The organism is Variovorax sp. 05L425 (assembly GCF_056397705.1).
In genome coordinates this window covers 167,607-223,448 of record NZ_JBFTNY010000007.1, presented here as the reverse complement: position 1 = coordinate 223,448, position 55,842 = coordinate 167,607, and the positions used below count along the sequence as shown (strand labels likewise).

The 55,842-nt window shown below is 66.4% G+C and carries 53 protein-coding genes and 1 pseudogene (1 of these 54 cut by a window edge); 21 read left to right on the top strand and 33 right to left on the bottom strand.

Annotation, left to right across the window (positions count from 1 at the left end; all coding sequences use genetic code 11):
• Nucleotides 1–77 precede the first annotated feature (77 nt).
• The 3 genes from AC1DN9_RS11015 (at nt 78) to AC1DN9_RS11005 (ending at nt 3,581) form a co-directional block, all read left to right on the top strand.
• Nucleotides 78–521: an outer membrane lipoprotein gene (locus tag AC1DN9_RS11015; RefSeq protein WP_478099990.1), complete on the top strand. Its 444-nt coding sequence runs from the start codon at nt 78–80 to the stop codon at nt 519–521.
• 135 nt (nt 522–656) lie between these two features.
• The gene (locus AC1DN9_RS11010; RefSeq protein ID WP_478099988.1) at nt 657–2,486 is read left to right on the top strand and encodes an SLC13 family permease; all 1,830 of its coding nucleotides are present in this window, start codon (nt 657–659) and stop codon (nt 2,484–2,486) included.
• A gap of 84 nt (nt 2,487–2,570) precedes the next feature.
• Nucleotides 2,571–3,581 (top strand): zinc-binding alcohol dehydrogenase family protein, encoded by a 1,011-nt coding sequence (locus AC1DN9_RS11005; RefSeq protein ID WP_478099986.1) that lies wholly within the window; start codon nt 2,571–2,573, stop codon nt 3,579–3,581.
• Nucleotides 3,582–3,671: 90 nt separating this feature from the next.
• On the opposite strand, the gene ssb is transcribed toward AC1DN9_RS11005, so the two are convergent.
• Both ssb and AC1DN9_RS10995 read right to left on the bottom strand, forming a co-directional pair.
• On the bottom strand, nt 3,672–4,175 hold the full coding sequence (gene ssb / locus AC1DN9_RS11000) for a single-stranded DNA-binding protein (RefSeq protein WP_478099984.1): 504 nt from the start codon (nt 4,173–4,175) through the stop codon (nt 3,672–3,674).
• Nucleotides 4,159–4,986, bottom strand: a complete 828-nt coding sequence (locus AC1DN9_RS10995; protein ID WP_478099982.1) for a hypothetical protein — start codon at nt 4,984–4,986, stop codon at nt 4,159–4,161. Before AC1DN9_RS10995 ends, ssb begins: the two co-directional genes overlap by 17 nt.
• A 442-nt stretch (nt 4,987–5,428) precedes the next feature.
• On the opposite strand from AC1DN9_RS10995, the gene AC1DN9_RS10990 reads away from it, so the two are divergent.
• The gene (locus AC1DN9_RS10990; RefSeq protein ID WP_478099980.1) at nt 5,429–8,455 is read left to right on the top strand and encodes a PAS domain-containing hybrid sensor histidine kinase/response regulator; all 3,027 of its coding nucleotides are present in this window, start codon (nt 5,429–5,431) and stop codon (nt 8,453–8,455) included.
• A 16-nt stretch (nt 8,456–8,471) separates the two neighbouring features.
• Here the strand turns inward: AC1DN9_RS10990 and AC1DN9_RS10985 are convergent, their stop codons facing one another.
• The gene (locus AC1DN9_RS10985) at nt 8,472–9,104 is read right to left on the bottom strand and encodes a response regulator (RefSeq protein WP_478099978.1); all 633 of its coding nucleotides are present in this window, start codon (nt 9,102–9,104) and stop codon (nt 8,472–8,474) included.
• Between the two features lie 304 nt (nt 9,105–9,408).
• Between AC1DN9_RS10985 and AC1DN9_RS10980 the strand changes: the two genes are divergently transcribed.
• Entirely contained in the window at nt 9,409–10,779 is a 1,371-nt protein-coding gene (locus AC1DN9_RS10980) for a chloride channel protein (protein WP_478099977.1), read from the top strand.
• Nucleotides 10,780–10,826: 47 nt separating this feature from the next.
• A complete protein-coding gene (gene uvrA / locus AC1DN9_RS10975) occupies nt 10,827–13,871 on the top strand; it encodes an excinuclease ABC subunit UvrA (RefSeq protein ID WP_478099975.1) in 3,045 nt (1,014 codons plus the stop codon).
• Nucleotides 13,872–13,884: 13 nt separating this feature from the next.
• Here uvrA and AC1DN9_RS10970 read toward each other — a convergent pair whose 3' ends face one another.
• The gene (locus tag AC1DN9_RS10970) at nt 13,885–14,259 is read right to left on the bottom strand and encodes a GFA family protein (protein WP_478099973.1); all 375 of its coding nucleotides are present in this window, start codon (nt 14,257–14,259) and stop codon (nt 13,885–13,887) included.
• 175 nt (nt 14,260–14,434) lie between these two features.
• On the opposite strand from AC1DN9_RS10970, the gene atpE reads away from it, so the two are divergent.
• Entirely contained in the window at nt 14,435–14,674 is a 240-nt protein-coding gene (gene atpE, locus AC1DN9_RS10965; protein ID WP_478099971.1) for a F0F1 ATP synthase subunit C, read from the top strand.
• A 136-nt stretch (nt 14,675–14,810) separates the two neighbouring features.
• On the opposite strand, the gene AC1DN9_RS10960 is transcribed toward atpE, so the two are convergent.
• The 6 genes from AC1DN9_RS10960 to gtdA form a co-directional block, all read right to left on the bottom strand.
• Nucleotides 14,811–15,923 carry an NADH:flavin oxidoreductase/NADH oxidase gene (locus AC1DN9_RS10960; RefSeq protein ID WP_478099969.1) on the bottom strand — a complete coding sequence of 371 codons (1,113 nt, stop codon included), beginning with the start codon at nt 15,921–15,923 and terminating at the stop codon, nt 14,811–14,813.
• An 8-nt stretch (nt 15,924–15,931) separates the two neighbouring features.
• Nucleotides 15,932–16,849 carry an acyl-CoA thioesterase gene (locus AC1DN9_RS10955; protein ID WP_478099967.1) on the bottom strand — a complete coding sequence of 306 codons (918 nt, stop codon included), beginning with the start codon at nt 16,847–16,849 and terminating at the stop codon, nt 15,932–15,934.
• Between the two features lie 79 nt (nt 16,850–16,928).
• The gene (locus AC1DN9_RS10950; RefSeq protein WP_478099965.1) at nt 16,929–18,275 is read right to left on the bottom strand and encodes an FAD-dependent oxidoreductase; all 1,347 of its coding nucleotides are present in this window, start codon (nt 18,273–18,275) and stop codon (nt 16,929–16,931) included.
• A 147-nt stretch (nt 18,276–18,422) separates the two neighbouring features.
• Complete coding sequence (locus tag AC1DN9_RS10945) at nt 18,423–19,400, bottom strand: Bug family tripartite tricarboxylate transporter substrate binding protein (RefSeq protein ID WP_478099963.1); 978 nt, start codon at nt 19,398–19,400, stop codon at nt 18,423–18,425.
• A gap of 91 nt (nt 19,401–19,491) precedes the next feature.
• Nucleotides 19,492–20,196, bottom strand: a complete 705-nt coding sequence (locus AC1DN9_RS10940; RefSeq protein ID WP_478099961.1) for a fumarylacetoacetate hydrolase family protein — start codon at nt 20,194–20,196, stop codon at nt 19,492–19,494.
• A gap of 68 nt (nt 20,197–20,264) precedes the next feature.
• Complete coding sequence (gene gtdA, locus AC1DN9_RS10935; protein WP_478099959.1) at nt 20,265–21,335, bottom strand: gentisate 1,2-dioxygenase; 1,071 nt, start codon at nt 21,333–21,335, stop codon at nt 20,265–20,267.
• A gap of 145 nt (nt 21,336–21,480) precedes the next feature.
• On the opposite strand from gtdA, the gene AC1DN9_RS10930 reads away from it, so the two are divergent.
• From AC1DN9_RS10930 to AC1DN9_RS10920, 3 genes are read left to right on the top strand one after another with little or no spacing between them, the layout of a single operon-like run.
• Nucleotides 21,481–22,395, top strand: a complete 915-nt coding sequence (locus AC1DN9_RS10930; protein WP_478099957.1) for a LysR family transcriptional regulator — start codon at nt 21,481–21,483, stop codon at nt 22,393–22,395.
• Nucleotides 22,396–22,439: 44 nt separating this feature from the next.
• Complete coding sequence (locus AC1DN9_RS10925; protein WP_478099955.1) at nt 22,440–22,886, top strand: acyl-CoA thioesterase; 447 nt, start codon at nt 22,440–22,442, stop codon at nt 22,884–22,886.
• A 51-nt stretch (nt 22,887–22,937) separates the two neighbouring features.
• On the top strand, nt 22,938–24,002 hold the full coding sequence (locus tag AC1DN9_RS10920) for an N-acetyltransferase family protein (protein WP_478099954.1): 1,065 nt from the start codon (nt 22,938–22,940) through the stop codon (nt 24,000–24,002).
• Between the two features lie 27 nt (nt 24,003–24,029).
• Here AC1DN9_RS10920 and fahA read toward each other — a convergent pair whose 3' ends face one another.
• Genes fahA through AC1DN9_RS10895 form a run of 5 tightly spaced genes read right to left on the bottom strand, consistent with a single transcriptional unit; the run spans nt 24,030 to nt 29,461 of the window.
• Nucleotides 24,030–25,304 (bottom strand): fumarylacetoacetase, encoded by a 1,275-nt coding sequence (fahA, locus tag AC1DN9_RS10915; RefSeq protein ID WP_478099952.1) that lies wholly within the window; start codon nt 25,302–25,304, stop codon nt 24,030–24,032.
• Nucleotides 25,301–26,605, bottom strand: a complete 1,305-nt coding sequence (hmgA, locus tag AC1DN9_RS10910) for a homogentisate 1,2-dioxygenase (protein WP_478099950.1) — start codon at nt 26,603–26,605, stop codon at nt 25,301–25,303. Before hmgA ends, fahA begins: the two co-directional genes overlap by 4 nt.
• Nucleotides 26,602–26,820, bottom strand: a complete 219-nt coding sequence (locus AC1DN9_RS10905; protein ID WP_478099948.1) for a DUF2783 domain-containing protein — start codon at nt 26,818–26,820, stop codon at nt 26,602–26,604. Before AC1DN9_RS10905 ends, hmgA begins: the two co-directional genes overlap by 4 nt.
• Before the next feature lie 6 nt (nt 26,821–26,826).
• Nucleotides 26,827–28,497, bottom strand: a complete 1,671-nt coding sequence (locus AC1DN9_RS10900) for an FAD-dependent oxidoreductase (protein ID WP_478099946.1) — start codon at nt 28,495–28,497, stop codon at nt 26,827–26,829.
• A gap of 4 nt (nt 28,498–28,501) precedes the next feature.
• Nucleotides 28,502–29,461, bottom strand: coding sequence for an MBL fold metallo-hydrolase (locus AC1DN9_RS10895; RefSeq protein ID WP_478099944.1), 960 nt, complete (start codon nt 29,459–29,461; stop codon nt 28,502–28,504).
• A 126-nt stretch (nt 29,462–29,587) separates the two neighbouring features.
• Between AC1DN9_RS10895 and AC1DN9_RS10890 the strand changes: the two genes are divergently transcribed.
• Nucleotides 29,588–30,421 carry an IclR family transcriptional regulator gene (locus tag AC1DN9_RS10890; RefSeq protein WP_478099942.1) on the top strand — a complete coding sequence of 278 codons (834 nt, stop codon included), beginning with the start codon at nt 29,588–29,590 and terminating at the stop codon, nt 30,419–30,421.
• Here the strand turns inward: AC1DN9_RS10890 and AC1DN9_RS10885 are convergent.
• From AC1DN9_RS10885 to AC1DN9_RS10855, 7 genes and pseudogenes are all read right to left on the bottom strand, one after another.
• A complete protein-coding gene (locus AC1DN9_RS10885) occupies nt 30,402–30,860 on the bottom strand; it encodes a GFA family protein (protein WP_478100023.1) in 459 nt (152 codons plus the stop codon). The two genes, AC1DN9_RS10890 and AC1DN9_RS10885, sit on opposite strands and share 20 nt — an antisense overlap.
• A 17-nt stretch (nt 30,861–30,877) precedes the next feature.
• Nucleotides 30,878–30,982, bottom strand: a pseudogene (locus AC1DN9_RS10880) (GFA family protein); the annotation flags it as partial.
• Nucleotides 30,982–31,806 carry an orotidine-5'-phosphate decarboxylase gene (pyrF, locus tag AC1DN9_RS10875; protein ID WP_478099940.1) on the bottom strand — a complete coding sequence of 275 codons (825 nt, stop codon included), beginning with the start codon at nt 31,804–31,806 and terminating at the stop codon, nt 30,982–30,984. The pseudogene AC1DN9_RS10880 and the gene pyrF, both read right to left, overlap by 1 nt.
• Before the next feature lie 29 nt (nt 31,807–31,835).
• A complete protein-coding gene (locus AC1DN9_RS10870) occupies nt 31,836–32,600 on the bottom strand; it encodes a uracil-DNA glycosylase family protein (RefSeq protein WP_478099938.1) in 765 nt (254 codons plus the stop codon).
• Complete coding sequence (gene rimI, locus AC1DN9_RS10865; protein WP_478099936.1) at nt 32,597–33,178, bottom strand: ribosomal protein S18-alanine N-acetyltransferase; 582 nt, start codon at nt 33,176–33,178, stop codon at nt 32,597–32,599. Before rimI ends, AC1DN9_RS10870 begins: the two co-directional genes overlap by 4 nt.
• A complete protein-coding gene (gene tsaB / locus AC1DN9_RS10860; RefSeq protein WP_478099934.1) occupies nt 33,175–33,864 on the bottom strand; it encodes a tRNA (adenosine(37)-N6)-threonylcarbamoyltransferase complex dimerization subunit type 1 TsaB in 690 nt (229 codons plus the stop codon). Before tsaB ends, rimI begins: the two co-directional genes overlap by 4 nt.
• Entirely contained in the window at nt 33,857–34,858 is a 1,002-nt protein-coding gene (locus AC1DN9_RS10855) for a DMT family transporter (RefSeq protein WP_478099932.1), read from the bottom strand. The genes tsaB and AC1DN9_RS10855 overlap by 8 nt, the downstream gene beginning before the upstream one ends.
• A gap of 151 nt (nt 34,859–35,009) precedes the next feature.
• Here AC1DN9_RS10855 and dacB point away from each other — a divergent pair, with 151 nt between their 5' ends.
• A complete protein-coding gene (dacB, locus tag AC1DN9_RS10850) occupies nt 35,010–36,440 on the top strand; it encodes a D-alanyl-D-alanine carboxypeptidase/D-alanyl-D-alanine endopeptidase (RefSeq protein ID WP_478099930.1) in 1,431 nt (476 codons plus the stop codon).
• Between the two features lie 113 nt (nt 36,441–36,553).
• Nucleotides 36,554–38,104, top strand: a complete 1,551-nt coding sequence (locus AC1DN9_RS10845) for an alpha/beta hydrolase family protein (RefSeq protein ID WP_478099928.1) — start codon at nt 36,554–36,556, stop codon at nt 38,102–38,104.
• A 134-nt stretch (nt 38,105–38,238) separates the two neighbouring features.
• Here the strand turns inward: AC1DN9_RS10845 and AC1DN9_RS10840 are convergent, their stop codons facing one another.
• The 3 genes from AC1DN9_RS10840 to purE are packed head-to-tail and all read right to left on the bottom strand — an operon-like array spanning nt 38,239 to nt 40,952.
• Nucleotides 38,239–39,240, bottom strand: coding sequence for an L-threonylcarbamoyladenylate synthase (locus AC1DN9_RS10840; RefSeq protein ID WP_478099927.1), 1,002 nt, complete (start codon nt 39,238–39,240; stop codon nt 38,239–38,241).
• Between the two features lie 6 nt (nt 39,241–39,246).
• The gene (locus tag AC1DN9_RS10835) at nt 39,247–40,413 is read right to left on the bottom strand and encodes a 5-(carboxyamino)imidazole ribonucleotide synthase (RefSeq protein WP_478099925.1); all 1,167 of its coding nucleotides are present in this window, start codon (nt 40,411–40,413) and stop codon (nt 39,247–39,249) included.
• The gene (purE, locus tag AC1DN9_RS10830; protein WP_478099923.1) at nt 40,410–40,952 is read right to left on the bottom strand and encodes a 5-(carboxyamino)imidazole ribonucleotide mutase; all 543 of its coding nucleotides are present in this window, start codon (nt 40,950–40,952) and stop codon (nt 40,410–40,412) included. The genes AC1DN9_RS10835 and purE overlap by 4 nt, the downstream gene beginning before the upstream one ends.
• A 36-nt stretch (nt 40,953–40,988) precedes the next feature.
• On the opposite strand from purE, the gene AC1DN9_RS10825 reads away from it, so the two are divergent.
• Both AC1DN9_RS10825 and AC1DN9_RS10820 read left to right on the top strand, forming a co-directional pair.
• Complete coding sequence (locus tag AC1DN9_RS10825; RefSeq protein ID WP_478099921.1) at nt 40,989–41,909, top strand: tetratricopeptide repeat protein; 921 nt, start codon at nt 40,989–40,991, stop codon at nt 41,907–41,909.
• A 59-nt stretch (nt 41,910–41,968) separates the two neighbouring features.
• Nucleotides 41,969–42,433, top strand: a complete 465-nt coding sequence (locus tag AC1DN9_RS10820) for an META domain-containing protein (RefSeq protein ID WP_478099919.1) — start codon at nt 41,969–41,971, stop codon at nt 42,431–42,433.
• Nucleotides 42,434–42,494: 61 nt separating this feature from the next.
• Here AC1DN9_RS10820 and AC1DN9_RS10815 read toward each other — a convergent pair whose 3' ends face one another.
• The 7 genes from AC1DN9_RS10815 to AC1DN9_RS10785 form a co-directional block, all read right to left on the bottom strand.
• A complete protein-coding gene (locus AC1DN9_RS10815; RefSeq protein WP_478099917.1) occupies nt 42,495–43,154 on the bottom strand; it encodes a Crp/Fnr family transcriptional regulator in 660 nt (219 codons plus the stop codon).
• 63 nt (nt 43,155–43,217) lie between these two features.
• On the bottom strand, nt 43,218–43,889 hold the full coding sequence (locus tag AC1DN9_RS10810; RefSeq protein WP_478099915.1) for a helix-turn-helix transcriptional regulator: 672 nt from the start codon (nt 43,887–43,889) through the stop codon (nt 43,218–43,220).
• Between the two features lie 113 nt (nt 43,890–44,002).
• A complete protein-coding gene (locus AC1DN9_RS10805) occupies nt 44,003–44,908 on the bottom strand; it encodes a phosphoribosylaminoimidazolesuccinocarboxamide synthase (protein ID WP_478099913.1) in 906 nt (301 codons plus the stop codon).
• 192 nt (nt 44,909–45,100) lie between these two features.
• On the bottom strand, nt 45,101–46,165 hold the full coding sequence (fba, locus tag AC1DN9_RS10800) for a class II fructose-bisphosphate aldolase (RefSeq protein WP_478099911.1): 1,065 nt from the start codon (nt 46,163–46,165) through the stop codon (nt 45,101–45,103).
• Nucleotides 46,166–46,366: 201 nt separating this feature from the next.
• Entirely contained in the window at nt 46,367–47,821 is a 1,455-nt protein-coding gene (gene pyk / locus AC1DN9_RS10795; RefSeq protein WP_478099909.1) for a pyruvate kinase, read from the bottom strand.
• A 171-nt stretch (nt 47,822–47,992) separates the two neighbouring features.
• Nucleotides 47,993–49,183: a phosphoglycerate kinase gene (locus tag AC1DN9_RS10790; protein WP_478099907.1), complete on the bottom strand. Its 1,191-nt coding sequence runs from the start codon at nt 49,181–49,183 to the stop codon at nt 47,993–47,995.
• 91 nt (nt 49,184–49,274) lie between these two features.
• A complete protein-coding gene (locus AC1DN9_RS10785; protein WP_478099905.1) occupies nt 49,275–50,183 on the bottom strand; it encodes a LysR family transcriptional regulator in 909 nt (302 codons plus the stop codon).
• A 95-nt stretch (nt 50,184–50,278) separates the two neighbouring features.
• Between AC1DN9_RS10785 and AC1DN9_RS10780 the strand changes: the two genes are divergently transcribed.
• The 6 genes from AC1DN9_RS10780 to AC1DN9_RS10755 are packed head-to-tail and all read left to right on the top strand — an operon-like array spanning nt 50,279 to nt 55,816.
• Nucleotides 50,279–50,833 (top strand): VOC family protein, encoded by a 555-nt coding sequence (locus AC1DN9_RS10780; RefSeq protein ID WP_478099904.1) that lies wholly within the window; start codon nt 50,279–50,281, stop codon nt 50,831–50,833.
• Nucleotides 50,826–51,947, top strand: a complete 1,122-nt coding sequence (locus tag AC1DN9_RS10775; protein WP_478099902.1) for an alpha/beta hydrolase family protein — start codon at nt 50,826–50,828, stop codon at nt 51,945–51,947. Before AC1DN9_RS10780 ends, AC1DN9_RS10775 begins: the two co-directional genes overlap by 8 nt.
• Nucleotides 51,948–51,964: 17 nt before the next feature.
• Nucleotides 51,965–53,605, top strand: coding sequence for an FAD-dependent oxidoreductase (locus AC1DN9_RS10770; protein WP_478099900.1), 1,641 nt, complete (start codon nt 51,965–51,967; stop codon nt 53,603–53,605).
• Nucleotides 53,606–53,618: 13 nt separating this feature from the next.
• On the top strand, nt 53,619–53,837 hold the full coding sequence (locus AC1DN9_RS10765; RefSeq protein ID WP_478099898.1) for a DUF2783 domain-containing protein: 219 nt from the start codon (nt 53,619–53,621) through the stop codon (nt 53,835–53,837).
• On the top strand, nt 53,834–54,793 hold the full coding sequence (locus AC1DN9_RS10760) for an MBL fold metallo-hydrolase (protein WP_478099896.1): 960 nt from the start codon (nt 53,834–53,836) through the stop codon (nt 54,791–54,793). Before AC1DN9_RS10765 ends, AC1DN9_RS10760 begins: the two co-directional genes overlap by 4 nt.
• 42 nt (nt 54,794–54,835) lie before the next feature.
• Nucleotides 54,836–55,816, top strand: a complete 981-nt coding sequence (locus AC1DN9_RS10755) for a Bug family tripartite tricarboxylate transporter substrate binding protein (protein ID WP_478099894.1) — start codon at nt 54,836–54,838, stop codon at nt 55,814–55,816.
• Nucleotides 55,817–55,826: 10 nt separating this feature from the next.
• Here AC1DN9_RS10755 and AC1DN9_RS10750 read toward each other — a convergent pair whose 3' ends face one another.
• On the bottom strand, nt 55,827–55,842 hold the 3' portion of the coding sequence (locus AC1DN9_RS10750) for an AzlD domain-containing protein (protein ID WP_478099892.1). It continues 341 nt past the right edge of the window; only the last 16 of its 357 coding nucleotides appear in the window; its start codon lies off the right edge, out of view — the gene reads right to left on this strand; its stop codon occupies nt 55,827–55,829.

The window sequence follows — 55,842 nt, the reverse complement described above, 5'->3', positions numbered from 1 at the left end:
GTTGCACGTTGGTTCAATTGCCCATTGCGCGACTGATGCCATCATCTTTTTTCATTCTTGTGGAAGGAGATATTCCAATGACATCCCGACTTCTCTCTCGCATCGCAGCATTTGCGATGACCCTCGTCCTCGCCGCGTGCGCGGCTCCCGGCTCGCAAACCGACACCATGGCCATTCGCCAGGGTGTGATCGAGCAGATCTCGCCGACACAGATCCAGACGTCGCAACACACGGGTGTCGGCGCCGTGCTCGGCGGCCTCACGGGCGTGGGTCTCGGCAGCCTGATCGGCGGCGGCACGGGACGCGATGTCGCCATGGTGGTCGGTGCCATCGGCGGCACGGTGGCAGGGGCCGAGGTCGCGCGCAGGTACGACCGCCCGATCGACGGCCAGCAGATCTTCGTGCGCACCTCCAGCGGCGTTCTGGTGGAGGTGACGCAACCCGTCACGCCGGGCTTGCGCGTGGGTCAGCGCGTCTACATCCAGGGCAACGGCGACGGCGCGCGCGTGATGCCTCAGTAGGACGAAGCCCAAGACGAGGCCGGGTGCGGCCTCCGCAAGCGCTTTCAGATCCTCCCGAAGGACGGTACGATTCGCGGCGACACGGCGCCCGGGTGAGGCGCCAGCCGTCCCCAGACCGGGCCTGAGCCCGCACCCATGACCGTCCAACTCGGCATCGTTCTCATCCTTCTCGCCAGCGCGGTCGCGATGTTCGCGATCAATCGTCCACGCACGGACGTCGTCGCGCTGATCATGATGGCCGCCCTGCCCTTCACCGGTGTGGTGAGCATGACGGAAGTCCTCGCCGGCTTTTCGGACCCCAACGTGGTACTGATCGCGATGCTGTTCGTGATCGGCCAAGGCCTGGTGCGCACCGGTGTGGCGCAGCGGCTGGGTGACATCCTCGTGGTGCGCGCGGGCCCGCACGAGACTCGGCTGATCGTGCTGTTGATGGTCGTCGTCGCCGGCGTCGGCGCCATCATGAGTTCGACGGCAGTGGTCGCGATCTTCGTTCCGATCGTGCTTCGCATCGCGCGCAACACCGGGATCTCGCCGCGGCGGCTGATGATGCCGCTCTGCGTCGCGGCGCTGGTGAGCGGCACGATGACGCTGGTGGCGACCACGCCGAATCTTGTGATCCACGGCGAGCTGGTGCGCGAGGGCTTCAAGGGCTTCAGCTTCTTCAGCTTCACGCCCTTCGGCGTACCGCTGCTCGTGGTGGCCATCGTCTACATGCTGCTGACGCGCAGGATGCTCGAAGTGACAACGCCGCCGGTTGCGCCATCAAGCCGGCGAACCGGGCTCGGACACTGGATCGAGGAATACGCGCTGGCCGGCCGCGAGCACCGCCTGCGCGTCGCGCCGAGCTCTCCCGCTGCCGGCCGGATGGTCGACGAGATCGGGCTCGAGGACGTGCTGGGCGTGAACGTGCTGGCGATCGAGCGCCGCGACCGCTTCATCACCCGCCTGCTGCCCCCGGGCACGCGCATCGAGATCGGCGACGTGCTTTTCGTCGACGTGTCGAATCCCGCGGTCGACGTGGACGAACTCACGCGCAGATTCGGCCTCGAGAGGGTGCCGCTTGCCGGCGCCTATTTCTCCGAACACTCGCAAGCCATCGGCATGGCCGAAGTGATGATTCCGCCGGGGTCGAACCTGGAGGGAAAGACCGTGCCCGAGACGCGCATGCGCTCGCTGCACAACGTCACCGTGATCGGCCTGAAGCGCGGCCGCTCGGGACGCGTGAAGAGCGCGGAGAACATGCATACCAAGCGGCTGAAGGTCGGGGACTCCCTGCTGGTCGTCGGCATCTGGAAGTCGATCAGCAAGCTCCAGACGGACATGGACCTCGTCGTCTTCAGCCTGCCGACAGAGTTCGACGAGATCGCACCGGCCAGCACCCGCGCGCCGTTTGCGCTGTTCTCGCTCGCGCTGGTCGTGGCGCTGATGGTGAGCGGCCTGCTGCCCAATGTGCATGCCGCGCTGATCGGTTGCCTGTTGATGGGATTGTTCGGGTGCATCGACCTCCAGAGCGCCTACCGGTCGATCTATTGGCAAAGCCTGTTGCTGATCGTCGGCATGCTTCCGTTCTCGCTGGCGCTTCAGCGAACTGGCGGGGTCGATCTCGCAGCGCAGGCGCTGGTGAGCGTGGTCGGCGACGCGAGCCCGCGCATGGTGCTGGCCGCCATCTTCGTGGTCACTGCGCTCTTGGGCATGTTCATCTCGAACACGGCCACGGCGGTGCTGATGGCGCCGGTCGCCATTGCCATCGCCACGGAGTTGCACGCGTCGCCCCTGCCGTTTGCGATGACTGTGGCGTTGGCATCCTCCGCGGCTTTCATGACGCCAGTGTCGTCGCCGGTGAACACGCTCGTGGTGGGGCCGGGCGACTACAGCTTCATGGACTTCGTGCGCGTCGGCGTGCCGCTGGTTCTGCTCGCGCTGCTGCTCAGCATCGCGCTGGTACCGTGGCTGCTTCCTTTCTAGGGAGCCGATCGGCGCTGATCACTGTGCAGGCAGCGCCGGCTTGTGCACCTACATTCACGCGATCATTTCACTGAAGGGACTTCCATGAAAGCCGTCGGCTACCGCCAACCACTCCCTATCGACAACCCCGCCGCGCTCGAGGATCTCGACCTGCCGGCTCCCGAAGCACATCTGCGCGATCTGCTCGTGAGGGTGAAGTCGATCTCCGTGAACCCGGTCGACACGAAGGTGCGCAAGGGCGTCGCCCCGGAGGCCGGCCATGCGAAGGTGCTGGGCTGGGACGCCGTCGGCACCGTCGAGGCCATTGGCCCGGAGGTCACGAATTTCAAGCCGGGCGATCGCGTGTACTACGCCGGCTCGATCACTCGGCCAGGCGCCAACAGCGAACTGCATGCCGTCGACGAACGCATCGCCGCGCTGGCGCCCCGGAGCCTCGACGACGCGCAGGCGGCGGCATTGCCGCTCACCACGATCACGGCGTACGAGTTGCTTTTCGACCGCTTGCGCGTGCCCAAGGGCGGCGGCGCGGGCCAGACCCTCCTCATCACCGGCGGCGCCGGCGGGGTCGGCTCCATCCTGATTCAGCTGGCGCGCCAGCTTACTCAGTTGCGAGTGATTGCGACGGCATCACGCCCCGAGACGCACCAATGGTGCCTGGCGCTGGGCGCACACGCGGTGATCGACCATTCGAAGCCGCTGGCCGCGGAGCTGAAGGCTGCGGGCCTCGGCGAGGTCGACATGGTGGCGAGCCTGACGCAGACCCAGCAACACTACGCGCAGATCATCGAAAGCCTCAAGCCCCAAGGCCAGCTCGCGGTGATCGACGACATGCCGGAGTTGAATGCGATGGCACTCAAGACGAAGTGCATCTCGCTGCACTGGGAATTGATGTTCACGCGTTCGAGGTTCGAGACGCCGGACATGGAGCGCCAGGGCGAACTGCTGGCCGAAGTCGCGCAACTGGTCGACGCCGGCCGCATCCGCACCACGGTCAACGCCAATTTCGGCACGATCAACGCGGTGAACCTGCGCAAGGCTCACGCGCTCATCGAAAGCGGCAAGGCGCAAGGCAAGGTCGTTCTTGAAGGGTTCTGAGCAGACTGCCTTCGATCCGTCATGCACAAAGCAAAGGGCCGGCTCCTTTCGGAAGCCGGCCCTTATTGTTAGGCGCTGATCGAGCCGGGGTCAGAACGGAATGTCGTCGTCCATGTCGTCGAAGCCCGAGGACGACTTCGAGGGCGCCTGGCGCGGTGCGGGCGCGGGTGCACGGGGTGCCGCCGCGGCAGGCGGACGCGAGTAGCCGCCGCCTTGCGAGTAGCCACCGTCGTCGTCGCCCGACGGGGCGCCCTGTCCCTGGCGGCTGCCGAGCATCTGCATCTGATCGACGCGGATGTCGGTGGCGTACTTCTCGACGCCATCCTTGTCGGTGTACTTGCGGGTACGAATCTGGCCTTCGACGTAGATCTGCGAGCCCTTGCGCAGGTACTGGGCGGCGATTTCGGCGAGCCGGCCGTTGAACACGAGACGGTGCCACTCGGTGGCCTCGCGCATTTCGCCGCTTTGCTTGTCCTTCCACTTGTCAGTGGTGGCCAAGGTCGCGTTGCAGACCTGATCGCCGCTGGGGAAGGTGCGCGTTTCCGGATCTCGTCCGAGATTGCCGACGAGGATGACTTTATTGACCGATGCCATATGTACTGCCCCTGGGAGATGCCAGTAATTCCGTGGTTCGCGGGTTCGCGAAAGCGATCGAGTCTAACTCGCCGCGGCTGGGTTCCCTCGTCCGGGGCGGTATTCCTGCACGCATCAGACGGTAGCCGGCGTACGGGAGGGTTTCAAGTCGCCACCCGTGAAGGTCGCGCAATCGGAGCGAAGATCGCAGTTCCTTGATCACGCTCCCGATACTGTCGATCCGGAACCGCGTCTCGCCTTCCTCATTCGACGGCAGCATCAGCAGCAGCGCGCTCTTCGTGACGGTCTTGCCGGCGTGAAAGAACAACTCCAGGGCGATATCGAAAGCGACAGCATCGAGGCGGGTCTCGCGGTTCGCGAAAGCGACCACGGTGCGAACCGGGTCAAACGAATACTCGCCCCAGGAAAGGAGAGGCCGAGGCTGCTCCAGTCCGACAGCATCGAGGAAGGAGCGGATGTCCAGGAAGAGATCGCCGAAGAACCGGGGCGAGGCGGTGACCACGCCATTCAGTGCGACGAGCGCATCCAGGCAGACAGGCTTCTGCATTTCGACATGGAACACCGGAACGCTCGGACCGACGACCTCACGGACTCTCTCGAAGACGCGTCCGTGCGTATCCGCCGGGGGCACGTCTCCGAGGAGCAACATGTCCAGCGTGGACGCATCGGACCCCATGGCCGCGAGTTCGTCGAGACCCAGGAACACGCGCGGCGCATACCCGAGCGAGCGAAAAACGCGACGCGCAAATTCGCGCGTGCGCAACGTATAGGCGAGCACACCGACCCGCCGCTTGGCGGCAATGCGAGACATGACGACTCGGCGGTGGTCAGTCCGAAGCGACCACGGACAGAGGTCCGCGAGCGCAATCGGGAGATGCAAAGTTGGAGGAGGCGGTGTTCCGGTGGAACGAGGAATGGAGCGCGCTCCGGTCCGGCGCGCCGCGCGCAACGGCGCCGCGAGCCAAGGCCGCAGTGATCAAGACAGACATGTAGCTTCCCTTGTGCACTACGCATTGCGCGTGCACTGTTTTAATGATTTCGAAGAGGCTAAAGTTTAGATCTTTAGGTCTACCGGTCAAAGAAAAGACCTCGCGCGTCGCCTTGGCCCCCCGACGCCGCCGCGCCTGCGGCTCAAAATGCTGGACGAAGACATCGGCAAGAATGCCTTCCGGCGAGCTGACATACGCCCTGTAAACAGCACTGGGTCGACGAATCAGCCCGGCTGTATTCGTTCCTTCAGCGCGGAGGCCCTCATGGCAACCCCAATCAGTAGAGTCACGCAAAGAGTCGACCGTGGCGGTGCCGCCACGATGGTCTTGACCGGCCTTCTGGCCGCGGCGAGCTATTTGTTCGGCCAGTCCATGTCCATCCAATTGCACTGGTTCTGGGTCGCCTTGATCTCGCTGTGCATCGTGAGCCTGTCGGCACTGCAGATCATCCGGCTGCGCGGCCTCCAGCATAGGGATGACGAACTTCGCGCGATCGTGGACGCCGTGCCGCACGTCGTGTTCTTCAAGGACACCCAGTTCCGCTATCAACTTTTCAACGCCGAATTCAGTTGCGCCTTCAACCTTGATCCGGACGCCTCCGTCGGCAAGACCGACCGGGAGCTCTTCGGGCCCCAACTTCATGAAAGGTTCGTGGCCCAGGACCGGGAGCTGATGGCTTCCGGCATGGCCCGCACCTATGACGAGGAGTTCGTCATTCGGGGGGCCATGCGCAACATCCAGGCCCGCAAGCAGCCGGTGTACGACCGCCACGGGAATCTGCGCGGCATCGTCGGCGTGGCCCTGGACGTCACTGCCGAGAAGGCGATACAGCGCCAACTCGAAGACGCCAACGTGCGCCTGGGCATCGCCCTGGATGCAGCCCGCATGGGATTCTGGGAATGGAACGTCGCCACGGGCGAGATCCGCGCCGACGCACGCGCCCGCCAGATCCTTGGCATGAAAGACAGCGACCATGACATCGCTTCGGTCTTCGCCAGGTTTCACCCCGACGACCTGGACGAGGTCCGGAACCGCATCGACCTCGGGCGCGCCCGCAAGGAGGTTGCCAACTACGAATTCCGCGTCATCGACGACTCGGGCGAGGTGCGGTGGGCGGAGGGCTTCTCATCGCCCGATCGCGTGCGCGCGAGCGAGGACTACCTGATCGGCGTCAACCGCGACATCACCGAGCGCCGCCAGAGTGAACTCGAACTCAGCGAGGCGAAGTTGCACGCGGACCGCGTACTCGCCGAACTCGAGCAATCACGGATCGACCTCGAACTGGCCTTGGCCATCGGCGGGCTGGGAGTGTGGCACTCGATCATCAGGCTGCCCAAGCATGCGGACCTGACCGATCCCGCATTTCGGGAAACCGTGATCGCCGCGGATGAAAAGATTCGCGAGATCCTGGGGATCGGCGACCATGCAGACGAAGAAGCCTTCACTTGGCGGAAGCTGGGCACGCTCGTTCATCCGGAAGACTTTCAAAGAGTGCTCGCAAAGCTGACGCAGATGTTCGATGAGCGCCTGGAGGTCTATAGCGAACAGTATCGCGTGTGCAGACCCAGTGGGGTCATTCGCGTGATCGAGGTGCGGGGCAACATGGCGGTGCGGGATGAGGCGGACTCGGTCGTCATTGATTTCACCGGCATCGCGAAGGACATCACGGATGAAGAAGCGCTGAAGGCGAACCTGGTGACCAAGGCCGAAGAAGCGCGAGCGGCGGTTGACGCCAAGGCCCACTTCCTCGCCATGATGAGCCACGAGGTCCGCACCCCCCTCAACGGCGTGCTGGGGATGATCGACCTGGTCATCGATACGTCGCTCACGGAGGACCAGCGAAACATGCTGATGCGCTGCCGCGAGTCGTCGGTCTCGCTGCTCACGATCATCAACGACATCCTGGACTTCTCGAAGATCGAGGCGCGCATGCTCGCCCTGGAAAGCCGTCCGCTTTCATTGGCAGGGCTCGTCGACGACGTCTGCGCGACCTTCGCCGCGCCGACGACACGCAAGGCGATCGGCTTGGAGTTCCATGTCGATACGGCAATTCCACAGTACGTCGTCGGCGACCCGGTGCGCCTGCGGCAGGTGCTGACGAATCTGATCGGCAATGCGGTCAAGTTCACGCAGCAGGGCCGCGTGCGGGTCGAGGCGCGGCAGACAACGAGCGGCCTGGTGGAGCTGACCGTCGAGGACACCGGCATCGGCATCGACCCGCGCTTCACGAAGTCGCTGTTCCAACCTTTCAAGCAAGCCGACGTGGCCACCACGCGGCGCTACGGCGGCACGGGCCTGGGGTTGTCCATCGTCAAGCAGTTGGTGGAGTTGATGCACGGCAGCGTGCGCTGCGAAAGCACGCCGGGCGTGGGCAGCCGCTTCATCGTGACCCTGCCTCTGCGGGCGTGGATTCCGAGCGTCGGCCCGGTGCCGGGGCGCAGCGCCGCGCCTCACGCAGTCGTCGGCGCGGCGAAGGCCGGGCATGACGTTGCGCCGGGCGATCTCGGCTACAAGGTGCTGCTGGCCGAGGATCATCCGATCAATCGCGAGGTCATCACAAGGCAGCTCTTCAAGCTCGGCTGCGCTTGCGACTGCGCGCTGGATGGGCAGGAGGCGTGGGAGATGCTGATGGCGCCCGGAGCGGACTACGCGTTGCTGCTGACGGATTGCCACATGCCACGGCTCGACGGCTATGAGCTCACCACGCGCTTGCGCGAGCGAGAGTCGGCGCAAGGTCTGCCAGGACTGCCGATCATCGCGTTGACGGCCAATGCGCTGCAGGGCGAAGCCGAGCGCTGTCTGGCGTTGGGGATGGATGCCTATCTGTCCAAGCCGCTGCAGCTGAACGATCTGCGTGATGCGCTGGTCACGGTCATGTCGCAGAAGCCGAAGCAAGCGACAGGAATGACACCTGGCGCCCTCGATGGCGCGAAACCCACCCAGGTGGCACCCTATGCGCAATTGTCGGATTTGTGCGGTGGTGACATCGGCAAGGTCGCGGAACTGGTCGGCATCTTCGTGGCGGCCACCGAGGAGGACATGAAGGCGATGGACCGGGCGGCCGAGGCCGACGACTACATCAAGCTTCGAAAGTTGGCCCATCGGCTGAGCTCGGCCTGCCACCAGCTCGACGAAGACGATGCGGTCACGGCCTTCCAGGCCGTCGAACACATGCGTGCAGATGACGAAGCGCAACTCAGAATGGCCACCCGCGAGGCCTATCGATCAGCGAGGGATGAGCTCGTTGCAGTGCTCGCGCGCGCCGCCGAATTCACCCGCCCGCCAACCTGAGTTCCGCCCGCGCCTGTCACGCCACGAGTTGATGAGCTCGCGAAAAATCCACCAGTTCCACGAGGCTGGAGATGCCCAGCTTTTGAAAGATTCGCGCCTTGTAGCCGCTGATGGTCTTGTTGCTGATCAGAAGCGTCTCGGCGATTTCCTTGTTGCTCAGGCCGCGGGCCAGGTATTGCAGCACGGTCAATTCCCGATCGGAAAGACTCTTGATCAAGGAGCCCGTTCGCGTGCTGTCCGCAATCGCCGATTGCGAAGCCAGGACCGAGGTCGCGAACATGCTGTAGCCGGCGAGGACAGTGTGGGCCGCCTGGATCAGGCGCTGCAAGTCCTCGGTCTTGCTGATGAATGCGTTGGCCCCGGCCTTCACCGCCCGTGCACCGAAGATCGATTCCTGTTGCCCGGAGAGCACCAGAAGCCTCGTGTCGCGGTGCAGTTTTCTCACGCGCTCGATCACATCGAGACCGTTCAATCGCGGCAGATCGAGATCGAGGATCACCAGCTTCGGCTGGCGCTCGCGGATGACGGCCAGTGCCGACGGGCCATCGCTGGCCTCGCCAACGACTTCGAACTGGCCAGTGGCCTCCAAGGCCGTGCGCACGGCCAGTCGAATGGCCGGATGGTCGTCCACGACGACTACTGATTGCATAACTTTTCCCCTGTGCTGATACCGATCCAGGATGGGCCTCCCCACAGAAGCCGTTCGATTCGTTCCGCCGATTCGCGGTCGTTTCGATGGCCTCGTGACAGTGTGGAGAGGCTTCCTCGGGCGCCCTGAAATGCAGGCCCCACGGATCGAAAGGCGCGAAGCATAGCGGCGCCATTTGCAATCTGTAGTACTACACCGCTTTCGCGGCTCCTTTTCAGACGTTTCCTAGACTGAAAGTAGAAAAACGCGGTCGCGGACACTGTTCCTGTGCCGCACACGACCGCTGAGACAATGACGCACTTCAATGAATCGCGAACCCGACTTCTTCGAGAACCTGCGCGCCGAGCTGTCGAGCGGACGTATGTGGCTCGATCGGGCCATCGTTCTCGGCTACGCGATCGCAGCAGGCCTGTTCGTGGTGGTCTTCACCATTGCAAGCGATCGGGCCTTCGCGCTGTTCCTCGGCCTGTACCGGTCCTACCCATGGGCTGTCCTGGTCTGGACGCCTGCCGTCACGGCCGCGATCGTCTGGGCGACACGGCGCTGGGCGCCTGGTGCGCGAGGCTCGGGCATCCCGCAGGTCAAGGCGGCGCTGAATCCGGCCCTCTCGCCTGAAGAACGAAGCCAGTTCGTGGCGCTCAGGCTCACCGTCGCCAAGATCGGACTGGCTGTGGCGGGCTTTGCGGCCGGCCTCTCGATTGGGCGCGAAGGCCCTGCCGTGCAGGTCGCCGCCGGCGTCATGCAGCACGCGCGCCGTTGGCTTTCGCCTCGCACGACAATCGATGCGCGCGGTCTCCTCCTTGCCGGGGGTGCGGCCGGGATCGCGGCTGCCTTCAATGCACCGCTCGCGGGCGTGGTGTTCGCGATCGAGGAGCTGTCGGGCCGCATCGAAGCGCGGGCGAGCGGCCTGATCATCACGGCCATCGTGCTGGCGGGCCTGGTCGCAGTATCCGCCTTCGGCAATCTCAGCTACTTCGGGATCATCAAGGTGCCAAGCTTCGGCTGGGAAGTGATGGGGCCGGGCCTGATGGTGGCCCTGATGACTGGCATGGGCGGTGGCCTCTTCTCGAGGCTGTTGGCCGCCTCGCTGACCGGCGCACCCCAGCGACTGAACCGTCTTCGTGCACGCTGGCCCATTCGCTTTGCCGCCGTCGGCGGTCTCGCGGTTGCGGTGATCGGCCTCGCGACGAATGGCGCGACCTTCGGCTCGGGCTCGGAAACGGTCAAGCAAATGCTGGCGGGGCATGATGAACTCACGCCGCTTTACACGCTGCTCAAGTTCATCGCGACCTGGCTGACCGCCTGGTGCGGTGTGCCCGGCGGAATCTTCGCACCGGCGCTCTCGATCGGCGCCGGCATCGGCGAAGGGATCGCGCGACTCGCGGGGCCGGGACTCGGTCCGGCGCTGATCGCCATGGGCATGGCCGGCTTCCTGGCCGCCGTGACGCAGGCGCCGCTGACTGCCTTCATCATCGTGATGGAAATGGTCGACGGCCACTCGATGGTCCTGAGCCTCATGGCCTGCGCCATGCTGGCCAGCCTGGTCTCACGGATGATCAGCAGGCCGCTCTACGAATCGCTGGCCGAACACATGCTGACGATGGCAATCGGCCCGCTGGTGCCGCCGGACCCGGACGACCCGCTCGGGCCGGGCGAATCCCCCGCCAAGCCCTGAAACACGCGGGCATTTATCATGTCCGGTTGCCCAAAACCGACCGCCCCGTGAATTCCCCCTCCGATGACGCCTACCTCGGCGCCGTGCTCGCGCAGCAACGCATCAGCATCCGCGGCGCGCGCACCCACAACCTCAAGAACGTCGACCTCGACATTCCGCGCAACAAGCTGGTGGTGATCACCGGCCTGTCCGGTTCGGGCAAATCGAGCCTGGCGTTCGACACGCTCTACGCCGAGGGACAGCGCCGTTACGTGGAGAGCCTGTCCGCCTATGCGCGGCAGTTCCTGCAGTTGATGGACAAGCCCGACGTCGACGTGATCGAAGGGCTCTCCCCGGCGATCAGCATCGAGCAGAAGGCGACCAGCCACAACCCGCGCTCGACCGTCGGCACGGTCACCGAGATTCATGACTACCTGCGGCTGCTGTACGCGCGCGCAGGCACGCCCTACTGCCCCGATCACGATCTGCCGCTGCAGGCGCAGACGGTGTCGCAGATGGTGGATGCGGTGCTCGCCATCCCCAACGAGCCGCGCTTGATGATCCTGGCCCCCGTGGCCCGCGAGAAGAAGGGCGAATTCCTCGAACTCTTCGCCGAGATGCAGGCGCATGGCTACATCCGCTTCCGGGTCGACGGGCAGACCTATGAATACAACGACCTGCCCAAGCTCAAGAAGACCGAGAAGCACGACATCGACGTGGTGATCGATCGCCTGCGTGCACGCCCGGACATGCAGCAGCGACTCGCCGAGAGCTTCGAGGCCGCGCTGCGATTGGCTGACGGCCGCGCGATCGCGTTGGAGATGGACGCGCCCGCATCCGAAACGAGCACGCCACCGGCTGCGCGCGAGCACCTGTTCAACGCGAAGTTCGCCTGCCCGATCTGCCACTACTCGCTGGCCGAACTCGAACCGCGCCTGTTCTCCTTCAACTCGCCCGTGGGTGCATGTCCGAGCTGCGACGGCCTCGGCCATCGCGAGTTCTTCGACCCGGCACGCGTGGTCGCGTTTCCGTCGCTGAGCCTCGCCAGCGGCGCGGTGAAGGGCTGGGACCGCCGCAACGGCTATTACTTCAGCATGCTGGAGAGCGTGGCGAAGCACTACAAGTTCGACATCGACACACCCTTCGAATCGCTTCCGGCTTCGGTCCAGCAGACGGTGCTGCAGGGCTCGGCGCAGGAAGAGATCAAGTTCACCTATGTGATGGACAGCGGCCAGCAGGCCGGCAAGAAGCTGGTGCGCAAGCACCCCTTCGAAGGGATCATCCCGAACATGGAGCGGCGCTATCGCGAGACCGATTCGACGATGGTGCGCGAAGACCTCTCGCGCTTCCGCAACATGCAGCCCTGCCCCGACTGCCACGGCACGCGGCTGCGTCGCGAGGCGCGCAACGTCTTCCTGGTCGACGAGACCGATGCGGAGCCCCGCCGCATGGCGATCTACGAGATCAGCCGCGCCACGCTGCGCGAGAGCTTTGCGTACTTCCAGGACTTGCACCTGCGCGGCGCCAAGGCGGAAATCGCCGACAAGGTGGTGCGCGAGATCGGACTGCGACTGAAGTTCCTGAACGACGTGGGCCTCAACTACCTGAGCCTGGACCGCAGCGCCGAGACGCTGTCCGGCGGCGAGGCGCAGCGCATCCGGCTCGCCTCGCAGATCGGCTCGGGGCTCACCGGCGTGATGTACGTGCTCGACGAGCCCAGCATCGGCCTGCACCAGCGGGACAACGATCGGCTTATCGGCACGCTGAAGCATCTGCGCGACATTGGCAACAGCGTGATCGTGGTCGAGCACGACGAGGACATGATCCACGCGGCCGACCACGTGATCGACATGGGGCCCGGGGCCGGCGTTCACGGCGGGCGCGTGATGGCGCAGGGGACCTACGCGCAAGTGGCAGCCAGTCCGGATTCGCTGACAGGGCAATACCTCTCGGGCGTCAAGAAGATTGCCGTGCCCGTGCGCCGCACGCCGTGGCTGCCCGTGGTCACCAAGCCGGCCTTCGACGAAGGCAAGAAGCCATCACGTTTTCCGCCGAGCGGCGCCGCCGAACGGCGTGCCGCTCGCGAGGCAGCGCACCTCGCGACGCAGTCCGACGTTCAGGAAATCCGCGTCATCGGCGCCACCGGCAACAACCTCAAGAACGTGAACGTGGCCTTCCCGGTCGGCCTGCTGACTTGCGTGACGGGCGTGTCCGGCTCGGGCAAGTCGACGCTGGTCAACGACACGCTCTACGCAGCGGTGGCGCGCACGCTCTATCGCGCCCATGAGGAGCCGGCCGAGCACGAGGCGATCGAAGGCATCGAATATTTCGACAAGGTCATCAACGTCGACCAGTCGCCCATCGGCCGCACGCCGCGCAGCAATCCCGCGACCTACACCGGCCTCTTCACGCCGATCCGCGAGCTGATGGCCGAGACCAACACGGCCCGCGAGCGCGGCTACGGCCCCGGCCGCTTCAGCTTCAACGTCGCGGGCGGACGCTGCGAAGCCTGCCAGGGCGACGGCGTCGTCAAGGTCGAGATGCACTTCCTGCCCGACGTGTACGTTCCTTGCGAGGTGTGCCACGGCCAGCGCTACAACCGCGAGACGCTGGAAGTTCAGTACAAGGGCCGCAACATCGCGCAGATCCTCGACATGACGGTCGAGACGGCACACGAGTTTCTCAAGGCCGTGCCGACCATCGAGCGCAAGCTGCGCACGCTGCTCGACGTCGGCCTGAGCTACATCAAGCTCGGACAGGCGGCAACGACGCTGTCCGGCGGCGAGGCGCAACGCGTGAAGCTCGCGCTCGAACTCAGCAAGCGCGACACCGGCCGCACGCTTTACATCCTCGACGAGCCGACCACCGGCCTGCACTTTGCCGACATCGAGCTGTTGCTCAAGGTGCTGCACCAGTTGCGTGACGCGGGCAACACGATCGTCGTCATCGAGCACAACCTCGACGTGATCAAGACCGCCGACTGGCTCATCGACATGGGCCCCGAAGGCGGTGCCGGCGGCGGCACGGTGGTGGGCGTCGGTACGCCGGAAGCGATCGCGGCGAACGAGGCCAGCCATACGGGTCGCTACCTGAAGCGCCTGTTGCCGGGCTGACGACGACGCGCGCTCAGGAGAGCTTGCCGACTTCGGCCTCCCAGTTCCGGCCATCGAATGCCAGGACTTCGGGGGCCTCTTTCTGCAGGTCGTAGTTGTCGAGGCAGCGCACGTTGACTGTGTAGAGGTCGGGTGCGGCTCGCGGGCGCGTGAAGGTGTGGATGCCGCAGTGCCTGCAGAAATGATGCTTGGCCACCATGGTTCCGAACTGATAGGTGCCCAGGCTTTCCTCGCCCGAGAGAAGACGGAAGCGATCCGCGCCGACGCGGTGATGCAGGATGCCCTTCTTGGTGCAGACCGAGCAATTGCACTGCGTCACGCGATCGATGGTCGATTCGATCTCGAAGCGGATGGCTCCGCAGTGACAGCTTCCGAGGTAGCGCGACATCTTGGTGCTCCGCAAGGACGAGAGGCTGACCTTAATTCATTCCGCGCTTCCTGTGCGGCATGACCTGCGAGGTCATCGACGCTGCGCGCGCGCTCGACGACATTGGATGCAAGCCGGTACCGCGGTGGTGCCGGCAGCAACCAGGCCGACATCTCAAGGCCAACGAAAGAGCATCATGAACGGCTTCGACATCCTTCCCCTCGCTGTGGCCCTCCTCATCGGCATCGCCGCCGTGGGCTCATGCATCGGCATCGGCATCGTCGGGTCGAAGCTTCTCGAAGGCACGGCGCGGCAGCCGGAACTCAAGGACACGCTGCAGACGCTGTTCTTCCTGATCGCGGGCGTCACGGACGGCGCCTTCATCATCGCCACGGGCATCGGGCTGTGGTTCGCGACAGCGAACCCTTTCAGGTAGTTGCTCGCCCCCAGGTTGGGCTCACTTCGTGTAGCCCGCCCACCCCCTACCGGGGGCAACACCTGCGGCCCGGCGAAGCCGGTTCCGCGGTGTTCCACGAACGGGCCTGGCTGCGCCGGCCTGGGCATTGGGGCAGCTACCGCTGGCCGATGCGGGCGTCGCCAAACAGCGCCTTCAGATCGCGCGGCTGGGAACGCCAGTATTGCGGCGGTGCCTCGACCTGGGCACCCAGTTCGGCAGCGGCACGCCACGGCCAGTGCGGCTCGAACAGCATTGCCCGCGCCAGCGCCACCAGATCGGACTGGCCGGCTTCGACGATGGCCTCGGCCTGCTTCGGCTCGGTGACGAGGCCGACGGCGATGACGGGCAGATCGACTGCTTGCTTGATCCGCTCGGCCAACGGCACCTGGTAGCCGGGCGAGAGCGGGATCTTCTGCTGCGGCGACACGCCGCCCGAGGAGACGTGCACGAAGCTGCAGGCGCGCGACGAGAGCGCCTGGGCAAAGGCGATGCTCTGCTCGACGTCCCAGCCCCCATCGACCCAGTCGGTCGCGGAGATTCGCACGCCGACGGGCGTTCGAGCGGGCACGGCGGCACGCACCGCATCGAAAACTTCCAGCGGAAAGCGCATGCGGTTTTCCAGCGAGCCGCCGTAGGCATCGTCACGCTGGTTGGCGATGGGTGAAAGGAACTGATGCAGCAGGTAGCCATGCGCAGCATGCAGCTCGATCGCGTCGAGACCGAGCGCATCGGCACGCTGCGCCGAGCGCACGAAAGCCGCCTTCACGCGCGCGAGCCCTTCGGTGTCGAGCGCCACCGGCGGCGGTTCACCGGGCGCATGCGGGACGGCGGATGGCGCGACTGTCTGCCAGGCGCCTTCGTCCGCCGTCAGGCATTGGCCGCCTTCCCAGGGTGCATGGCTCGACGCCTTGCGCCCCGCATGGGCGAGCTGAATGGAGACCGGGATGCGCGAATAGCGACGGATCGCGGCCAGCACGCGCGCCAGCGCTGCCTGGTTGTCGTCGGAATAGAGCCCGAGATCTCCGGGCGTGATGCGCCCGATCTCCTCGACCGCCGTCGCCTCGATGGTGAGCAAGCCGGCGCCCGAAAGCGCAAGCTGCCCGAGATGGATCATGTGCCAGTCGACGGCATTGCCGTCTTCGGCGGAGTACTGGCACATCGGAGCGATGACGATCCGATTGCGCAGCGTCAAGGGACCGAGGGCGAAGGGAGAGAACAGGGCACTCATCGCGCCCGTTATATCGGTGCCGCGCGCCCGGCGCTCGACAAGGGGCTTCCCTTGGGTCGGATCCGCAGCATGCCTTCCTGCGCCGTGGAGGCGACGAGCCGACCGTCGCGCGTGAAGATGCTGCCGCGGCACAGGCCGCGCGCGCCGTTCGCGCTCGGCGAGTCGACGCAGTAGAGCAGCCACTCGTCCATGCGGAAATCGCGGTGGAACCACATCGCATGGTCGAGGCTGGCGGGCCGCACCTGGCCGCTCATGAAGCTCAGGCCGTGCGGCAGCATCGCGGCGCGCAACAGTCCGTGATCGGACGCATAGGCCAGCAAGGCGCGATGCACGAGGGGATCGTCCGGCAGCGGGGCGATCGCGCGCATCCAGACGCCGCTTTCCGAGGATCGAGGTGCCGGCGCCAGCAGGTCATCGGGCTCGACGCGGCGGTATTCGATGCCGTGCGGCATCAGCGCCTTCGGGCGCCACATCGCGGGCAGGCGGTCGCCGAGCGCCATGCGCTGGTCCAGTTCGCTCGGCAGGCCTTCCGGACCGGCGGCTTCGGGCATGGGGAGCTGGTGCTCGATGCCCTCATCCACTGTCTGGAACGAAGCTGCCATCTCGAAAATGACGCGGTCCTGCTGTCGCGCGACCACGTGCCGCATCGTGAAGCTGCGTCCGTCGCGCACGCGGTCGACCGCGTATTCGATGGGTGCATGCTCCCCGGGCAGCAGGAAGTAGGCATGCATCGAATGCACCGGGCGTTCGGCACCCACGGTGCGGCAGGCGGCCATCAGCGCCTGTCCGAGCACCTGCCCGCCGAAGACGGCCGGCGTGCCGATGTCTTCGCTCTGGGCCAGGAAGCGGTCGTTGCCCAGGGGTTCGAGGCTCATCAGATCGACGAGCGTGTCGACGAGTCGGCGGGCGGTGGCGGGATCGGTCATCGGGGGGAGCGCGGGGAGCACCAGAAAAACGAGCCCACAACGATAGCAAAGAGCGCGCCGACTCGGTGTCTCGCGCCTGTCAGCGATCGAGGTCGGCGCCGTCCGCGGTCAGCTTGCGCTGAAGCGCCGGCACGTCGACCGTCGCGAAACTGCCGATGCCCAGCGACGCTGCGGCGGTCCCAGCCGCCTGCCCCATGACGAAGCAGCCTCCGCTGGCGCGTGCCGCCGACTGGCCCTCATGCGTCATCGAGGCGCAACGGCCGGCGACCAGCAGGTTGTCCACGCCGCGCGGCACGAGCATGCGCCATGGAAGCTGGTTGTAGGTGCGGTTGCCGTCGCGGGGGAATGCCCACTCGATCTTGCCGGCCGCATGCATTTCCATCGGCCAGGCATTGACGCCGATGCTGTCGTCGAAGCGCGCCGACGACAGGATGTCCTCGCCCGTCAGCGCATAGAGGCCTTCGATGCGCCGCGTTTCGCGGATGCCCACCTGCGGCGCGATCTCGACGATGGCCGATTGTTCGAAGCCTGGCACTTCGGCCTTGAGAAAGCGGAAGTATTCACCGATCTGGCGACGGCCTTCGACCTCGCCATCACTCAGCTGTCGCGCGTCGACGCCGTTCATCGCGCCGCCTTCAGCATTGCGGATCTGCGTGACATTGGCGCGCCACTCGCGCGGATCGATCTGCGGCCGCAGGATCGCGCCTTCGCGGGGAAAGCGGTAGGCCTGCGGGTCGCGCTCCCGCGCCTTCGCCATCAGGTCGTTGATCGCCTTGAATTCGCCCACAGCCGCCAGCGCGCGCTGTGCATCGACGTGGCCGACGCGGAACATGGTGGACGGAAACAGCCCGCTGCCGTGGCCGTCGCCGACCGCGAAGGGCACGCCCGCGAAAGCGGCGACGTCCGCATCGCCGCTGCCATCGATGAAGGCATTGGCACGGATGGCCTGGCGACCGGACTTGGTCTCGACCATGAGCGCGACCATGCGATCGCCCTCCATTGCCACCGCGGCCGCCAGGGCGTGGAACAACAGATGCACGCCCGCATCCAGCAACAGTTGGTCGGCCGCGCACTTGTAGACCGAGGTGTCGTACGAACGCACGCGGATGCGCCCCTGCATGCCGTCCTGCGGCTTGTTGAGGCCACCCATGGCGTCGATGCGGGCGAGCAGGTCGTCGGCCACGCCGTGCACGAGTTGCGTCATCTCGCCGTTGCGCTTGCCGTAGAGACCGGCGAAGTTCGTCACGCCGCCGGCCGTGCCCATGCCGCCGAGGAACCCGTAGCGCTCCACCAGCAGCGTGCGCGCGCCATGACGGGCAGCGCTCACGCTCGCCGCGATGCCGGCCGGGCCGCCGCCGACCACGACGACGTCGTACTCGCCGAAGACCGGCAAGTCACGCGCAGGCTCACGCAAGATCGAATTCATCTGCTTCTCCATTGAGTTCGGCGACCCACATCACATCAGGCCGTTCGCCCATTGGGGAAACACCGCGGAACCGGCTTTGCCGGGCCGTTGGTGTTGCCCCCGGCAGGGGGTGGGCGGCTACACGAAGTGAGCCAACCTGGGGGCGAGCTACTGAAGCTTGATTCCGTTCGTGGAGATGATCCGACTCATGATCGCCGCCTCTTCCTTCACGCGCTCGCGCATACCATCCGGCGAAGTACCGACTGCCTGCCAGCCCTGATCGAACAGCCGCTGACGCACTTCGGGCGATTTCATGATGACCGCGAGTTCCTTCGTGATGCGGGCCTGCGCAGCCTTCGACAGGTTCGCGGGGCCGAGCAGCGCGGTCCAGACTTCGAGGTTGAAATCGCGAACGCCGGCTTCGGACAGCGAGGGAACTTCCGGTGCCAGCGTGCTGCGTCCGCTCGTGAGGCCGACCGCCTTGAGCTTGCCGGCCCGCACCTGCGGCCAGGCCACGCCCGGCGGGATGAGCGCCATCTGCACCTGATCGCCCAACAGACCGGTCACGACCTGCGGGTTGCCCTGGTAGGGCACGTGCTCGGCCTTGAGGCCCGGAACGCGGCTCTTGAGCAACTCCATGCCCAGATGGCCGACGGAACCGACGCCAACCGAACCGTAGCTCCATTTGTCGCCCCCTTTGCGCGCCGCATCGAAGAAGGCAGCGCCGGTGGGCAGGTTGTTCGGCGCAACCAGCATCAGCGGCGCGGTGGCGATCAGCGACAGGTAGGTGAAGTCCTTGGCCGGGTCATAGGGCAGCTTCGGATACAGCATCTTCGACGAGGTCAGGTTGCCGTTGATCACGATGCCGATGGTGTGATCGTCGGTGGCCTTCGCGACGAAGTCCGCCGCGATGTTGCCCGACGCACCGGGCTTGTTGTCGACGATGACCGGCTGCCCGAGGGCCTTGGCCAGAGGCTCGGCGATGGTGCGTGCCGCGATGTCGGGCGTCGATCCGCCAGGAAAGCCGACGACGAGACGGATGGGCTTGGTCGGCCATGCGGTGCCCTGTGCCATGGAAGCCAGCGGCAGAACGCCGGCGGCGAGGCCACAGGCAGCGGCAAGGAGAGCTCTCTTCGATGCGTGCATAAAGTTGAAAGGGGATTGAAAAAGCAAAGGGCCCAAGGATACGCCCGGCTGTGTCCAGACGTTACGAGGGCCCGTGTATCCCCTCGGAGCGTCAATCGACGCGAACGACGATGGGCTCGAGTCCGTCGATGTGGACCTTCATGGTCTGCCCAGGCTTCACGGCGCCCACTCCTTCCGGCGTGCCGGTGAAGATGAGGTCGCCGGGCTGGAGCGCGAAGAGCGTCGACAGATTGGCGATGACTTCGTTGACCGACCAGATCAGGTGACGCAGATCGCTCTTCTGGCGAATTTCGCCGTCCACTTCGAGCGTGATGGCACCTTCGGTGATCTCTCCCGCATCAGCGAGCGGCCGCACCGCGCCGACTGGCGCGGAAAGGTCGAAGGCCTTGCCGATTTCCCACGGGCGGCCTTGCTCGCGCATCTTCATCTGCAGGTCGCGGCGCGTCATGTCCAGGCCCACGGCGTAGCCGTAGATGTGCCTGGCGGCGTCCTCGACGGCGATGTTGCGTCCGCCCTTGCCAATCAGGACGACCAGTTCGGCCTCGTAGTGATAGTTGGCGGTCTGCGGTGGGTACGGGATGGTCGCTGTCTTGCCGGCGGCCACGGGGACGATCGATGCGTCGTCATTGGGCTTGCAGAAGAAGAAAGGTGGCTCGCGATCGGGATCGAAGCCCATTTCGCGCGCATGCGCCGCGTAGTTGCGGCCAACGCAATAGACGCGGCGGACCGGGAACAAGTCGGTCGAGCCGGCGATGGGAAGGCCGACGACGGCCGGAGGAGAAACGACGAAGGACATGAAAGGCTCCTGCCGCCAATGCGGCATCTGGGTGGTCAGGGAAAAATGCTGCGGGGCGCAGCGGAGGATCAGGAATCCTGGAGAAAGGCCTCGCGCAGGATGCCCATGGCCTGTTGCACCGGCCGGTCCGAGAAGCTGAACAGCACGGTGTCTTCGCTCGCCGAGAGGCGCAGCGGCGCCCACGACGGCACGACGAAGGTGTCGCGCGGGCCGAAGGTGAAACGCTGTCCGCCGATCTCGGCCGTGCCGTGGCCTTCGACCACGTTGTAGACGGCGCCGTCGGTCGCGCGATGGGTCTTGCCGGCGAAACCGGCCGGAAGCAACTGCAGGTTGGTCGCGATGGTGGGCATCGGCGAGCCGCCCGTCAGCGGATTGATGTAGCGCAGCTTGTGGCCCAGCCAGGCGTCGGGCGCTTCCTGCTTTTGCAGCTGCGCGAGGGCTTCGCGGCTGCGCGCGTAAGGGTAGTTGAAGATCGGCGAGGTCGGCGAACCGTGGTCATGCCGCACAGGCACCATGTTGTGGCCGAAGCGCGCGAGGCTGTTGCCTTCGGGCCGTGCGACGTGCTGTACCTTGGCATCGTCGTTCTCGGCAAATCCGGCGTCGAAGAAGCGAAGCATCGGGATGTCGAGGCCGTCGAGCCAGACCACCGGCTCGCTCACGCCTTCGATGCCTTCGTTGCCATGGTCGTGCCAGGCCCAGGACGGCGTGATGATGAAGTCGCCCGGGTACATGGTGGTGCGCTCGCCGGCCACGGTGGTGTAGGCACCCTTGCCATCGACGATGAAGCGCAAGGCAGACTGCACATGGCGGTGCGACGGCGCCACCTCGCCCGGCATGATGAGTTGCAGGCCGGCATAGAGCGATTGCGTGATCGACGAACGGCCCGGGATGGCCGGGTTCTCCAGAACCAACACGCGGCGCACGGCTTCTTCCGCGGTGATGAGCTCGGCCGACTCCATCAGCAGCGGACGGATCTCGTCGTACCGCCAGAGCGCCGGTACGCAAGGTGTTTGCGGTTCGCGCGGCACCAGGGCGTGCAGCGATTCCCACAGCGGCGTGAGGTTCAGCGGGCGGATGCGCTCGTAGTAGGCACGGCGTTCGGCGGCATCGCTATGCGCGGCTTGCGTGGCGGTATTCATGAGGCTTTGTCTCCTGGCAATGTGGCAATGGATGCCTGGACGCCATTGTTGGACGTCACTACTATTTGTTCAAGACCGACATATCGATACTCGCAATTTCGTTTTTCGATAATGGTCCTGTTTCCGATATTTCCAGGGAAGACCCATGTCCAAACTCGATCTCGAATGGCTGGCCGTGTTCGACGAGGTCTACAAGACCGGCAGCGTCTCCAAGGCCGCCGACCGCCTCGGCATCGCGCAGGCGGCGGCCAGCACCATGCTGAACAAGCTGCGCACGCATTTCGACGACCGGCTGTTCGCGCGCACCGCCCAGGGCATGCAGCCCACGCCTTATGCACAGCAGTTGTGCATTCACGTGCGCGAGGTGCTCTCCCAACTGGAGAAAGCGCGCGGCAGCCGCAGCGGCTTCGATCCCGGCGAGGCGCGGCGCAACTTCCGAATCTGCATGACCGACATCAGCGAGGTGGTGCTGCTGCCAGGGTTGCTGGACCACCTGCGACGAGCTGCGCCGGGCGTGCACATCGAGACTGAGATCATCTCGAACGACAGTGGGCGCCGGCTGGAAGACGGCGAAGTCGACCTGGCGGTGGGCTTCATGCCGCAACTGGACGCCGGCTTCTACCAGCAGACGCTCTTCGCGCAGAACTTCGTCTGCCTGGTGGCGCAGAACCACCCGCGCATCGGCGCGCGCCTCACGCTCAAGCGCTTCGAGGCCGAGGCCCATGCGGTGATCTCGTCATCGGGCACCGGCCACGCGATCATCGACAAGACGATCGCGCGGCTCGGCCTCACGCGCAACGTCGTGGTGCGGCTTTCGAGCTTCCTGAGCGTGGCGCGCATCGTGGCGCATACCGAACTGCTCGTGATCGTGCCCCGCATCCTCGGCGAAGTGCTCGTCACCCAGGAGCCGGTGAAGATGATGGACCCGCCTTTCGCCCTGCCCGCCTATGCCGTCAAGCAGCACTGGCACGAGCGCTTCCACGCGGATGCCGGCAACGCGTGGCTGCGGCGCACCGTGGCGCAACTCTTTGGCCCCAAGACCGGCGCGGCGCTCGCATAATTGGCGAGGGCGCCTTTTCGATCAACTCCTCGCCCAGGCATTCCATGTCGTCCATCACCCTGAGATTTCTGGCCGAACCCAGCACCGTGAACTTCGGCGGAAAGGTCCACGGCGGCACCGTCATGAAGTGGATCGACGAAGCCGGCTACGCCTGCGCGACGAGTTGGTCCAAGCGCTATTGCGTGACGGTGTTCCTCGGCAGCATCCGCTTCCACCGCCCGATCATGATCGGCGACCTGGTGGAGGTGGAGGCGCGACTGGCCTACACAGGCAACAGCAGCATGAACATCTCCGTCGAAGTACGCAGCGGCGACATGAAGGGCGGCGAGATGCAGAAGACGACCGAGTGCCTGATCGTCTTCGTCTCCGTCGATTCGCACGGCCGCCCGCTACCGGTCGACGCTTTCACGCCGGGCACGCCGGGGGAGATGGCGCTGGCAGAGCGCGCGCGGTCGCATCTGGAAGCGTCGCGGGCGGCCGCCGGCACCTAGCGAGTCCTCGCTTTCAGCGCGGCATGAGCTGGTCGACGACGACCTTCAACGATGCACCCTTCAAAAATCAACGTCTCCCCGATCGACATACGCCCCTTCGACCCCCGCGAGGCAACGGCCTCGGACTGGTCCGCCTACCACGCCTTCCGGCGATTGCGCGCCGAGGAGGATATCCCCGGCGAACCGATCCTCAGCGACGACGAGTTCGAGCATCACCTACGCAGGCGGTGGCCGATGGGGGAAACGCGCCGGACGATTGCGCTGCTCAATGGGGAGGTGGTCGGCAATCTGATGCTCGAATTTCGCCGCGAAGGCACGCCAGACTTCGCGAGCTTCGCGCCTCACGTCAGCGCGGGCGGCGGCGTCCTGCGTCCGTATCGGCGCCGGGGCATCGCCACCGCGCTGCTCGGCGAACTGCTCGCGTTCATGGAGGCGCGTGACAAGACCATCGCCACGATGGGAGCGCCATCCGCGGAAGCCCGCGCGTTCATGAACGCCATCGGCGCGACCGAAAAGCATCGCGTGGTCGAGAACCGCCTGCCGCTCGCCGGCCTGGACTGGGCTGCGCTGGACCGCTGGCAAGCCGAGGCCACCGAAGATGGCAATGCGGCCCTGCGCTGGGAGATTCATGCGGGCCGCGTGCCAATGGATCGACTGGCGACCCTGATGGCGCCACTCACCACACTGATCAACGACATGCCGCTGGGTGCGCTCGAACTGCCGCCCATACGCTACGAGATGCCGGCGCACATCAGCTGGTACGAGGAGCTCGACCGCGTCGGCGGCGAGCACCTGATGGTCCTGCTGGTCGACCGCGACGAGGTGGCCGCCGTCTGCAACGCCCACTGGGAAAGCCGCTTTCCCGACCGTGTGTTCCAGGCGCTCACCGCGGTGTCGCGGCCTTGGCGCGGCCGGAATCTCGCCAAGGGCGTGAAGGCGGCCATGCTCAAGCTCGTGCGGGAGCGCCATCCGGAAGTGCAGATGATCGTCACGCACAACGCCGAGGTGAATGCGCCGATGCTGTCGATCAACCAGCGGCTCGGGTTCTTTGTGTACCGGCAGAGCGTCACCTGCCAGATCGACCGCGAGACGTTGCGAAGTACCTGCGCGGCGTAGGCGTCGACGTCGACGTCGCGAAGACGATCAGCCCGCCGCCACCACTGTCCCGCTCACCTCACCCAGCCCGATGCGCACAGCCCCCGCGCGCTCGCAATAGCCGCGCAGGCTGAGTGTGTCGCCGTCCTCCAGGAAAGTGCGCCGCTCGCCATTCGGCAGCGTGATCGGTTGCTTGCCACCCAGCGTGAGTTCGAGCAGCGAGCCCGCCTCGTCGGGCTTCGGGCCCGACAGCGTGCCGGAGCCGAGCAGGTCGCCCGGCTGCAGGTTGCAGCCATTCACCGTGTGGTGCGTGACAAGCTGCGCGGCCGTCCAATACGCGGCCTCGGTGGTGTTGCCACGCGTGAGGCGAACGGCCGGCTCGCCGGCTTCGCGCATCTTGGCGGTCTGCAGCCACACCTCGAGCGTGATGTCGAGCGCACCGCTTTCGCGGTTGGCAGGTGCATCGAGGTAGGGCAGCGGCTGCGGTTCGCCAGCCGCGCGCTCGAACTTCGCGCGGAAGGGCGCGAGCGCCTCCATCGTGACGATCCATGGCGACAGCGTGGTCGCAAAGTTCTTCGCGAGGAAGGGGCCGAGCGGCTGATATTCCCACGCTTGCAGGTCGCGCGCCGACCAGTCGTTGAGCAGCGTCACGCCGAACAGATGCTGCTCGGCGTCGGCGATGGCGATGGGCTCGCCGAGTGCATTGCCGCGGCCGACGACAAAGCCGAGCTCCAGTTCGTAGTCGAGCCGCTTCGACGGGCCGAAGCTCGGCATCTCGGCATCCGGCGCCTTGGTCTGGCCTTGGGGACGCTTGAATCGCTGGCCGCTCACGCCGATGGACGAAGCCCGGCCGTGGTAGCCGATCGGCACCCACTTGTAGTTGGGCATCAGCGGCTGGTCGGGACGGAACAGCTTGCCGACGGTGGTGGCATGGTGGATGCCGGTGTAGAAGTCGGTGTAGTCGCCGATGCGGCAAGGCACGGTCATCTCGACGGCCGATTGCGCCGAGAGGGCCTTGTTCCATGCCGACTGCTTCGGGCTGCCTTCGCGCAGGCCTTCGGAGATGGCGTTGCGCAGGGCTCGACGCTCGGTGGCGCCCTGCGCCAGCAGCACATTCATGTCATCGGTGTCGACGAGTCCCGCCGCCTTCAGGTCGAGCACCTGGTCGCCGATCGCGACGCCGATGCGGAAGCCTTCGCTGCTGCCGGCGGGCCGGAAGCGACCGAAGGGCAGGTTCTGGATCGGGAAGTCACAACCGGCTTCATGGGCCGAAGGCACCCAGCTGCGCAGCTTCGGATCGTGTGTGGCGTTCAATGTGTTCATGGCTTGTACTTGTCTTGAAGGCCGGCCCAGCAGTCGGCGTAGTTCTGGTCGAGCGCGGGGCTTTTCATCGCGAACTCGGTGGGAATGAAGCGATAGCGGCTCTCGAACATGAAGGCCAGCGTGTTGTCGAGCTTCTGCGGCTTGAGGTCGCTGTGGCTCGCCTTCTCGAAGGCTTCCTCGTCAGGGCCGTGCGGCACCATGCAGTTGTGCAGGCTCGCACCGCCCGGCTTGAAGCCGCCGGGCTTGGCGTCGTACTCGCCGTAGACCAGCCCCATGAACTCGCTCATGAGGTTGCGGTGGTACCAGGGCGGACGGAAGGTGTCTTCCATGACGAGCCAGCGCGGCGGGAAGATCACGAAGTCGCAGTTGGCGGTGCCGGGGGTGTCGCTCGGCGAGGTGAGCACGGTGAAGATCGACGGGTCCGGATGGTCGAAGCTGATCGAGCCGATGGTCATGAAATGCGCCGTGTCGTACTTCACTGGCGACAGGTTGCCGTGCCACGCGACGACGTTGAAGGGCGACTGCTTCGTGGGCGCCGACCAGAAGCGGCCGCCGGACTTCTTGACGAGCTCGTAGGCGACGGTCGCATCCTCGAACGCGGCGACAGGGGCTTGAAAGTCGCGCGAGTTGGCCAGCCCGTTGGAACCGATCGGGCCCAGCTCCGGCAGGCGGAACTGCGCGCCGTAGTTTTCGCAGAGGTAGCCGCGCGACAAGCCATCCAGCAAGGCGACCTTGAAGACCACGCCGCGGGGCACCAGCGCGATCTCACCGGGCTTGACGTCCAGCACCCCCATTTCGGTGGTGATCTCGAGGCGACCCTGCTGCGGCACGAAGAGCATCTCGCCGTCGGCATTGACGAAGGCGCGGCGCTCCATCGAGCGGCTCGCGACATAGACATGCGCGGCCAAGCCGGTCTGCGCTTCGGCATCGCCGTTGGCGGCCAGCGTGCGCACGCCATCGATGAAATCGACGTCGGCGTTGTCCAACGGGATCGGCGCCCAGCGCAGCGGCTCGGGCGGCAGCGGGATCTCGCGGTCGGCACCGGTCTTCCATTGCGCCTGCGCGTAGGGCTTGTAGCGGCCGGAGACCACCGAGGGCTGTCGCCGGTACATCCACGTGCGGCGGTTCTCGTGGCGCGGTGCGGTGAAGGCCGTGCCGGAAATCAATTCCGGATACAGGTCGAAGGGCGCACGCTGCGGGCTGTTGCGGCCTTGCGGCAGCGCGCCTGCGACGGCTTCCGTCACGTATTCGTTGCCGAAGCCGCTCTGGTAGCGGCGTTCGGCGGCGGATGCGGTTGTCATGATGTCCTTTCTCTTCCTGGATGTTCGGTGGTGCACGAGGCTGCATCGAAGGCCTGTCGCAGCACGGCGGTCGAGCCGATGTGGTTGGCCAGCACAAGCACGAGGCGCGCGTTGAAGGCGTGACTCTCTTCGGTCGACAAGCCCTGGTGGGCTTCGATCAGCGCCTCGTAAAAGTCGTCGGGCGCATCGAGGTTCGGCGTGGTGATGAGTTCCATGGCCTTCTATGCCTTTGCCTTTGCCTTTGCCAGCGCACGATCGCGCGCGGAACGCACGTCGTGGGATGTGGGATGGCGCCAGCGTGCGCACACATGCTGATCGGGACGCAGCAGGTAGACGGTCCCGGGCCGCGCGTCATAGCGCCGGGCCGCGACCTCGCCTTCGTCAGTCGCGGCGACCTGCACGACGTGCAGCGGCACGTCGGCCGTTGCGAGCGCCTGCCGGCTGCGCTCGGCTGGCTCGCCGTCGCCGAACACGACGGCTGTGAAACATGCAGCGCCCGTGGAGCGCGCGGGACACAGTTCGCGCAGCAACCAGCCGGTGCTGCCGTCGGCGCGGACGATGGGCGCATCGGCAGCGGGTGCGCCGGGCACCATCGGTCCGCCGAACGCATCGACGTCGGCCGTGTTCAACGGCGACCCGCTCAGGGTGCTCGGCACCGACAGGCGGCCACTGTTGACCAGCGCCCGCGCGAAGGCGTGGCGCTTGGAGAGTTCGAGCACTGCGTCGCGGAACAGACGGCTGACCTCGCTCTTCGGCGTGATGAAGTCGGTAGCGCGCGTCGAGTTGCGGATGTTCTCGTCGGCCGCGTACTCGCGCTCGCTCGCATAGCTGTCGAGCAGCACATCGGGGGCTTCGTGCCGAACCACGGCAGCCAGCTTCCAGGCAAGGTTGTCGGCGTCCTGCACACCGGAGTTCGCCCCGCGCGCGCCGAATGGCGAGACGCCATGCGCCGAATCCCCCGCAAACAGCACACGGCCGTGGCGGAAGCGCTCCATGCGCTGGCAGGCAAAGGTGTAGACGCTGGCCCAGCCGATACTGAACTGCACACGTTCGTGGCCGATGCTGTCGAGCAGGGCACGCACGCGCGGGATGATGTTCTCGTGCTTGCGCTCCTCCACCGGATCGGCGTCCCAGCCGAGTTGGAAGTCGACTCGCCACACGTTGTCGGCCTGCTTGTGCAGCAACACGCTCTGCCCAGGATGGAAGGGCGGGTCGAACCAGAAGCGGCGCTCGGTCGGGAGATCCGCGTCCATGTTCACGTCGGCGATCAGGAAGCGATCCCGGAAGACACGGCCCCTGGCTTCCTGCCCGAGCAGTTGCCGCAGGCTTGAGCGCGAACCGTCGCAGGCCGCCACGTAGTCGGCGGCAAGTTCGTAGTTGCCGTCAGGCGTCTCGATCGTGAGCAGCGCGTTGTCTGCGTGCTGCGCGATGCCGACGACCTTGTTGCTCCAGCGAAGGTCGATCAGCGGCAGTTCGGCGGCGCGCTCCGACAGATAGCCTTCGACGTAATACTGCTGCAGATTGATGAAGGCCGGACGCTCGTGTCCCGCTTCGGGCTGCAGGTCGAATTGATAGACCTGCTCGTCCTTGAAGAACACCCTGCCGACTTGCCACGACACACCTTTGGCCACCATGCGGTCGGCGCAGCCCAGGCGATCGAAGACCTCCAGCGTGCGCTTCGCGAAGCAGATTGCGCGCGATCCGGTGGACAGCGTGTTGTCGTTGTCGAGCAGGACCACCGGGACCTGCCGTTGCGCGAGATCGATCGCGAGCGCAAGCCCCACCGGGCCGGCGCCGACCACCACGACGGGATGGCGCGCCGGCGACGCGGCGTCCTGGTCCGCGTGGCGCTTGTAGTCGAAACGCAGCGACTGATAGTCGACGCCTTGCATGGCTTCAGCCTTCGAGGGCCTTCCACATCTCGATGTCGCGCTCTGCCGTCCAGATGCGCGGGTCGGCGTACTGGGTCGCCTCGTCGTAGCAGCGCGTGACGTCGAAGGGCATGCAGTGGTCGAAGATCACCCAGTGGCCGTACTTGGGTTTCATCGCTGCGTAGGTGTCCTTGTAGACCGCGTTCAGGTCCTTGCCCTGCGCCACGCCTTTCTGAACGTTGGCGTAGACGTCGGCGATGAAGCTGCGCGTGCCCGCGAGGCCCTTGGCGACTTCATCGGGCGTCGTGAGCGCTGCGCCGCGGCCTGGCACGAGCGCCTTCGGCTTGAGCGCGGCGATGTTGTCCAGCGTCTGCGGCCAGTCCTTGAAGTAGGCGTCGCCGGCGTAGGGCGTGGCGTCGAACTCGACCAGATCGCCGCTGAGCAGCGTGCGTTCCTCGGGAAGCCACACGACCGTGTCGCCCTTGGTGTGGCCACGACCGAGCTGGATCAACTGCACTTCGAGCTTGCCGAGCCACAGGGTCATCTTGCCCGCGAAGGTCATGGTCGGCCAGGTCATTCCGGGCGGCACGGTCTCGACGTTCTGGAACAGGCGCGGGAAGCGGCCGATCTCGCTCGCCTTGTCCTGCTCGCCGCGCTCGACGATGAGGTCGCGCGTGTCCTGGCTGGCAATGATGTGCTCGGGCTTGTAGGCGGCAGCGCCCAGCACGCGCACCGCGTGGTAGTGCGTGAGCACGACGTACTTGATGGGCTTGTCGGTCACTTCGCGGATGCGGCGGACGACGTCGGCGGCCATCGCAGGCGTGGCCTGGGTGTCGGCCACCAGCACGCAGTCGTCGCCAATGATGATGCCGGTGTTGGGGTCGCCCTCGGCCGTGTAGGCCCAGGCGTGCTCGGAGATCTGGCTGAAGGTGATCTTCTTTTCTTCCAGATCGGCCTGGCTGGCGAACTTCTTGACCTCGGTCATCAGGGGTCTCCTTGTAAAAATTTGTCTAACGTAAATTGATTCGCTGTTAACGAATGTGCGCAGTCTAGATCGAAAATCAGTTAATGTCTAATGCCTTCTGCATGAACAAATATCGGGGGATTGGCGATGAGCACAGACAACGATCGCGGCCAACGGGGCATCCAGAGCATCGAAGTGGGCGGGCAACTGCTTCGCGCGCTGGTCCATCACGGCCGCCCCATGGCGCTGAAGGACCTGGCGCGCGAGGCCGAGATGTCCCCCGCCAAGGCGCACCCCTACATGGTCAGTTTCGGCCGCCTGGGGCTGATCGAGCAGGACCGCACCAGCGGTCACTATCTGCTCGGTCCGCTCGCGTTGCAACTGGGGTTGATCAGCCTGCAGCAGGCGAACCCGGTTCACGTCGCCACGCCGCTGATCGCCGAACTCGCGCAGCAGATCGGGCAGACAGTGGCGATCGCGGTATGGGGCGACCGGGGCGCCACCATCGTGCGGATCGCGGAATCGCCTGCGCCGCTGCACGTGAACATGCGGCATGGCACGGTGTTCTCGCTCACCAACACGGCATCGGGGCGGCTTTTCGGCGCCTATCTGGATTCAGCGGTCGTCAAGCAATTGCTCGAAAACGAACGCCAGCGTGAACGCAGGGGCGCGGCTGCCGCCCCAACCCCTCGACGCGGCATGCCGCCCGCGCATCCGCTACCGAGCTGGCAGGACTTCGAGGCGCAACTGCGCGAGGTACGCAGCCACGGCCTCAGCCGTTCGGAAGGAGAGATCCTGCCCGGCGTGAGCGCGATGTCGGCGCCGGCCTTCGATCACACGGGCGCGATCTCGCTGGCAATCACGGCCATCGGCCCGTCGGCCATCTTCGACACGCAATGGGATGGCGAGATCGCTCTCGCCCTCAAGGCGTGCGCGGATCAGGTGTCGCAACGGCTGGGCGCTACCGCTTCAAGGCCTTGAGACGCTCCAGGCTTTCCGCCGGCCAGTACTGCGAGCGGCTGTAGTACTCCTCCATCACCGGCACGCCCGGCGGCAGCACCACCCAGGGCTGCTTCGTGGTCGTGAAGATGTGGATGTCGGGCGGCAGCGCGTCGGGCGTGTCGAGCGTGCCGACGCGCAGGAACTTCACCGCCTCGCCCGCGCCCGCGTAGTGGCTCCAGAGCGCGACCCGGCAACGCGGGCAGCGCGCGATCTTCTGGCCCTTGCCGCTCAGCGAAGGGGTGTCGACCATCTCGACCTCGCCTTCCAGCATTTGCACGCGATCGCTTTCAATCATCGCGTTGAGCGCAAACGAAGCGCCCGACTCGCGCTGGCACCAGCGGCAATGGCAGCAGTTCACGAACAAAGGCCGCGTCGTCATCCGGTAGCGCACCGCGCGGCAGGTGCAGCCGCCTTCCATCGGGAACGCGTCGGCGCTCACATCGATCGCCCGTCGAAGTGCTTGACCGGCACCGCGTCGAGATCGATGCCTTCGAGACAACGGATGTTGATCGCTGCCATCGGGTTGCCCTTCGGGTCGGTCAGGCCTTGGCTGCTTCGAGCCCGTCACGGGTGCGGATCGCTTCCCGCCGCGCGGCTTCGGCGAAGTCGTCGCCGGACGACGCATAGCAGATGGCTCGCGACGAATTGACCACGATCGGCGCATCGGCACGCCAGCCTGCACGCACGGTCGCGACCGCGTCGCCGCCCTGGGCGCCGACACCGGGAATCAGAAGCGGCACCGTCGGCGCGAGCGCCCGGACGCGCTCGATCTCCGCCGGATAGGTGGCGCCGACCACCAGTCCCAGTTGCCCGTTCAGGTTCCACGGACCCTGGGCCAGCCGTGCGACGTGTTCGTACAGAAAGGGCTCGCCCGGCAAGCCGGCAAGACGCTGCCCCTGCAGGTCGGCGCCGCCCGGATTGCTGGTGCGGCAAAGCAGGAAGGCGCCCTTGCCCTGGTGGCGCAGATAGGGCTCGACCGAATCGAAGCCCATGAAGGGCGAGAGCGTGACGGCGTCGGCCCCGTAGCGTTCGAAAGCCTCCCGGGCGTACTGCTCGGCGGTGGAACCGATGTCCCCGCGCTTGGCGTCGAGGATCGTTGGCACGTGCGGCGCATTGCGGCGCATGTGCTCCATGAGCTGCTCCAGCTGCCCTTCGGCGCGATGTGCGGCGAAATAGGCGATCTGGGGCTTGAAGGCGATGACGAGATCGGCGGTGGCATCGACGATGCGCGCGCAGAAGTCATAGATCTTGCTGGCGTCGCCCTGGAGATGGGCGGGGAATTTCATCGGTTCGGGGTCGAGGCCGACGCACAGCAGCGAGCCGTTTTGGCGCTCGGCGGCGCGCAGCTTGTCCAGGAAGGTCATGGGGCGGAATTTTAGGCCGCCGCGGGGTTTCAGCTTCGGCGCGCGACTTCCTCGGCGGCAAGGCACAGGTCAGCCCATGCGCGGGCCTTGTCGACCGGATTGCGCAACAGATACACCGGATGGTAGGACGCGACGATCGGCACTGCCTCGAGGCCCGGCAGGAGCGCCACGGGGACCACGCGGCCACGAAGCTTGCCGAGCGGATCGCCACTCTGCATCAGGCTCTGCGCCGCCAGCGGCCCCAGGGCGAGGACGAGCCGCGGCGCCAGGACCGGGACGCAGTCAGCCAGCGCCTCGCCGAGCGGCCGCGGACTCTCGGGCTGTCCCGAGGCCACGCCGCGATGCGTGCGCATCAGGTGGACCGGGGTTCCGCCGTCGTGCAGTTGCAGCGCACGCAACATGTTGTCGAGCAGCCGGCCCGCATCGCCCGAGAAGGGATCGCCGTGGCGGCCGTCGAGTTCGGGGGGCGTGTCGGCAATGACCAGCCAGCCGCCCTGCGGCGCGGCCTCGCTGGCGTAGAGGCGCCGCGGCGCGTCCGACAGGACTGCTGCTGCGCCGTGCGTTGCCGCAACCGGCGCGCGGGTCGCCACAGCGGGAGCGACCGGCGGGATCACCGGTGCCCGCTGGACGGGTATCGCCGCGACGTCGAGCCGGGAACGGGTCGGCTCGCCGGCGTCGGCCACGACCGGCGGATGGACCTCTGGCACGGCCTGGGCCTCGCCGGCTTCCGTTTTCGGCCACCAGAAGAGCTTGATTCCCATCTCGTCCAGCATCGCGCGTTGGCGTGGCGTCATGTCAGCCCTCCCCAGGCGCTGTTGGATTCATTGAGCCGCAGGCTCATCACCACGGCATCCTCGCGGGCGTTGACGTGCGCCGGGTAGTAGCCCTTGCGGATGCCGACGCGGCGAAAGCCGTGGCGTTCATAGATGGTGAGCGCGCGCACATTGCTCGCGCGCACTTCGAGCCAGAGCCATTGGGCGTCCAGCCCGCGCGACCAGCCGGCGAGCGCCTCCAGCATCAATGGCGCCCATCCCTGGCGTTGAAACGCGGGGGTGACTGTGATGTTGAGCAGATGGACCTCGTCGACGCCTTTCATGGCAACGAAATAACCAATGATGGTCTCGTCGACCGTTCGGAAAGCGGCGCGGCTCCACAGCGCACGCACGCCACGCGGCGTCGGTGTGGGTCCTTCGTCGGGCGCCGGGCCCACGAGGCACTGGCAGTGGTAACCGGCGGCCAGCGAATCGGTGAAATTGGCGACCGTCCACGGGTGCGTGTAAGCCGCCTGCTCGATCGCGCAGACGGCAGGAACGCGCTCGATCGTCATCGGCTCGAGGCGGGCTTCAAGCGGTTGAAGAAGGACTGCACTCATGGCGGGATGGTGGCCGCCGCCTTGATGGCGGCGCGCTCTTCCGTAGTCTGCGCCACTTTATCGCGAACGTAGAGAGGCCATGCTTCGGCCGGTGCGACGGTGCGGCCTGCCGCGAGCAGCGCGGGCGCCAAGCGCAGCATGGCGGCAGCCGTCGGCAGCACCTCGTGGCGGGACGCGGCATGCGGCAGACGGTCGCCATAGGCGGCGAAAGCATTGCCGGCCAGCGCCCAGCCGGTCGGCACGGCAACGGTCTCGGGCGCCAGCAGTTCGGCCTCGCTGGCAACGACCTCGACGCCGAGGTCGTAGCTGGCCGTGTAGACCTGGTCCATCCGCGCATCGAGTGCCACGATCACGCGCGTGGCGCCGAAACGATGGCGCGCCTCTTCGGCGACGGCGTGCAGCGTATCGATGGGCAGCAGCCGCACACCGGCGCCGAAGCCCAGGCCCTGCGCGACCGAGCAGGCGGTGCGCAGGCCGGTGAAGGAACCGGGCCCACGCCCGAACGCAATGGCGTCGAGTTCGCGCAACGAGAGGCCGGCGTCGGCAAGCAATTGCTGGATCAGCGGAATCAAGGTCGACGAGGACTGCGCGCCGCCGATGCCGCTGTGTTCGAGCAGCACATCGCCATGACGCACAGCGATCGAGAGCGCCTCGGTGCTGGTGTCGAAAGCGAGCAATTTATGCATCGGCGCATCCTCTCACGGGCACCGGGCCCTGAGGCGTCGGATTCGCCGCCCGACTGCGCTGCACGCCGAACAGGATGCCCGCAGTCACGAGCAGCAGCCCCGCGATCAAGTTCCAATAGAGCGGCTCGCCCAGGAAGATCACCGCGCCGAGCGCCGACAGGCCGGGCACCAGCGCCGTGATCATCGTGGAACGCACCGGACCGAAGTACTGGATCATCCGCGTGAAGGTGATGCCGGAAATCACGACCGAGCCGACCCCCTGGAACAGCATCTGGAACAGGATTTCGCCGATCGGGGCGCTGTCGAGTCGGCTCGTGACCGCACCGGAGGCCGCCAGCAGCGCATAGGCCGGCACATAGGTCATGAAGGCGAACACCGTGATTGCAATGGTCGCCCTCACGGCCTCGAGCGCGTGCTTGCGCACCAGCACGCTGTAGCTGGCCCAGCACATGGCGGCGGCCATGAAGAGCAGGTCGCCCTTCCAGATCGAGCCGCCTTCCAGGGCATGAAGCAGGCTGGCTCCGCCGACGAAGAGGTCGCCCAGGACGATCAGCGCCAGACCGATCGCCCGGCCCGGCGTGATCCGGTCCCGCAGCACGATGGCCGCGAGCAGCGCGGTCCACAGCGGCAGGCTGCCCGGCATCAGCACGGAAGCATGGGTGGCGGGCGCGAAGAAGAAGCCCAGGTAGGCCAGCAGGGCATAGCCCAGTCCGCCGAGGATGCCGGCGAGGACGGTCAGCCGCAGCCGGAGCGGCGAGAGGCCGAAGAGCGAGCTCTCTGCCGGCGGATCGCGCTGCCGCGAGCGCATCACCAGCCAGGCGCCCCAGGGGATCAGTACCAGGCTGGCGCCGCAGATGCGCGCGAACGCGATGTCGAAGGGCGTCAGCGACCGCCCCGCGGAGGCGCGCGCGATGACGATGAAGGCCGTCCAGACCAGGACGGTGACGACGGCCGCGCCGAGGCCGATGGTGCGGGCAGAAAATCGGGGGGGCATCGGGGGATTATCCGTTCACCCCACTTCATGTTGCTCGCCCCCAGGTTGGCTCACTTCGTGTAGCCGTCCACCCCCTGCCGGGGGCAACACCAGCGGCCCGGCCAAGCCGGTTCCGCGGTGTTTCTGGTATTGGGGCCGGGATAATCCGCCGATGTTCTCACCGCTTCTCGCCCTGGGCCGCGTCTGCCGCCTTCTTCCGATCGCTATTGCCCTGACGCTGGCTCCGCTCCACGCAGTTGCGCAGGCACTTCCCAACGAAGTCGATGCCGCACTGGCTCGCGCCAAGGTGCCGCGCGACGCGGTCACGATGCTGGTGGTCGACGCGGAGGGCGTCGGTCGGCCGCGGCTGGCATGGCGCACCCAGGCGCAGGTCAACCCGGCATCGATCATGAAGCTGGTCACCACCTACGCGGCGCTCGACCTGCTGGGGCCGGCTTTCACGTGGACTACGCCGGTCTACGTCGATGGTCCGGTGCGCAACGGGGTGCTCGAAGGCAATCTCTATATCAAGGGCCAGGGCGATCCCAAGCTGGTGCTCGAACGGTTGTGGCTGCTGCTGCGTCGCGTCCAGGGGCTGGGCATCCAGACCATCAGCGGCGACATCGTGCTCGACCGCAGTGCATTCGAGGTGACGGACACCGATCCGTCAGCCTTCGACGGCGAAGGGCGCCGCCCCTACAACGCGGCGCCCGATGCGCTGCTGATCAACTTCAAGTCGGTCGTGATGACCTTCGTGCCCAACCGCACGACGCAGACGGCGCAAGTGAACTTCGAACCGCCGCTGGCCGGCGTGGCCATGCAGGCCACGGTGCCGCTCTCTGCCGCCGAATGTGGCGATTGGCGCGCCACACTGGCCGCCGACTTCGCCGATCCGTCGCGCATCGGCTTCACCGGCAGCTACCCGGCCGCCTGCGGCGAGAAGGTGTGGCCGGTCGCCTATGCCGATCCGCGCAGCTTTGCGGCACGCGCGGTCGGTGGCCTGTGGGTGGAGATGGGCGGCCACATCAAGGGCGTGGTGCGCGAGGGCCGCGTGCCTGCCGAACTCAAGCCTGCCTTCGAGGTCGCCTCGCCGCCGCTGGCAGAGGTGATCCGCGACATCAACAAGTACAGCAACAACGTGATGGCGCAGCAGCTCTTCCTCACGCTGGGCCTGCAGCAAATGAAGCGTGGCAATCTCGAAGCTTCGCGCGCCGCGGTGCAACAGTGGTGGAACAACCGCATCGGCACGGGCGAGGGCCAGCCCCTGCTGGACAACGGCTCCGGACTCTCGCGCGACGAGCGCATCACGGCAGCCGAACTCGCGAAGATGCTCCAGGTGGCGTGGCGTTCGCCGGTGATGCCCGAACTGGTGTCGTCGTTGCCGGTTTCGGGCGTCGACGGCACGCTGCGCAAGCGCGCGCTGCGATCGGGTGGCGCGGCCCATCTCAAGACCGGCACGCTGCGCGATGCGGCGGGCGTGGCCGGCTTCGTGCACGGCGCGAGCGGACGGCGCTACGTGGTGATCGCGATCGCCAATCACGCCAATGCGGCGGCAGCACGGCCTGCCTTCGATGCGCTGGTCGACTGGGCCTCGCAGGATTGATGCGACTGACTGGCGGCTGACTTCGTCCCTGCAGGAAGCTCCGCTTGCGCGCATCACGGCCCCTGACCAGAATCGCGCAACCGCGATATCCAAACCCCGCAGGAGACAACCGCATGATCCGCCTCACAGCCATCGCCCTCGCTGGCGCCGTCCTGATGCTTTCCGGCTGCGGGGGCGGCGGTGGCGGCGGGTTTGCCCTGAATGTGCCCTCCGTGGTCGATTCGGGCCGAGGCTCCGTGGTGACGGTGCCGCCCCAGCAGACGGCCCAGCTCTCGGTCACCGACTTCACCTCGCTGCTGAACGCCAATGCCCTGGGCAAGCAATTGATGCAAGTGACAGGTGCGCCCAAGTGCGGCATCGTGCTTCGCTACCTCGAATACCGCACGATCGGCGGCCAGGGCGAAGCCACCAACGCGACCGCCGCCATCATGGTGCCGAACGGAAGCGACCCCGCCTGCACCGGCGCGCGTCCGGTCGTGCTGTATGCGCACGGCACCACGCCCGCGAAGAACTACAACCTGGCCCAGTGGACCGATGCCACGCAGCCCGCTGCCGCTGAAGGGTTGTCCGTCGCTGCGATGTTCGCGGCGCAGGGCTTCATCGTGGTGGCCCCCAACTATGCCGGCTACGACAAGTCCACGCTCACTTACCACCCCTACCTCAATGGCGATCAACAGGGCAAGGACATGGTCGACGCGCTGACCGCAGCCCGCAAGACCTTCACGTTGATCGGCGCGAGCGACAGCGGATCGCTGTTCATCACGGGCTACTCGCAGGGTGGCTACGTCGCGATGGCTGCGCACCGCGAAATGCAGGCGACCGGCAAGACGGTGACTGCATCGGCCCCGCTATCGGCGCCCTCGGCCATCAGCCTGCTGACCGACTACAGCTTCAGCGGCTGGCCGGCGCTCGGCGCGACGCTGTTCACCCCGCTGCTTTCCACAAGCTGGCAGAAGCAGTTCGGCAATGTCTACACGGCGACCGGCGACATCTATGAAGCCCAATATGCCAACGGCATCGACACGTTGCTGCCCAGCCTGACGCCGATCAACACCCTGTTCGCGACAGGCAAGTTGCCGCCGCTCGCGCTGTATCCGGCCAACGCCGTGCCGGGACCTGTCGATCCTGCGCTGTCGATCTTCTACGGGCCCAACAACCTGATCCGGCAAAGCTACCTGACGCAAGCGGCCAATGACCTCCTGGCGACGCCGTGTCCCGGCAACGCGTTGCCGGCGACGGCCACCTCGGTCAACACCACCTCGCCGCTCAACTGCAACCCGTTGCTGGGCTTCCGCAAGGCGGCCGTGGCGAACGACCTGCGCAACTGGCTGCCGCTGCGGCCGATGCTGATGTGCGGCGGCGCCAACGATCCGACCGTGAACTTCGTGAGCACGCGCGCAACTGCAGGCTACTTCCGCGCCAGCGGCATGCCCGCCAGCGCGCTGACTGTGGTGGATCTGGAAGACACGACCGCCACCGATGCCTTCTCGGCCGCTCGCGCCGGATTCGCGACGGCCAAGGCGAACCTCGCCGCCAGCACGCCCGGCACGCCGGCGGACCAGGCGTCGGCCGTGACCCAGGCCTATCACGGCACGCTTGTGTTCCCCTTCTGCATGGCGTCGGCGCGAGGTTTCTTCCAGGGCGTCTTGGCAGCAGGTGGATAGCGGAGTCCGCTTGGCCGGCGAAGCCAGGCCCCTTCGTGAAACACCGCGGAACCGGCTTCGCCGGCCCGCTGGTGTTGCCCCCGGTAGGGGGTGGGCGGCTACACGCAGTGAGCCAACCTGGGGGCGAGCAACGGTCAAGCCGCCGCGGCGCGCTGAAGGCGGTCGCGCACGCCTTCCCACTCGGGTGTGTCAGGCGGGGTTTCGATCCAGATCAATTTGACGCCATCGGCGTCGAAGGCGCGCAGCACAGCGAAAAGTTGCTGGGCCGTCGCGGCCGCGTCGTCCGGCATGCGCCGCTGGACGATGCGCTGCGAGCGGCTCTTGAGAGTGGTGCGCGACCACACGGCGATGTGCGCCGCATTGGCACCGAGCACGTCGAGGCCCGCTTGCAGGGCCTTGGCGTCCATCAGGCGCACCTTGGCGCTCGGCGCGTAGTGGGCTTCGAGGGTGCCGGAGGCGCGCGGATCGGGGGCTGCGAGATCTTCCTTGTCGCGCAGCACCTCGCCGCAGGCCGCTTCGACCTGCGCACGCGTGATCGCGCCCGGACGCAGAAGCACCGGCACACCGCGGCTGCAGTCGACGATGGTCGATTCGATGCCGACTTCGCACGGTCCGCCGTCGATCACGAGAAGGTCATCGCCGAACTCCTCCTGCACGTGTCGCGCGGTGGTCGGGCTCACGCGGCCGAAGCGATTGGCGCTCGGCCCGGCGACGCCGTGGACGCCGCGCTCGGCGCACGCCGCAAGCAGCGTCTGGGCCACAGGATGCGAGGGACAGCGCAGGCCGATGGTGTCCTGCCCGCCGGCAGCCGCGGCGGCCATCCCGGGCCGACGCGCGACGATCAGGGTCAGCGGGCCGGGCCAGAAAGCGTGCACCAACTTCTGGGCAAAGCTCGGGAGCGGTTGCGCGAACAAGGACAGGGCCTCGGTTCCCTTTGCGCCGGCCGCGACGTGCACGATCAACGGATGGTCTGCAGGCCGGCCCTTCGCCGAAAAAATGCCGGCCACGGCGGCGTCGCTGGCGGCGTCGGCACCCAGGCCGTAGACGGTTTCGGTCGGGAATGCGACCAGGCCGCCGGCATGCAATACGCGAGCGGCTTCTTCGATGGCTTCGGGCGTCTTGCCGTCACGGATCATCGCGCGCTACTCGGAAAGCGGGATCGGCAGGCCGAGCAGCGCGGCGGCGAAATCGGCCGTGCTGCGCACCGCTTCGATGGTGTCGCCGGTGATGTTCAAGTGCCCCATCTTGCGACCCGGGCGCGCCTCGGTCTTGCCGTAGAGGTGCAGATGCGTGCCGGGCAGCGCGAGCACGTCGGCCCAGCGCGGCTCGACCTGCGTGTCGCCATCGACGAACCAGAGATCGCCCAGCAGGTTGAGCATGATCACGGCGCTGTGCTGTCGCGGCGGATTCAGCGGCAGGCTCGCGAGCGTGCGCACCTGCAGCTCGAATTGCGAAACGTCGGAGGCGTCCATGGTCCAGTGGCCGCTGTTGTGCGGCCGTGGCGCCATCTCGTTGACGACCAGCGCGCCATCGGCCAGCACGAAGAACTCCACGCACAGAACGCCGACATAGGACAGGCCCTCCGCGATCGACCGGGCGGCAGCCACCGCGCGCCGGGCCGTCGATTCGGGCATGTTGTTCGCATGGACCTCGGTCACGGCCAGGACGCCGTCGCGGTGCAGGTTGCGCTGCGCCGGGAAGTGCACCATTTGCCCATCCTCTGCGCGGGCGACGATCACCGAGCACTCGAAATCCAGCGGCAGGAGTTTTTCGAGCACGCAGGGCACGCCGCCGGCATCCTCCCAGGCTGCGGCCAGCTCGGCCTGCGTCGCCACCCGGCGCTGGCCCTTGCCGTCATAGCCGAGTCGCGCGGTCTTCAGGATGCCGGGGAGAAGATCCGGCTGCACGGCAGCCAGGTGGTCGGCGGTCTCGATGACCGCATAGGGCGCGCATTCAACCCCGCAGCGCACGAAGTGGCCCTTCTCCCGGATGCGGTCCTGCGCGATGGCCACGGCGTCCGCGCCGGGAGAGACCGGCCGCGCGACGGCAAGGTGTTCGAGCGACGGGGCCGGCACGTTCTCGAATTCGGTGGTGACGGCATCGGCCAGACCCGCGAGCCTCGCCAGGCCGTCGACATCGGTGTAATCGGTATGGATGTGGTGGTGGCACACGCGCCCGGCCGGGCTGTCGGGATCGGGATCGAGCACCGCCGTGAAATAGCCCATCTGCTGGGCCGCATGGACGAACATTCGCCCCAGCTGGCCGCCCCCGAGCACGCCCAGCGTGGCACCGGGAAGGATCGCGATCACAAGGCGCCCCCGCCCTGGGGCGAGAAGGGCGACACGGACTCCGCCTCGACGGGCGGCAGGGTCATGGCCTGCGCGGCCTGGGTCTGCTTTTCGCGAAAGGCGTCGAGTTGCGCCCGCAGCGCCGGGTCGCCCACGGCCAGCATCGCGACCGCGAACAAGGCCGCGTTCGCCGCGCCGGCGTTGCCAATCGCGAAGGTGGCGACCGGCACGCCCTTGGGCATCTGAACGATGCTGTAGAGCGAATCCACGCCCTGGAGATGTCGGCTGGCGACAGGCACGCCCAGCACCGGGACGGTCGTCTTGGCCGCCAGCATGCCGGGCAGGTGGGCGGCACCGCCCGCGCCCGCGATGATCGCGGTCAGCCCCCGCGGCGCGGCGCTTTCGGCGTAGGCGAACAATTCGTCGGGCATCCGGTGGGCCGAGACCACCCGTGCTTCGTGGGAGACACCGAATTGCTGGAGAATCTCGACGGCGTTGCGCATCGTCTCCCAGTCGGAGTTCGATCCCATCACCACGCCGACCTGAATTGCTTGCTTCATGGTTCGAATTTTACGTTTCACCCTCAACTTCCCGCGATGATCGACATCACCCTCGAAAACTTCCAGACCGAGCTGATCGACGGCTCGATGACCACCCCGGTGCTGCTCGACATCTGGGCCGAATGGTGCGGACCCTGCAAACAGCTCGGCCCGGTGCTCGAAAAGCTCGAAGTCGAATACGCCGGTCGATTCACGCTGGCCAAGCTCGACGCCGACAAGGTGCCGCAGATTTCGCAACAGCTGAGCGAGATGTTCGGCGTGCGCAGCATTCCGTTCTGCGTGATGTTCAAGGACGGCCAGCCGGTGGACGGCTTCGTCGGCGCCATCCCTGCGCAGCAGATCAGGGAGTTCCTCGACAAGCACGTGCCGGGCGCGGACGAGGTCGAGGCGCAGGAACAGGAAGAATCCGCCCAGGCAGCGCTCGCCGAAGGCGACACCCAGGGCGCCCTCGAGAAGCTGCAGCATGCGGTCGCCACCGATCCTTCCAACGACGACATGCGCTTCGACTACGTCAAGCTGCTGCTGCAGGAAGGCCGCGTGGACGACGCCAAGGTCGCCTTCGCGCCGGTGATCGCCAAGACATCGCTGGTGCGCCGCTTCGACTCGCTCCAGCGCTGGATGGACGCCATCGATTTCGCGCAGCCCGCCACGGGCGCCGCACCCGAAATGGCTGGGCTCGATGCGCGCATCGCAGCCAACAAGCGCGACTTTGAAGCCCGCTTCGACCGTGCACGCCTCCTCATGGCGGCGCAGCGGTGGACCGACGCCATGGACGAGTTGCTCGACATCCTGATGCGCGACAAGAGCTGGAACGAAGACCTTGCCCGCAAGGCCTACATCGCCATCCTCGACATCATCGAGCCCCCGAAAGTCAAGGTCGCCGACGGGCAGATCCCACCCGACGACCCGACCGTGGCGAGCTACCGGCGCCGGCTCAGCAGCGTGGTCTTGAGCTGAGGGCCGTCTCGCATACGATGGCGCGGTATTTCAAGATGTCGCAGAAAGAAAGACTGGCCATGCGTTTTCGCCCCGCTGCCCGCCCGAATGGCGCTCACTTTGTGGCCGCCGCGTTGCTTGCCACCGGCCTGCTGGCCGGTTGCGGCAGCGGCATCAGCCTGGACGAACCGATCGAAGGCCCTGTCTGGCGCCTCGAACAACTCGGCGGCGAGCCTGTGTCATCGACTGGCGACCCCCAGCGCGACCCCCAACTCCAGTTCGACCGGCGCAACGGACGTGTGAGCGGTTCCGGCGGTTGCAACCGGGTGTCGGGCACCTTCGAGCGCACCGGAACCACGCTCAAGATGAGCCAGCTTGCCTCGACCCGGATGGCCTGCGCCGATCCCGCCCGCGGCGCCAGTGAAGCCCAGTTTTTTGCCGCGCTCCAGTCCACCGCCAGCTATCGCCTCCAGGGCCCCGCGCGAATGTCGCTCCTGGATTCCAGCGGCCGGACCCTGGCCATCCTGGGCACGCAAACGCGCTAAGCCCCTCTCGGCCTGACCCACAGGGTCCCGGGCGCTCGGCGGGGCCGCTGCGGCGTACGCCTCACCAGCGCGCAGGCAGCTCACGCGCGAGCACGAACCGAAGCTGCACCCGCGCGAGGTAACCGCCGGATTCGAGATCCTTCATCAGCCGGCTCACCATTTCGCGGGAGCAGCCGATCTCGCTCGCGATCGCCTGGTGCGTCAGACGCTCCGCGATCCGGCGTGTTCCGTCAGGCTGCGCGGCGGCCCGATCCTCGAGCAGACGCTTCAGTCGGCTGTAGACGTCCAGAAGCGCCATGCTGCGCGCGCTTTCGGTGGCCAACCGTGCCCTGCGGATCAGCCGGAGGATCAACGCCATCGTGAATTCCGGATCGCTCGCGATGTGGCGCAGCAAGGTTTCGCGTGTGACGACGGCGCAAACTGACGGCTCCGCGGCCTCCACGCTGGCGGAGCGCCGGCCGCCATCGAGCGACATTTCGCCAACGTACTCGCCGGGTCCGTGCAGCGCCAGTGTGACTTCGCGCCCACGCGAATCCGAAACGAAAGCGCGCAGGCGCCCGGACAGGACGATGAAGATGACGCTGCCTTCGTCGCCCTCCTGGATCAGCAGGGAACGCGTCCGAAAGCGCCGCTGCACGCCCAGCGCCGCGAGCTTCTGCACGTGCGGCGGCAGGGCGACGGCTGCGCGATCGAGGCGCCATGCGGCTGTGTGGAGCGGCATGCGCGGACTATACGGCCCGCCCCTCGATATGCGTAGCGTGAGCGTTTGTCGGATGCGCCCCGATCAGTCTTCGCCGACCAGCCGCAGTGCAGAGACGATCTGCGGCATGCGCGACACCCGGTAGACCACCTCGCGAATGCTGTTGCTGCCGGTCTTCTGCCGCACGTTCTTGATATGCGTGCGCACCGTGGACATCCGGATGCCCTCCAGGCAGGCGATTTCCTCGGCATCATGGCCGGCACACAGCCGCGCCAGCACGTTCTGCTCGGCCCGCGTCAGGTGCTTGGACCGGGCGAACATCTGCATCGTGAGACTTTCACAGCCGGATCGACGGCTGCACATGACGAGCACCGTGTCGACGGTGTCGCCGCCGTGCAGCGCGGCAAGCGGTATGAAGGCCAGCGACAGCGACTCCCCCGCATGGTCGAGCTCGACAATGCTGCGGCAGTCGCGCTCGGCATCCTTGAGCGCATGACGGATCTTCAACTGCGAGTCCGCCTGGCCGGCGCACAGCATGCCGTCGACGCTGCGCACCGCGCGTGCCGCCGCCAGTTCGCGGCGAGCAGGGAAGTTCGCGTGCAGGATGCGGCCCGTCAGGTCGAGCAAGAGCAGGCCGTGGTCGATCTCGTCGAGCACGCGAGCCATCATGGCGGGATGAAGCGCATCAGGCGGTGGTGCGGAGACAGGCGCCTCGTCCTGTACGTATCGAATCTGAAAGTCAACTGCCGTATCCATCTCGCACTCCTCATCTATCCGGGGGATGCGCCAAGTTTGGAAGACAGTGTCGTTTTCAGGTCGTGACTATTGCCGCCAGCCTTGTGACTTATTCACATCCAGACCCCGGTCCGTCAGCCCGTGAGCCTCTCCAGCGCCTCGCGGTACTTTGCCGCGGTCTTTTCGACGACTTCGGCGGGCAGGCGCGGTGCCGGCGGCGTCTTGTCCCAGGGTTTGCCGTTGATCCGGGCCGCCTCGAGCCAGTCGCGCACGAACTGCTTGTCGTAGCTGGGCGGATTCGCGCCCGCGGCGAGCGCCGCCTCGTAGCCCTCGACCGGCCAGTACCTCGAACTGTCGGGCGTGAGCACTTCATCCATCAGCACCAGCGTGCCGGCATCGTCGAGGCCAAACTCGAACTTGGTGTCGGCAATGATCATCCCCTTGGCCAGCGCAATCTCAGCGGCTGCCTCATAGATGGCGATGCTGGTCTCCCGAATCTGCTGCGCGAGCGTGGGGCCGACGACTTCGACCACCTGGTCGTAGCTGATGTTCTCGTCGTGCGCGCCAGCCGCCGCCTTGGCCGCTGGCGTGAAGATGGGCCGCGGCAGCTTGCTCGCGTTGGTCAGCCCTTCGGGCAGCGGCACGCCGCAGACGGCCCGGTTTTCCTGGTATTCCTTCCAGCCGCTGCCCGCGAGGTAGCCACGCACGACCGCCTCGACGGGAATCGGCTTGAGCCGCTTGACCAGCATGGAACGGTCCTTGACCTGCGGCACCTCGTCCGGCGTGACGACGCTTTCGGGCGCTTCGCCGGTCAGGTGGTTGGGGCACAGGTGGCCCAACCGGTCGAACCACCAGAGCGCCATCTGCGTGAGGATCACGCCCTTGCCCGGGATGGGCTCGCCCATGATCACGTCGAAAGCCGAGAGGCGATCGCTCGCGACCATCAGGATGCGGTCATTGCCGACCGCATAGTTGTCGCGCACCTTGCCGCGTGCGAGCAGCGGAAGGCTCTTGATGGAGGAGGTGTGGACGGTGGTCATGGCGAATGGAAGATGGGCGGTGCGGAGAATTTCGGAGATTGTGCGCGCGGCGCGTGCCGCGCGAAACAAACCGGCCAGCGCAGCGAGGCCCGTTCGGGAAACCCCGCGGAACCGGCTTTGCCGGGCCGCTGGGGTTGCCCCCGGAGAGGGGGTGGGAGCGCGACACGAAGTGCGCGCGACCTGGGGGTGAGCCTAAATGACTTCTTGCGCCAAGTCGCCCTTGGCGTACTTTGCGGCGACGACCTGCAGGTTGTCGCCCTTGATCTTGAGGCCCTGGCCTTCGCAGCCAAATTCGAGGTAACGCTGCTTGCAGATCTGCTTGGCGGCCTCGCGCGCCGGCTTGAGCCATTCGCGCGCATCGAACTTCTCGGGATTCTCTGCCAGGAACTGGCGCACCGCGCCGGTCATCGCGAGGCGGATGTCGGTGTCGATGTTGATCTTGCGCACGCCGTGCTTGATGGCTTCCTGGATTTCCTCGACCGGCACGCCGTAGGTTTCCTTCATGTTGCCGCCGTACTGGCGGATGATCGCCAGCAGGTCTTGCGGCACGCTCGACGAGCCGTGCATCACCAGGTGGGTATTGGGAATGCGGCGGTGGATTTCCTTGATGCGGTCGATCGCGAGGATGTCGCCGGTGGGCTTGCGGGTGAACTTGTAAGCGCCGTGGCTGGTGCCGATGGCGATGGCGAGCGCATCGATCTGCGTCTTCTGGACGAAGTCGGCGGCCTGTTCCGGGTCGGTCAGCAGCTGCTCGCGGGTCATCGTGGCGTCGGTGCCATGGCCGTCTTCCTTGTCGCCCTTCATGGTTTCGAGCGAACCCAGGCAGCCGAGTTCGCCCTCGACCGTCACGCCGACCTTGTGGGCCATGTCCGCCACCTTCTTCGTGACATCGACGTTGTAGTCGTAGCTTGCGATGGTCTTGCCGTCGGCTTCGAGCGAGCCGTCCATCATCACCGAGCTGAAGCCGAGATCGATCGCACCACGGCACACATCGGGGCTCTGGCCGTGATCCTGGTGCATCACCAGCGGAATGGTCGGATAGGCTTCGATCGCGGCCTGGATCAGGTGCTTGATGAACGATTCACCCGCGTACTTCCGCGCCCCGGCGCTCGCCTGCAGGATGACCGGAGCACCGACTTCCTTCGCGGCCTCCATCACGGCCTGCACCTGTTCGAGATTGTTGACGTTGAACGCCGGAATGCCGTAACCGTTGGCGGCGGCGTGGTCGAGCAGTTCGCGCATCGAGACGAGTGCCATGGGAATACCTCGCAGGAAATCTAGGGATGGATCGAGAAAAAACTGCGACGATTCTACTAACCACCCCCGCCGACAGGACTCGCCGCCCCAATACCCGCCGATCCATTCCAGAAACACCGCGGAACCGGCTTCGCAGGGCCGCTGGTGTTGCCCCCGGTAGGGGGTGGGCGGCTACACGAAGTGAGCCAACCTGGGGGCGAGTCAAGTGACCCTACAGATCTTGAGCATGTTCGTGCCACCCGGCGCCCCCATCGGCTCGCCGCAGGTGATCGCGTAAACATCGCCGGTCTGCACGATGCCGCGCTTCTTCAGATGGGCCTCGGCCTGTTCGAGCGCCGTGTCGCGATCGCTCTCGGAATCCATCAGCAGCGGCCGCACATTGCGGTAGAGCGCCATCTTGCGCTGCGTCGAGAGGCGCGATGTCAGTGCGTACATCGGGATATGCGCCCGGTGGCGACTCATCCACAGCGGTGTGGAGCCCGATTCAGTCAGCGCGACGATCGCCTTGGCGCCCAGGTGGTGCGCCGTAAAAAGCGCCCCCATGGCGATCGACTGGTCGATGCGGCTGTAGGCCTGGCCGCTGAAGTCGGCGTCGAGTTGCAGATCTTCCGCTGCCTCCGCGGCTTCGCAGATGCGGCTCATCTCCTGAACGGTTTCCAGCGGATAGCGGCCCGAAGCGGTTTCGGCGGAAAGCATCACGGCATCCGTGCCGTCGAGCACTGCATTGGCAACGTCGCTGACCTCGGCGCGCGTCGGCACCGGGTTGGTGATCATCGATTCCATCATCTGCGTGGCGGTGATGACGACCTTGTCCATTTCACGCGCCATGCGGATCATCTTCTTCTGCAGCGCCGGGACGGCAGCGTTGCCGACCTCGACGGCCAGGTCACCCCGGGCGACCATGATGCCGTCGCTGGCACGCAGGATCTCCTCCAGCTTCGGGATTGCCTCGGCGCGCTCGATCTTGGCGATCATGCCGGGCTTGTGGCCGAATTCCGCAGCCGCCACGTTGCAAAGCTGCCGCGCCATTTCCATGTCGGTGGCGTTCTTCGGGAAGCTCACGGCCACATAGTCGGCCTGGAAGCTCATCGCGGTCTTGATGTCTTCCATGTCCTTGGCCGTCAGCGCCGGCGCCGTGAGGCCGCCGCCCTGCTTGTTGATGCCCTTGTTGTTCGAGAGCTCGCCGCCCAGTCGCACCGTGGTGTAGACGGAATCACCCTTGACGGCATCGACCGTCAGCACGATGAGGCCGTCGTTCAGCAGCAGGCTGTCACCGGGCTTCACGTCGCGCGGAAGGTCCTTGTAATCCAGGCCGACGGCGTCGATGTCGCCCGGCTCGGTACGCGATGCGTCGAGCACGAACTTCGCGCCCGGCTCCAGCCAGACCTTTCCTTCGGCGAACTTGCCGACCCGGATCTTCGGCCCCTGCAGGTCGGCCATGATCGCCACCTCGCGGCCGGTGCGGCGCGCTGCTTCTCGCACCATCGCGGCACGGTTGATGTGGTCCTGCGCGCTTCCGTGGCTGAAGTTCAGCCGCACAACGCTGACCTTGTGGTTGATCATCTGCTCCAGCAGATCGGGCGAACTCGATGCCGGACCCAGCGTCGCGACGATCTTGGTGGCATGTCGGGGAAGGCGCAGGCTTGGCGTGCTCATTCAAGTCTCCAGTTTGTATTCCGCACTGTATACACTTTGCCGGTCAGCCGCCAGCGATTTATCACGACGCCCCTTTCCAGAACACCGCGGAACCGGCTTGGCCGGGCCGCCGGTGTTGCCCCCGGCAGGGGGTGGGCGGCTACACGAAGTGAGCCAACCTGGGGGCGAGCCTCATCCAGCTCGTTTCGAGAGAATTTCGAACGCGGGGAGCGTCTTGCCTTCCAGCACTTCCAGGAAAGCGCCGCCGCCGGTCGAGATGTAGCCGATCTTGTCCTCGATGCCATATTTGGCAATGGCGGCCAGCGTGTCGCCGCCACCGGCGATCGAGAAAGCCTTGCTGTCGGCGATGGCGTGAGCGATCGTCTTCGTGCCATTGGCGAAGGCATCGAACTCGAACACGCCCACGGGGCCGTTCCAGACCACGGTGCCGGCTTCACGCAATTGCGCGGCCAGCAGTTCCGCCGTCTTCGGGCCGATGTCGAGGATCAGGTCGTCGTCGGCCACGTCGCTCGCGTCCTTCACCGTCGCGGGCGCATCGGCAGCGAAAGTCCTGGCCGTGACGACGTCGACCGGGATCGGCACTGCGGCGCCGCGCGCGCGCATGGCCTCGATCACGGCCTTGGCTTCATCCAGAAGATCGGGCTCGGCGAGCGACTTGCCGATCTTGAGGCCCGAGGCCAGCATGAAGGTATTGGCGATGCCGCCGCCCACGATCAGTTGGTCGACCTTGTCGGCCAGGCTCTTCAGGATGGTGAGCTTGGTGCTGACCTTGGAGCCCGCGACGATCGCGACGAGCGGCCGCTTCGGCTGGGCCAGCGCCTTGGTGATCGCGTCGATCTCGGCCGCCAGCAACGGGCCCGCGCAGGCGATCTTGGCGAACTGCGCGATGCCGTAGGTGGTGGCCTCGGCACGGTGCGCGGTGCCGAAGGCGTCGTTGACGTAGATGTCGGTCAGTGCCGCGAGCTTGCGGGAAAGCGCCTCATCGTTCTTTTTCTCGCCCTTGTTGAGACGGCAGTTTTCGAGCAGCACGACCTGGCCGGACGCGACCTGCACGCCGTCGACCCAGTCGGACACCAGCGGCACTTCACGTCCGAGCAGTTCGCCAAGGCGCTTGGCGACCGGCGCCAGCGAGTCCTCCGGCTTGAACTGGCCTTCGGTCGGCCGGCCGAGGTGCGAGGTGACCATCACCGCGGCGCCGGCGTCGAGCGCCTGCTGGATGCACGGCACCGAGGCGCGGATGCGCGTGTCTTCGGTGATGCGTCCCGCATCGTCTTGCGGCACGTTGAGGTCGGCTCGGATGAACACGCGCTGGCCGGCAACCTTGCCTTGCGCACAGAGGTCGGTGAATCGAAGAACGTTCATGGGAGTAGGCAGATGAAATGCGGATGGAAGTGCCTCGACGGGCAGCACCGGACATTGTAGGTATCAGTCCCTTTCAGACGAATGTCAGCCGTCAACCGCCCAGGCCCGGTTTGCGCACGAACGCTTCCAGCAGTTCCACGAAGCTCGCCGCAGCCGGCGAAAGCGAGCGCCGGGATGAGCCATACACACATACTTCGCGATGAAAATCGGGCTGGTCGAGCCGCACCATCTGCAGCCCGTGCGCACGCACCAGCGATGTGGAGTAAGTCGGGCACACCGTCAGCCCCAGTCCGGAAGCAACCATGCCCAGCGCGGTCGTCATGTACGACACCTCCTGCGTGGTCGCGCGCAGCATGAACTCGCGCGCATCGGCTTCGAGCTCGGGCAGCACGCGCTGGCGGAAGTCGCGCGTCGGCGCGATGAAGGTGTAGGGCCCCAGTTCGCGCCAACGCACCTTGCGGCGGCGCGCAAAAGGATGGTCGGGCGGGCAGATCAGCCAATGGCGGTCGCGGAACAGCGTGCGGCGTTCGATCGCCGCGTCGACCGCGACGTCCTGCCCCACGGCCAGCTCGACCTCGCCCGAGAGCACCCCGTCCAGCAGATGCTCAGGCAGCGTGTCGGCCAGCCGCACGTCGACGTCCGGATGGCGTGCGCGGTAAGCGGCGATGACGCGCGGCATCAGCGTGCAGGCCATCAACTGCGGCGCGGCGAGCCGCAGAACCCCCTTCTTCTTGTCGCGAAGATCGGTCACACCGGCCACCGCACCGGCCAGGTCGGCCAACAGGCGCTGCACCGAGGGCTGGAACTCGCGGCCGGCCTCGGAGAGCTGCACACGCCGCGTGTGGCGGTCGAACAGCTGCACGCCCATCTCGCGTTCCAGTTCGCGCACCAGCACGCTCAATGCCGACTGTGTGAGGTGCAGGCTCACAGCGGCGGCGGTGAAGCTGCCGGTTTCGGCGACCGCGGCAAAGGCGCGCAACTGGCGAAGGGTCAGATTCATTTCACTATTTCATCAATCAATGAATTTATTTCGATTGAATCATAAGAAGAACGACGGCCCAATGCGTCCCCTGAGCCCCCAAGTTGGAGACGATCATGCCCGCCGAGACCTTGCCTCTCGCACCGCCCCCCGTGCCCGTTCGGGGCCTTCACCACTTCGCCTGGCGCTGCCGCGACAGCGAGGAAACCCGCCGCTTCTACGAGGACCTGCTAGGCCTGCCGCTGACCCACGTGATCAAGAGCGACCACGTTCCGAGCACCGGCGAGTTCTGCCCCTACGTCCACATCTTTTTCCAGATGCGCGATGGTTCGTCCATCGCGTTCTTCGATCTCGGCGACGACATCGCGGCACTGCCTTCGCCCAATACGCCGGCGTGGGTCAATCACCTCGCGCTGCGCGTCGATTCGGTGGCAGAGCTCATGGCGGCCAAGGCGCGGCTCGAAGCGGCGGGCGTCGAAGTGCTCGGGCCGACCGACCATCACATCATCCAGTCGATCTATTTCTTCGATCCGAACGGCATCCGCCTCGAACTCACCACGCCCACGGTGCCGAAGGCTGAGATGGACGCGCATGCCCGCCGCGCCCGCGCCGAACTGGACACATGGACGGTGCGCAAGGCCGAACTGCGAAAGGCGGCAAAGCATGGCTGAATTGCAACTTGCGGTCATCGACGTGAAGCCGGGCGCGGCGCTGGAGAGCCAATCAGGCTTGCAGATGTTGCGCCCGCGCATCTACGGCGCTTACCGCGCGCCGAACGGCCCGAAGAGGGTCGCAGCCATCGTGATGCACCCCACGAGCAATTTCATGGGCCACTATCTGATCGGCCCGCTGGCCGAGCGCGGCATCTGCTGCATGGGCCTGAACTCGCGCTACATGGGCAACGACACGGTGCTGCTCATGGAACGCGCGATCCAGGACCTGGGCGCTGGCGTGCAGTTCCTGCGGGCGGCGGGCTACGAGAAAGTGATGCTGATCGGCAATTCGGGCGGCGCCGCGCTGTCCAGCTTCTATCAGGCACAGGCCGAGAAGCTCACGGCGCACCATTTTCCGGACGGCGACCCAACGCACCTGCACCCCGACGACCTGCCGCCGGTGGATGGCATCGCGCTGTGCGCTGCGCACCAGGGCCGCTCGAAGCTGATGCGTGACTGGATCGATCCCTCGGTCACCGACGAACACGACCCGATGTCCGTGGACGCCGAGCTGGACATGTACGACGCGCGCCACGAGATGCCCTACAGCGTCGAGTTCCTCGCGCGCTTCAGCGCGGCGCAGAAGGCGCGCCTCGACCGCATCGAGCATTGGGCGCTGGAGCGCCTGCGGCAGTTGCGCAGCACGCCGGGCGCGCCGCGCGACCAGGCCTTCATCGTCTACCGCACGCACGCCGATCCGCGCTGCGTGGACTTGTCGATCGACACGAACGATCGCGCAGCGGGCAGCGTCTGGGGCGATGCGCGGCAGGTGAACTATTCGGCCAACGCGATGGGCCGCGTCACTTCATTGACGGCCTTCCTGTCGCAATGGTCGTCGCGCTCGCAGGCCGACGGTCCCTCGAACCTCGCGCGAACGACGGTGCCCAAGCTGCTGCTGACCTACACCGGCGACCAGTCCACGTTCCCGAGCACGCGCGATGCGTGGATGGCGGCGGGCGGCTCGCGCATTCGCAATGTCGACATCGTCGGCGGCAACCACTACCTCGCGGGCCAGCCGGAACTCGTGCTGCGCGCCGCCGATGCGATCGCCGAATGGGCGCATGCACTCTGAACAGGCCCAAGACACCGATGGAAAGCTACACCTTCGCATCCGACTACGAATTGCCGCACTGGCCGTTCGTGCCGCCGCCCGAACTGAACAATGAGAGAGTGGCACGCCACCCGATCGTGATCGTCGGCGCGGGCCCGGCGGGGTTGACGCTGGCCTGCGACCTTGCCCGCCGCGGCGTCCGCGCCGTGCTGCTGGACGAGGACGACACGGTCGGCGTGCGCGGCGCTTCGTCGCGCGGCATCTGCTACGCGCAGAAGTCCCTGGAAATCTTCGCGCGCCTCGGCATCTACGAGCGCATCGCCGACAAGGGCATCACCTGGTCTTTCGGCCGCACCTTCTCCGGCGAGCAGGAGGTCTACAACTTCAACCTGAAGACCGACAGCATCTCGGTGCAGCCGCCCTTCATCAATCTGCAGCAGTTCTACGTCGAGTGGTTCCTGGTCGACCGCATCCTCGAACTGGGCCAGACCGACCTGCGCTGGAAGAACCGCGCGACGCACGTGACGCCGCTCGCAGACGGCGTTCGCCTGGACATCGAAACTCCGGCGGGCAACTACACGATCGAAGCTGACCATCTCATCGACGCCACCGGCGCCAATAGCCCGATCCGCACGCAGCTTGGCATCGACGCGCACCCGTCGCGCAGCACCGACCGCTGGTGCATCAGCGACGTACGCTTCAAGAAGCCGCTGCCGACCGAGCGCTGGACCTGGGTCGATGCGCCCTTCAATGAAGGCCGCGCGGTCTGGCAGCACCTGATGGGAGACGGCGTCTGGCGCATCGACTACCAGATGCCCGAAGACTGCGACACGGCCTACATCAGCAAGCCCGAAGTGGCCGGCGCGCGGCTGCGCGAACAACTCGGGCCAGGCGTGGAATTCGAGTTCGTGTGGATCGGGCCGTATGGCTACCGGGACCACCTGCTCGACAACTTCCGCCACGGGCGCATCCTCTTCATCGGCGACTCCGCGCACGTCGTGAGCCCCTTCGGCGCGCGCGGCGGCAACAGCGGCATCCAGGACGCGGCCAACCTCGGCTGGAAGCTGGCGCTGGTCGTGCAGGGCCACGCCGGCGACGCGCTGCTCGACACCTACGACGCCGAGCGCCAGCCCGCGGCAACGGAGAACCTGCGCGTCACCAGTCGCTCGGCGCGCTTCCTTGCACCGCGATCGCCAGCCGAACACACGCTGCGGCGCGCGGTGGTCGCGCTCGCGTCGCGCCATGCTTTCGCCCGTGCGCTGGTGAATACGGGTCGCATGTCGGTGGCCAATGAATATCCCGCCGGACCTCATTTGCCCTACGGCGGACGGACCGTGCAGAACCTGCCGTTGCGCGATCGCGACGGCACGCCAACCACGCTGATGGAACTGCTGGCCGACGGCACGCAATGCCTCGGCCTCTGGTTCGCGCCGACGCGCGCGCAGGCTGAAGCGCTGACCGACGCCGTCGCGTCGTTGCCGCTGCGCCTCGTGGCCGTTGGCGGAGACAGCGGACTGCCCACGCTGCAGCCCGACGAGGCACTGGCGCGTCACCTCGGCAACGCCATGCCCGGCAGCCTGTGCCTCGTGCGCCCCGATGCCTATCGCGCCGCCTTGCTGGAAGAGCCCACGCCGGCATCGATCGCAGCCACCGTCCACGCCGTGCTGGCGCATCGCTGAAACGCAAAAAACCATGATCACCGAACCCCACATCCCCGATCCCGACGGCTTCTACGCAGCTTGGGTCAGTGCCCAGGAAGGGCTGACCGAGGCGCAGAGCGCCGATTTCAACGCCCGCCTCGTCCTGCTGCTGGCCAACCAGTGCGGCGACCAGGCCGTGCTGCTGGACTGCATCGCCGCCGCGCGCGAAAGCGGCGATGCCTCCCCAAACAACTCACAAAGCCCCGCATGAACACATCCGCTTCCTTCGCCTCCGCCTCCGATACCCGCGAGCAGAAGCCGCAGTTGCGCGAGCTTGCGCCCAGCGTGTACGGCTACATCAGCGACTTCGATCCCAACTGCGGCTTCATCGTCGGCGATGACCACGTGGTGCTGATCGACACCCGGCCCACACCGCGCATGGCGCGCGACTTCCTGGCCGACATCCGCACCGTCACCGACAAGCCGATCAAGTTCATCGTGCTGACGCACTACCACGCCGTCCGCGTCATGGGCGCCAGCGCCTTCGACGATGTACAGGCCATCGTCGCCAGCAAGGGCACGCTCGACTGGGTGCATGAGCGCGGCCAGGCCGACTTCGATTCGGAGGTCGGGCGCTTTCCGCGCCTCTTTGCCGGCGTCGAGGAGATTCCCGGCCTCACGGTGCCGACGATGAGCTTCGAGCGCGAAATGAGCCTGTGGCTCGGGCGGCGCGAAGTGCGGCTGATGTGCCTCGGCCGCGGCCACTCGGGCGGCGACACCGTCGCGTGGCTGCCCGACTGCGGCGTGCTGTTCTCCGGCGACGTCGTCGAGAACCGCTGCGGCGTGTATGCCGGCGACGCCTACATCCAGGATTGGGCGGGCACGCTGGAGGCCGTTGCTGCGCTGAAGCCCGAGGTGCTGGTGCCCGGTCGCGGCGCGGTGGTGAAAGGCACGGCAGCGTGCGCCGAGGCGATCGAACTCACCAAGGCTTTCCTCTCGACCTTGATCGCCAGCGTGCGTTCCGGCATCGACGCGGGCGACAGCCTTCGCGGCTGCTTCGAGCGCGCCGAGCAAGCAATGAAACCGCGCTTCGGCGACTGGCCCGTCTTCCAACACGTGCTGCCCTTCGACGTATCACGCGCCTACGACGAGCTGCGCGGCATCGAGCACCCGGTCATCTGGACCGCCGAGCGCGACCGCGAGCTCTGGCAGACGCTGCGCGGCTGATTGCCGCATTCAACACATCACATCATGACGGAGACAAGACCGATGAATCGCCTGAAACGCATCTTCCAACTGTTCATCGCGGGGTTCGCGATGGCGGCAGCCGGCCATGTCGCCGCGCAGTCCACCTACCCCAACCAGCCCATTCGCCTGATCGTCCCCTACGCCGCCGGCGGAGGCACCGACAACCTTGCGCGCACGCTGTCGGAGGCGATGCAGCCTTCGCTGGGCCAGCCGATCGTCGTCGACAACCGCCCGGGTGCGTCGACCAACATCGGCGTGTCGGTGATGATGCAGAGCAAGCCCGACGGCTACACGATCATGCAGGCCGAGAACGCGGCACTGCTCTTCAACGAATACATGTTCGCGAAGCTGCCCTACAAGCCGGCGACCGACTTCACGTACATCGGAACCATCGGCCGCTTTCCGGTGGCACTCGTGGTGCATCCGGACTTCCCGGCGAAGACGGTCGCCGAATTCGTGAGCTACGTGAAGGCCCACCCCGACTCGGTCAGCTATGCCTCGCCGGGCAGCGGTTCGCCGCACCACATGGCCATGGAGCTTTTCAAGCAGAAGGCGGGCCTCAGCATCCAGCACGTCCCCTACAAGGGCGCTGCACCCGCAATGAACGACATCATGGGCGGCCAGGTGCAAACCATGATGCTGGACCTCGCCTCCGGCCTTCCGATCATCCGGTCCGGCAAGGTCCGCGTGCTGGCGATCGCGTTGCCGCAGCGCGCACGCGCGCTGCCCGATGTGCCGACCTTTTCGGAACTGGGCTTCAAGGACGTCAACGCCTATGCCTTCCACGGGCTGATCGGTCCGGCCGGCATGCCCCCGGATGTCGTCAACCGGCTCAACAGTGAGCTGAACAAGGCCATGCAGGCGCCGAAGGTGGTGAAGCTGTTCTCGGACTTCGGCTTCGAGGCGCTCCCCGGAACGCCGCAGGACTTCTACAAGCTCGCGCGTGCCGAGAGCGGCAGATGGGGACAAGTCATCAAGACCTCGGGCGTGCAGCTCGACTGAGATCGCCGCGCTACCAGCCCAAGCCG

Coding starts and splice junctions, on each gene's coding strand:
- AC1DN9_RS11015 (WP_478099990.1), top strand. CDS start 78: ATGACATCCCGACTTCTCTCTCGCATCGCAGCATTTGCGATGACCCTC.
- AC1DN9_RS11010 (WP_478099988.1), top strand. CDS start 657: ATGACCGTCCAACTCGGCATCGTTCTCATCCTTCTCGCCAGCGCGGTC.
- AC1DN9_RS11005 (WP_478099986.1), top strand. CDS start 2,571: ATGAAAGCCGTCGGCTACCGCCAACCACTCCCTATCGACAACCCCGCC.
- ssb (WP_478099984.1), bottom strand. CDS start 4,175: ATGGCATCGGTCAATAAAGTCATCCTCGTCGGCAATCTCGGACGAGAT.
- AC1DN9_RS10995 (WP_478099982.1), bottom strand. CDS start 4,986: ATGTCTCGCATTGCCGCCAAGCGGCGGGTCGGTGTGCTCGCCTATACG.
- AC1DN9_RS10990 (WP_478099980.1), top strand. CDS start 5,429: ATGGCAACCCCAATCAGTAGAGTCACGCAAAGAGTCGACCGTGGCGGT.
- AC1DN9_RS10985 (WP_478099978.1), bottom strand. CDS start 9,104: ATGCAATCAGTAGTCGTCGTGGACGACCATCCGGCCATTCGACTGGCC.
- AC1DN9_RS10980 (WP_478099977.1), top strand. CDS start 9,409: ATGAATCGCGAACCCGACTTCTTCGAGAACCTGCGCGCCGAGCTGTCG.
- AC1DN9_RS10970 (WP_478099973.1), bottom strand. CDS start 14,259: ATGTCGCGCTACCTCGGAAGCTGTCACTGCGGAGCCATCCGCTTCGAG.
- atpE (WP_478099971.1), top strand. CDS start 14,435: ATGAACGGCTTCGACATCCTTCCCCTCGCTGTGGCCCTCCTCATCGGC.
- AC1DN9_RS10960 (WP_478099969.1), bottom strand. CDS start 15,923: ATGAGTGCCCTGTTCTCTCCCTTCGCCCTCGGTCCCTTGACGCTGCGC.
- AC1DN9_RS10955 (WP_478099967.1), bottom strand. CDS start 16,849: ATGACCGATCCCGCCACCGCCCGCCGACTCGTCGACACGCTCGTCGAT.
- AC1DN9_RS10950 (WP_478099965.1), bottom strand. CDS start 18,275: ATGAATTCGATCTTGCGTGAGCCTGCGCGTGACTTGCCGGTCTTCGGC.
- AC1DN9_RS10945 (WP_478099963.1), bottom strand. CDS start 19,400: ATGCACGCATCGAAGAGAGCTCTCCTTGCCGCTGCCTGTGGCCTCGCC.
- AC1DN9_RS10940 (WP_478099961.1), bottom strand. CDS start 20,196: ATGTCCTTCGTCGTTTCTCCTCCGGCCGTCGTCGGCCTTCCCATCGCC.
- gtdA (WP_478099959.1), bottom strand. CDS start 21,335: ATGAATACCGCCACGCAAGCCGCGCATAGCGATGCCGCCGAACGCCGT.
- AC1DN9_RS10930 (WP_478099957.1), top strand. CDS start 21,481: ATGTCCAAACTCGATCTCGAATGGCTGGCCGTGTTCGACGAGGTCTAC.
- AC1DN9_RS10925 (WP_478099955.1), top strand. CDS start 22,440: ATGTCGTCCATCACCCTGAGATTTCTGGCCGAACCCAGCACCGTGAAC.
- AC1DN9_RS10920 (WP_478099954.1), top strand. CDS start 22,938: ATGCACCCTTCAAAAATCAACGTCTCCCCGATCGACATACGCCCCTTC.
- fahA (WP_478099952.1), bottom strand. CDS start 25,304: ATGAACACATTGAACGCCACACACGATCCGAAGCTGCGCAGCTGGGTG.
- hmgA (WP_478099950.1), bottom strand. CDS start 26,605: ATGACAACCGCATCCGCCGCCGAACGCCGCTACCAGAGCGGCTTCGGC.
- AC1DN9_RS10905 (WP_478099948.1), bottom strand. CDS start 26,820: ATGGAACTCATCACCACGCCGAACCTCGATGCGCCCGACGACTTTTAC.
- AC1DN9_RS10900 (WP_478099946.1), bottom strand. CDS start 28,497: ATGCAAGGCGTCGACTATCAGTCGCTGCGTTTCGACTACAAGCGCCAC.
- AC1DN9_RS10895 (WP_478099944.1), bottom strand. CDS start 29,461: ATGACCGAGGTCAAGAAGTTCGCCAGCCAGGCCGATCTGGAAGAAAAG.
- AC1DN9_RS10890 (WP_478099942.1), top strand. CDS start 29,588: ATGAGCACAGACAACGATCGCGGCCAACGGGGCATCCAGAGCATCGAA.
- AC1DN9_RS10885 (WP_478100023.1), bottom strand. CDS start 30,860: ATGGAAGGCGGCTGCACCTGCCGCGCGGTGCGCTACCGGATGACGACG.
- pyrF (WP_478099940.1), bottom strand. CDS start 31,806: ATGACCTTCCTGGACAAGCTGCGCGCCGCCGAGCGCCAAAACGGCTCG.
- AC1DN9_RS10870 (WP_478099938.1), bottom strand. CDS start 32,600: ATGACGCCACGCCAACGCGCGATGCTGGACGAGATGGGAATCAAGCTC.
- rimI (WP_478099936.1), bottom strand. CDS start 33,178: ATGAGTGCAGTCCTTCTTCAACCGCTTGAAGCCCGCCTCGAGCCGATG.
- tsaB (WP_478099934.1), bottom strand. CDS start 33,864: ATGCATAAATTGCTCGCTTTCGACACCAGCACCGAGGCGCTCTCGATC.
- AC1DN9_RS10855 (WP_478099932.1), bottom strand. CDS start 34,858: ATGCCCCCCCGATTTTCTGCCCGCACCATCGGCCTCGGCGCGGCCGTC.
- dacB (WP_478099930.1), top strand. CDS start 35,010: ATGTTCTCACCGCTTCTCGCCCTGGGCCGCGTCTGCCGCCTTCTTCCG.
- AC1DN9_RS10845 (WP_478099928.1), top strand. CDS start 36,554: ATGATCCGCCTCACAGCCATCGCCCTCGCTGGCGCCGTCCTGATGCTT.
- AC1DN9_RS10840 (WP_478099927.1), bottom strand. CDS start 39,240: ATGATCCGTGACGGCAAGACGCCCGAAGCCATCGAAGAAGCCGCTCGC.
- purE (WP_478099923.1), bottom strand. CDS start 40,952: ATGAAGCAAGCAATTCAGGTCGGCGTGGTGATGGGATCGAACTCCGAC.
- AC1DN9_RS10825 (WP_478099921.1), top strand. CDS start 40,989: ATGATCGACATCACCCTCGAAAACTTCCAGACCGAGCTGATCGACGGC.
- AC1DN9_RS10820 (WP_478099919.1), top strand. CDS start 41,969: ATGCGTTTTCGCCCCGCTGCCCGCCCGAATGGCGCTCACTTTGTGGCC.
- AC1DN9_RS10815 (WP_478099917.1), bottom strand. CDS start 43,154: ATGCCGCTCCACACAGCCGCATGGCGCCTCGATCGCGCAGCCGTCGCC.
- AC1DN9_RS10810 (WP_478099915.1), bottom strand. CDS start 43,889: ATGGATACGGCAGTTGACTTTCAGATTCGATACGTACAGGACGAGGCG.
- AC1DN9_RS10805 (WP_478099913.1), bottom strand. CDS start 44,908: ATGACCACCGTCCACACCTCCTCCATCAAGAGCCTTCCGCTGCTCGCA.
- fba (WP_478099911.1), bottom strand. CDS start 46,165: ATGGCACTCGTCTCGATGCGCGAACTGCTCGACCACGCCGCCGCCAAC.
- pyk (WP_478099909.1), bottom strand. CDS start 47,821: ATGAGCACGCCAAGCCTGCGCCTTCCCCGACATGCCACCAAGATCGTC.
- AC1DN9_RS10790 (WP_478099907.1), bottom strand. CDS start 49,183: ATGAACGTTCTTCGATTCACCGACCTCTGTGCGCAAGGCAAGGTTGCC.
- AC1DN9_RS10785 (WP_478099905.1), bottom strand. CDS start 50,183: ATGAATCTGACCCTTCGCCAGTTGCGCGCCTTTGCCGCGGTCGCCGAA.
- AC1DN9_RS10780 (WP_478099904.1), top strand. CDS start 50,279: ATGCCCGCCGAGACCTTGCCTCTCGCACCGCCCCCCGTGCCCGTTCGG.
- AC1DN9_RS10775 (WP_478099902.1), top strand. CDS start 50,826: ATGGCTGAATTGCAACTTGCGGTCATCGACGTGAAGCCGGGCGCGGCG.
- AC1DN9_RS10770 (WP_478099900.1), top strand. CDS start 51,965: ATGGAAAGCTACACCTTCGCATCCGACTACGAATTGCCGCACTGGCCG.
- AC1DN9_RS10765 (WP_478099898.1), top strand. CDS start 53,619: ATGATCACCGAACCCCACATCCCCGATCCCGACGGCTTCTACGCAGCT.
- AC1DN9_RS10760 (WP_478099896.1), top strand. CDS start 53,834: ATGAACACATCCGCTTCCTTCGCCTCCGCCTCCGATACCCGCGAGCAG.
- AC1DN9_RS10755 (WP_478099894.1), top strand. CDS start 54,836: ATGAATCGCCTGAAACGCATCTTCCAACTGTTCATCGCGGGGTTCGCG.